36 protein-coding genes are annotated in these 50,526 nt (G+C 73.3%); 19 read left to right on the forward strand and 17 right to left on the reverse strand.

What is annotated here, in order from left to right; genetic code table 11:
* The coding region (locus BI06_RS55230) for an SDR family NAD(P)-dependent oxidoreductase (protein WP_206743648.1) at positions 1–759 on the forward strand (759 nt) is incomplete at its 5' end.
* Between the two features lie 250 nt (positions 760–1,009).
* Positions 1,010–2,524, forward strand: coding sequence for a cryptochrome/photolyase family protein (locus BI06_RS34585; RefSeq protein ID WP_043474999.1), 1,515 nt, complete (start codon positions 1,010–1,012; stop codon positions 2,522–2,524).
* A 157-nt stretch (positions 2,525–2,681) separates the two neighbouring features.
* Here BI06_RS34585 and BI06_RS34590 read toward each other — a convergent pair whose 3' ends face one another.
* Positions 2,682–3,677, reverse strand: a complete 996-nt coding sequence (locus BI06_RS34590; RefSeq protein ID WP_043475000.1) for a 2-hydroxyacid dehydrogenase — start codon at positions 3,675–3,677, stop codon at positions 2,682–2,684.
* A gap of 350 nt (positions 3,678–4,027) precedes the next feature.
* Here BI06_RS34590 and BI06_RS34595 point away from each other — a divergent pair, with 350 nt between their 5' ends.
* A complete protein-coding gene (locus BI06_RS34595) occupies positions 4,028–4,438 on the forward strand; it encodes a tyrosinase cofactor (RefSeq protein WP_030396269.1) in 411 nt (136 codons plus the stop codon).
* 91 nt (positions 4,439–4,529) lie between these two features.
* Positions 4,530–5,357, forward strand: coding sequence for a tyrosinase family protein (locus BI06_RS34600; RefSeq protein ID WP_030396268.1), 828 nt, complete (start codon positions 4,530–4,532; stop codon positions 5,355–5,357).
* Between the two features lie 157 nt (positions 5,358–5,514).
* Here BI06_RS34600 and BI06_RS34605 read toward each other — a convergent pair whose 3' ends face one another.
* The 7 genes from BI06_RS34605 to asnB all read right to left on the reverse strand — a co-directional run bounded on the left by BI06_RS34605 (position 5,515) and on the right by asnB (position 15,716).
* A complete protein-coding gene (locus BI06_RS34605; protein ID WP_030396267.1) occupies positions 5,515–6,540 on the reverse strand; it encodes a 6-phosphofructokinase in 1,026 nt (341 codons plus the stop codon).
* A 368-nt stretch (positions 6,541–6,908) separates the two neighbouring features.
* Positions 6,909–7,637, reverse strand: coding sequence for a type 1 glutamine amidotransferase (locus tag BI06_RS34610; RefSeq protein ID WP_030396266.1), 729 nt, complete (start codon positions 7,635–7,637; stop codon positions 6,909–6,911).
* Between the two features lie 64 nt (positions 7,638–7,701).
* Positions 7,702–8,964: a MurT ligase domain-containing protein gene (locus tag BI06_RS34615; RefSeq protein ID WP_030396265.1), complete on the reverse strand. Its 1,263-nt coding sequence runs from the start codon at positions 8,962–8,964 to the stop codon at positions 7,702–7,704.
* A 425-nt stretch (positions 8,965–9,389) separates the two neighbouring features.
* A complete protein-coding gene (locus tag BI06_RS34620) occupies positions 9,390–10,811 on the reverse strand; it encodes a GNAT family N-acetyltransferase (protein WP_051742589.1) in 1,422 nt (473 codons plus the stop codon).
* Positions 10,812–10,900: 89 nt separating this feature from the next.
* Positions 10,901–12,337, reverse strand: coding sequence for a pyridoxal-dependent decarboxylase (locus BI06_RS34625; RefSeq protein WP_043475003.1), 1,437 nt, complete (start codon positions 12,335–12,337; stop codon positions 10,901–10,903).
* 176 nt (positions 12,338–12,513) lie between these two features.
* Complete coding sequence (locus BI06_RS34630) at positions 12,514–13,656, reverse strand: hypothetical protein (protein WP_149030576.1); 1,143 nt, start codon at positions 13,654–13,656, stop codon at positions 12,514–12,516.
* A 209-nt stretch (positions 13,657–13,865) separates the two neighbouring features.
* Entirely contained in the window at positions 13,866–15,716 is a 1,851-nt protein-coding gene (asnB, locus tag BI06_RS34635; protein ID WP_030396261.1) for an asparagine synthase (glutamine-hydrolyzing), read from the reverse strand.
* Positions 15,717–15,927: 211 nt separating this feature from the next.
* On the opposite strand from asnB, the gene BI06_RS34640 reads away from it, so the two are divergent.
* Positions 15,928–16,212, forward strand: coding sequence for a hypothetical protein (locus BI06_RS34640; RefSeq protein WP_030396260.1), 285 nt, complete (start codon positions 15,928–15,930; stop codon positions 16,210–16,212).
* Between the two features lie 42 nt (positions 16,213–16,254).
* Positions 16,255–18,081 carry a glutamine--fructose-6-phosphate transaminase (isomerizing) gene (glmS, locus tag BI06_RS34645; RefSeq protein WP_030396259.1) on the forward strand — a complete coding sequence of 609 codons (1,827 nt, stop codon included), beginning with the start codon at positions 16,255–16,257 and terminating at the stop codon, positions 18,079–18,081.
* Positions 18,082–18,200: 119 nt separating this feature from the next.
* On the opposite strand, the gene BI06_RS34650 is transcribed toward glmS, so the two are convergent.
* Positions 18,201–19,355: an EstA family serine hydrolase gene (locus BI06_RS34650; protein ID WP_030396258.1), complete on the reverse strand. Its 1,155-nt coding sequence runs from the start codon at positions 19,353–19,355 to the stop codon at positions 18,201–18,203.
* Between the two features lie 109 nt (positions 19,356–19,464).
* Positions 19,465–21,261, reverse strand: a complete 1,797-nt coding sequence (locus BI06_RS34655) for a beta-galactosidase (RefSeq protein ID WP_030396257.1) — start codon at positions 21,259–21,261, stop codon at positions 19,465–19,467.
* 207 nt (positions 21,262–21,468) lie between these two features.
* Here BI06_RS34655 and BI06_RS55235 point away from each other — a divergent pair, with 207 nt between their 5' ends.
* Positions 21,469–27,456 (forward strand): RICIN domain-containing protein, encoded by a 5,988-nt coding sequence (locus BI06_RS55235; protein WP_063795083.1) that lies wholly within the window; start codon positions 21,469–21,471, stop codon positions 27,454–27,456.
* Between the two features lie 185 nt (positions 27,457–27,641).
* Positions 27,642–29,048 (forward strand): amidase, encoded by a 1,407-nt coding sequence (locus BI06_RS34665; protein ID WP_051742590.1) that lies wholly within the window; start codon positions 27,642–27,644, stop codon positions 29,046–29,048.
* 69 nt (positions 29,049–29,117) lie between these two features.
* Here BI06_RS34665 and BI06_RS34670 read toward each other — a convergent pair whose 3' ends face one another.
* The 3 genes from BI06_RS34670 to BI06_RS34680 are packed head-to-tail and all read right to left on the reverse strand — an operon-like array spanning position 29,118 to position 33,213.
* Entirely contained in the window at positions 29,118–31,109 is a 1,992-nt protein-coding gene (locus BI06_RS34670) for an FUSC family protein (RefSeq protein WP_043475009.1), read from the reverse strand.
* On the reverse strand, positions 31,061–32,521 hold the full coding sequence (locus BI06_RS34675) for an MFS transporter (RefSeq protein WP_082558900.1): 1,461 nt from the start codon (positions 32,519–32,521) through the stop codon (positions 31,061–31,063). Before BI06_RS34675 ends, BI06_RS34670 begins: the two co-directional genes overlap by 49 nt.
* Positions 32,518–33,213: a transcriptional regulator gene (locus BI06_RS34680; protein WP_082558901.1), complete on the reverse strand. Its 696-nt coding sequence runs from the start codon at positions 33,211–33,213 to the stop codon at positions 32,518–32,520. Before BI06_RS34680 ends, BI06_RS34675 begins: the two co-directional genes overlap by 4 nt.
* Positions 33,214–33,400: 187 nt before the next feature.
* Here BI06_RS34680 and BI06_RS34685 point away from each other — a divergent pair, with 187 nt between their 5' ends.
* Entirely contained in the window at positions 33,401–34,141 is a 741-nt protein-coding gene (locus tag BI06_RS34685) for a PIG-L deacetylase family protein (RefSeq protein ID WP_030396251.1), read from the forward strand.
* A 5-nt stretch (positions 34,142–34,146) separates the two neighbouring features.
* On the opposite strand, the gene BI06_RS34690 is transcribed toward BI06_RS34685, so the two are convergent.
* From BI06_RS34690 to BI06_RS34700, 3 genes are all read right to left on the reverse strand, one after another.
* Positions 34,147–34,878, reverse strand: coding sequence for a DedA family protein (locus BI06_RS34690; RefSeq protein WP_051742591.1), 732 nt, complete (start codon positions 34,876–34,878; stop codon positions 34,147–34,149).
* A gap of 47 nt (positions 34,879–34,925) precedes the next feature.
* Positions 34,926–35,120, reverse strand: coding sequence for a DUF1918 domain-containing protein (locus BI06_RS34695; protein ID WP_043475011.1), 195 nt, complete (start codon positions 35,118–35,120; stop codon positions 34,926–34,928).
* A gap of 134 nt (positions 35,121–35,254) precedes the next feature.
* Positions 35,255–35,932, reverse strand: coding sequence for a TetR/AcrR family transcriptional regulator (locus BI06_RS34700; protein ID WP_030396248.1), 678 nt, complete (start codon positions 35,930–35,932; stop codon positions 35,255–35,257).
* Between the two features lie 143 nt (positions 35,933–36,075).
* On the opposite strand from BI06_RS34700, the gene BI06_RS34705 reads away from it, so the two are divergent.
* Positions 36,076–36,636 carry a hypothetical protein gene (locus tag BI06_RS34705; protein WP_030396247.1) on the forward strand — a complete coding sequence of 187 codons (561 nt, stop codon included), beginning with the start codon at positions 36,076–36,078 and terminating at the stop codon, positions 36,634–36,636.
* A gap of 125 nt (positions 36,637–36,761) precedes the next feature.
* On the opposite strand, the gene BI06_RS34710 is transcribed toward BI06_RS34705, so the two are convergent.
* On the reverse strand, positions 36,762–37,577 hold the full coding sequence (locus BI06_RS34710) for an SDR family oxidoreductase (RefSeq protein ID WP_043475014.1): 816 nt from the start codon (positions 37,575–37,577) through the stop codon (positions 36,762–36,764).
* A gap of 248 nt (positions 37,578–37,825) precedes the next feature.
* Between BI06_RS34710 and BI06_RS34715 the strand changes: the two genes are divergently transcribed.
* The 9 genes from BI06_RS34715 to BI06_RS34755 form a co-directional block, all read left to right on the forward strand.
* Positions 37,826–38,359, forward strand: coding sequence for a TetR/AcrR family transcriptional regulator (locus BI06_RS34715; RefSeq protein ID WP_233290410.1), 534 nt, complete (start codon positions 37,826–37,828; stop codon positions 38,357–38,359).
* Between the two features lie 351 nt (positions 38,360–38,710).
* The gene (locus tag BI06_RS34720) at positions 38,711–41,917 is read left to right on the forward strand and encodes a non-ribosomal peptide synthetase (protein ID WP_082558902.1); all 3,207 of its coding nucleotides are present in this window, start codon (positions 38,711–38,713) and stop codon (positions 41,915–41,917) included.
* Positions 41,918–42,131: 214 nt separating this feature from the next.
* Entirely contained in the window at positions 42,132–44,756 is a 2,625-nt protein-coding gene (locus tag BI06_RS34725; protein ID WP_051742592.1) for a thioesterase domain-containing protein, read from the forward strand.
* Positions 44,757–44,817: 61 nt separating this feature from the next.
* Positions 44,818–46,062 (forward strand): cytochrome P450, encoded by a 1,245-nt coding sequence (locus tag BI06_RS34730; protein ID WP_082558904.1) that lies wholly within the window; start codon positions 44,818–44,820, stop codon positions 46,060–46,062.
* A gap of 42 nt (positions 46,063–46,104) precedes the next feature.
* A complete protein-coding gene (locus BI06_RS34735) occupies positions 46,105–46,683 on the forward strand; it encodes a GNAT family N-acetyltransferase (RefSeq protein WP_051742593.1) in 579 nt (192 codons plus the stop codon).
* Entirely contained in the window at positions 46,680–47,339 is a 660-nt protein-coding gene (locus BI06_RS34740; RefSeq protein WP_051742594.1) for a hypothetical protein, read from the forward strand. Before BI06_RS34735 ends, BI06_RS34740 begins: the two co-directional genes overlap by 4 nt.
* On the forward strand, positions 47,326–48,414 hold the full coding sequence (locus tag BI06_RS34745) for a BtrH N-terminal domain-containing protein (RefSeq protein ID WP_082558905.1): 1,089 nt from the start codon (positions 47,326–47,328) through the stop codon (positions 48,412–48,414). The genes BI06_RS34740 and BI06_RS34745 overlap by 14 nt, the downstream gene beginning before the upstream one ends.
* A complete protein-coding gene (locus BI06_RS34750) occupies positions 48,414–49,676 on the forward strand; it encodes a DegT/DnrJ/EryC1/StrS aminotransferase family protein (RefSeq protein ID WP_082558906.1) in 1,263 nt (420 codons plus the stop codon). Before BI06_RS34745 ends, BI06_RS34750 begins: the two co-directional genes overlap by 1 nt.
* Positions 49,677–49,750: 74 nt before the next feature.
* A partial coding sequence (locus tag BI06_RS34755; protein WP_082558912.1) for a transketolase occupies positions 49,751–50,526 on the forward strand: 776 nt, incomplete at its 3' end.

Here is a 50,526-nt window from a genome sequence, read left to right on the forward strand (position 1 = left end):
CCGCCGAACCCGAAACGCCGGAGGTCCTTCGTGGAGATCGTGGATCTGAAGCTCCTGGTGGTCGGCGCCTCCGGTGCCATCGGCGGCGAGCTGGCGGCGGCAGCCGCGGCACGGGGCGCCCGGGTGGCGGTGGCCGGCCGGGATCCGCGGCGCCTGGCCCACGCCGCCCGGCGCGCCCGCGCCGGTCCCGGTCTCGTCTTCGACGCGTACGACCTCGAGGGGGGCCGCGCCCTCGGACCGAGGGCGGCCGAGCAGCTCGGCGGCCTTGACGCCGTCCTGGTCGCGATCGGCGCGGTCGCGTTCGGGCACTGCTCGCAGCTGGGCCCGGAGATGGAGGAGCACCTGATGACCGTCAACGCCCTCGCCCCCATGGCGGTGCTCGAAGGCGCACTCCCCCTGATCGGCCCGGGCGGGTCCGTCGGGGCGATCACCGGCGTGATCGTCGACCGCCCGCTCGGCGGCGCCGCCGCGTACCGGGCCTCCAAGGCCGCGCTGTCGGCCTGGCTGGGCACCGCACGTGTCGAGTACGCCCACCACGGGGTCTCGGTCCTGGACGCACGTCTGCCCCACCTCGACACCGGCTTCGCCGACCGGGCCCTGGCCGGCTCCGCCCCTCCGCTCCCGCCCGGAGCGGACCTGGACAGCTGGGTCGGCGCCGTCCTGGACGCCCTGGTCCAGGGCGCGGCCGTGCTGGCTCCGTCCGGGCGGCGGGGCGAACCCGCGGCCTCGCCGTCCACGACGGCCGGGCGCGTCCGGTGAACACCGGGCGCACACCGTGGCGGCAGGCGGCCCCGGGGCGGGCACCCGGCCGGGACTCACCGGGAGTACCCGCCGGCCGCTCGGCGCAACGCTGCGCGAACGGTGCGGTTCGGCCGGACCGTTCGGGCCGCCGATGCTGGACGGTGGGGGCGTCCGCCTCCCCGTCGGAGAAGGGGGTCGTCATGGACCTCGGTGACGGGCCTCCCGCGGACCACCGCTCCGTTCGGGCGGGTCGCGCGGGAGCGGCCCGGTGAGCGGGCCCCGGCCGCACTGGCTGTTCGGGGACCAGCTCGGCCCGCACTTCCTCGCCCCGCACGGGCCCGGACCGGATCCCGACGCGCCCGTGGTCGTCGTCGAGGCCCGGTCGGTGTTCCGCCGCCGGCGCTTCCACCGGGCGAAGGCCCACCTGGTGCTGTCCGCGATGCGGCACCGGGCCGCCGAACTCGGCGAGCGGGCCCGCTACGTCCGGGCGGAGACCTACCGGGAGGGGCTGCGGCAGGCCGTGGGGGAGAACTCCGTCACGGTCTGCCACCCGACGTCCAGGGCGGCACTCGGTCTGGTCACGGCGCTGCCGCGGGTGGAGGTGCTCCCGCCACGCGGCTTCCTGGTGCCGTTCGGCGACTTCCGCCGCTGGGCGGACGGCCTCGGCGGGCGGCTGCTGCTGATGGAGGACTTCTACCGGCGGGTCCGCAGGGCCGAGCACCTGCTCCTGGACCCCGGCGGGGAGCCCGTCGGCGGCCGGTGGAACCTGGACGCCGACAACCGGGAGCCGCCGCCGCGCGGGAGGTCCGTCCTGCCCGTGCCGCCGCCCCTGTGGCCGGAGGAGGACGAGATCGACGAGGAGGTGCGGGCCGACCTCGACCGCTGGGAGCAGTCCGGCGAGGTGCGCTTCGTCGGACGGGACGGCCCCCGCCGCTTCGCCGCCACCCGCGCCGAGGCCGTGCAAGCGCTGGAGCACTTCGCGACCGCCCGCCTGCCCCACTTCGGTCGCTGGGAGGACGCCGTCCTGGCGGCCGACCCGTGGATGGCGCACAGCCTGCTCTCCGTCCCGCTGAATCTCGGCCTGCTCGACCCGGGCGAGTGCGTGCGCCGCGCCGAGGACGCCTACCGCTCCGGGGACGCGCCGCTCAACAGCGTGGAGGGGTTCGTCCGGCAGGTGGCCGGGTGGCGCGAGTACGTCTGGCAGTTGTACTGGTACCTCGGTGAGGACCACCGGAACCGCAACGCACTCGGCCACCGCACCCCGCTGCCCGACTGGTTCGCCGAGCTGGACGCGGACGCGGTGCGGGCCCGCTGCCTCTCCCGCGTGCTCGCCCAGGTCCGCGACACCGGATGGACCCACCACGTCCCGCGGCTGATGGTGCTCGGGAACTGGGCCCTGCAGCACGGCTACGACCCGGCCGCGGTCACCGACTGGTTCCACCGCAGCTTCGTGGACGGCTACGACTGGGTGATGGTCCCCAACGTGATCGGCATGTCGCAGTACGCCGACGGCGGCACCACGACCACCAAGCCCTACACCTGCGGCGGCGCCTATCTGAACCGGATGAGCGACCTCTGCCGCCCGTGCGCCTACCGGCCCGGTGACCGGACCGGGGAGCGTGCCTGCCCGTTCACGGCCGGCTACTGGTCCTTCGTCCACCGCCACCGCGCACTGCTGGCCGCCAACCACCGCACCGCCCGCGCCGTCGGGGGGCTCGACCGGCTCGGCGACCTCCCCGAGCTGCTGGCGGCCGAGACCGCCCGCGGGAGCGCCGCCCCCTGACGGCCCGGGGCCCCGCCGTGCGGCCCTGCCGTACGGCGGACGGTCCCCCGGGTCGACGTCCGGCTCCACTCCGCTGGCGACAGCCGCCGGATCACCCGTCGGGTGCGAGGCTCGTGCAAAAGTCCCTGACGGTCGTCGGTTCCGGTGCGTCGGTGGGTCAGCTTTTCGGGACGAGGGTGTTTTCGTTGGTGCGGCCGTTGGCGTAGTCGTCGACGTTGCGGACGGTGGCGTCGATGATCTGGCCGACGGCGGTGCGGGTGAAGTAGGCCTGGTGGCTGGTGACCAGGACCTGGGGGAAGGTGACGAGGCGGGCGAGGGTGTCGTCGGTGATGCCTTCGATGGAGCGGTCGGTGAAGAAGACGCCGGTCTCCTCCTCGTAGACGTCGAGGCCGACGCCGGAGAGGTGTCCGGCGCGGAGGACCTCGACGAGGGCGGCGCTGTCGACGAGGCCGCCGCGGCTGGAGTTGACCAGGATGGCGTCCTCCTTCATGCGGGCGAGGGCGGCGGCGTCGATGAGGTGGTGGGTGGAGGGCAGCAGGGGGACGTGGAGGCTGACGAGGTCGGCGCGGGAGAGGAGTTCGGGGAGTTCGGTGTAGGTCATGCCGAGGTCGAGGCAGGCGGGGTTGGGGGCGATGTCCCAGCCGAGGAGGTGGGTGCCGAATCCGGCCGCGATGCGGGCGAAGCACTCGCCGATCTTGCCGGTGCCGATGACGCCGACGGTCATGCCGTGGATGTCGCGGCCGAGCAGGCCGTCGAGGCGGAAGTCGAACTCGCGGGAGCGGTTGGCGGCGCGGGTGAGGCGGCGGTTGACGGCCAGGGCCAGCGTCCACGCGTGTTCGGCGACGGCGTAGGGGCTGTAGTGGGAGACGCGGGCGACAGTCAGGCCGAGGCTTGCCGCGGCGTCGAGGTCGATGTTGTTGAAGCCGGTGGAGCGCTGGACGACCAGCTCGGTGCCGCCGGCGGCGAGGACGGCGAGGGTGCCGGCGTCGAGTTCGGCGTTGACGCTGCTGCTGACCACCGGGTACCCGGCGGCGAGCGGGGCGGTGTCGCGGTTGAGGAAGACGGAGAGGCAGCGCAGGGCGTGCCGGCCCGCGAAGGCCTTCTCCAGCAGCGGTCGCTCGTCGGCCTGTACGCCGTACGCGAGGATCTCCATCGCCTGGTCCCTCCTGGGTCCGTCCGGTCCGTTGCGCTCCTCCGGTCACGCTAGGGCGCCTTCGCCCGGTCCCGCCAGGCGGACGCCGCCGGGGTGGCCGTCGGGTGACTGCTGGGCGGCCGCCGGGGTACCCGCCGGTGTGATCGGTGCGTGTTCGGCACGTGACAGAAAATGACCGAATTTATACGCAACCCTACGTACCCCCGCCGATCGGCTGTTCCGTAGGTCAACAAGGCTTGCGACCATCGAAACGAGTGATTCGATCAAGGAATCACCTTCGTTTAACGATTAACCAATCGTTCGTGAACAGTGCCCGAACCACAGCCCCGGGCACTCGAGGGGGTACCACCATGTCCGAAGACACCCATGCCACGGAGCTGACGCGCCGACGGATGCTCCAGGGGGCCGCGGCCGCCCTGACCGTCGCCACCGGCACCGTCGTGATCGGTCTCGCGGGGCCCGGCGGCGGGGCCGCCACCGCCGCGGACCCGGGCGCGTCCGACAGCTTCGACGAGGTCTTCCAGGGCCGACGGATCCAGGGCCGCCCGGCCGACGGGGGGAGCCACCACCACGGGGGCGGCGCCGGCACCGGCTACGAGGTGCGGATCGACGGCGACGAGCTGCACATGATGCGCAACGCCGACGGCACCTGGATCAGCGTCGTCAACCACTACCAGACCTTCGCGACGCCGCGCGCGCTCGCCCGGGCCGCCGTCAACGACCTCCAGGGCGCGACGCTCGTCCCGATCGTCACCGCCTGATTCCGGCCACCGGCCCACCCGGCCCACCGGCCGCATCCGGCCCACCCGGCCACCCGAGACCGACAGACCACCACCACCAGAGGGGGGACTCATGGGAGTCCGCAAGAACCAGGCGAACCTGACGGCCCAGGAGAAGCGCGCCTTCGTCAACGCCGTGCTGGCACTCAAGGCGAACGGCGGCTACGACCCGTTCGTCACCACGCACAACCAGTTCATCGTCAGCGACGTCGACAACGGCGAGCGCACCGGGCACCGCTCGCCCTCCTTCCTGCCCTGGCACCGCCAGTACCTGCTGGAGTTCGAGCGGGCGCTGCAGGCCGTCGACCCCAGCGTCAACCTCCCGTACTGGGACTGGACCGCCGACCGCACCGCCACCGCCGGCATCTGGGGCGCCGACTTCATGGGCGGCAACGGCCGCAGCAGCGACGGCCAGGTGACCACCGGTCCGTTCGCCTTCTCCGGCGGCAACTGGCGGCTCAACGTCAACACCGACAGCCGCACCTATCTGCGCCGCCAGCTCGGCACCGGGGTGGCGCAGCTGCCCAGCCGGGCCGACACCGAGTCGGTGCTCGCCATCACCACCTACGACGCCGCGCCGTGGAACAGCTCCTCGGCCGGCTTCCGCAACAACCTGGAGGGGTGGCGCGGGGTCAACCTGCACAACCGGGTGCACGTCTGGGTGGGCGGCCAGATGGCCACCGGGATGTCGCCCAACGACCCGGTGTTCTGGCTGCACCACTGTTTCGTCGACAAGCTGTGGTCCGAGTGGCAGAAGCGCAACCCCGGCAAGACCTATCTGCCGACGGCCGGCACGCCCGACGTGGTCGACCTCAACGAGCGGATGAAGCCGTGGAACACGGTCACCCCGGCCGACCTGCTCGACCACAGCGGCACCTACACCTACGACACCGGGTTCTGACCGGTTGACCGGCTGATCGGTTGACCGGCTGACCGGTTGATCGCTGATCGCCGCCGGTCCGGTTCCGCTCCCGGCGGGGCAGTCGCCGCGAACGGCCCCGGCCCCCGAGACTCGCGCTCTCGGGGGCCGGGGCACCGGACGTACAGGGGGCGGGCGGTCAGATGACCGTCTCGGCCTCCAGGTAGCGGTCGGCCGGGACGGTCTTCAGTTCGGCCACCGCCTCGGCCAGCGGTACCAGGTTGATGTTGGTGCCCTGGAGGGCGGTGATGTGCCCGAAGGCGCCCTTGTGGACGGCCTCCACGGCGTGCCAGCCGAAGCGGGTGGCGAGGACCCGGTCGTAGGCGGTCGGGGTGCCGCCGCGCTGGGTGTGGCCCAGGATGACCGGACGGGCCTCCTTGCCGAGCCGGTGCTCCAGCTCGCCGGAGAGCTGCGTGGCGATGCCGGTGAAGCGCTCGTGGCCGTAGATGTCCTTGCTGCCCTCCTCCCAGTGCATGGTGCCGGGCTCGGGCTTGGCGCCCTCGGCGCAGACCACGATGGCGAACTTCTTCTGGCGGTCGAAGCGCTCCCGGACGACCGCGGTGAGCTTCTCGATGTGGAACGGGCGCTCCGGCACGATGATCGCGTGCGCGCCGGCCGCCATGCCCGCGTTGAGGGCGATCCAGCCGGTGTGGCGGCCCATGACCTCGACCACCATGACGCGCTGGTGCGACTCCGCCGTGGTCTTCAGCCGGTCCAGCGCCTCGGTGGCGACCGAGACGGCGGTGTCGAAGCCGAAGGTGACGTCGGTGCAGGCGATGTCGTTGTCGATGGTCTTCGGGACGCCGACGATCGGCAGGCCCGCGTCGCTCATCAGCTTGGCGGCCTTGAGGGTGCCCTCGCCGCCGATCGGGATCACCGCGTCCAGGCCGAGGTCCGCGCAGTACTTCTTGGCGCGCTCGACGCCGTCGCGCAGATGGCTGGGCTGGACCCGGGACGACCCGAGGATGGTGCCACCCTGGGCCAGGATGCCGCTCACCGAGTCGAGGGTCAGGGGCCGGTGGTGCCCTTCGAGGAAACCGCGCCAGCCGTCCTCGAACCCGATGATCTCGTCGCCGTGGTCGACCACCCCCCGGTGGACCACGGACCGGATCACCGCGTTCAGGCCGGGGCAGTCACCGCCGCTGGTCAGCACTCCAATACGCATTGCTTTGCAACTCCCGAGCAGAACCGAGGAACGGCCGGACTACAGGCTGGGACGACGGACCGCCACCACGACAGGCCGTACCCGCGCCGGGTGGGCGCGGAGGTGACCGTCGGGTGAAGGACCGGCCGATTCGGACAGAACACCCGAAACCGGCCGTGGAGTCGAGCATACGGCGCCTGCGTCCGGCCGGGCAGGAGCCGACGCGGGAGCGGCGTCGTCGACGCCCCCGCGTGGAAATGCAGCCTGCTGCCGAGGAGGGTGTGCAGCCGGCAGCCCCGGGACGGGGCAGCCCCATTGTCGTACGTCCCGGCCCGCCCGGGGAGCCCATGACCGCATCGCGGGCACCGGGCGGACGGACCGGGGGAGTACTACGCGGGGCGCGTCGTGGCCGCGATGCGCTCGGCGCGCAACGCGTCGTACCAGGTGGTGTCGGCCGGCGGCAGGGCGTTCACGTCCAGCGCCAGCTTGAGCAGCATGTCCGCGACGGCGGGGTTGCGCGCCAGTACGGGGCCGTGCAGGTAGGTGCCGAAGACGGTGTCCCGCCAGGCGCCCTCGGTGCCGTCGCCGGTGCCGTTGCCCCGGCCAGCGGTGACCCGGGCCAGCGGCTTGACGCCCTGGCCGAGGTGGGTCACGCCCTGGTGGTTCTCGAACCCGGTCAGCTGCGGCAGGCCGAGCTGCGGGTCCACGTCGGCCAGCACGTCGCCGACGCAGCGCTCGCCCTCGCCGCGGGTGGTCCACACGTCCAGCAGGCCGAGGCCCGGCTCGCGCTGGCCGAGGTCGTTGACGAACTCGTGGCCGAGGATCTGGAAGCCGGCGCAGACCCCGAGGATGATCGCGCCGTTCTCGGCCGCCCGCACCAGCCCGGTGTCGTTGCGCAGCCGCTCGGCGGCCAGCCGCTGCGGGCGGTCCTCGCCGCCGCCGATCAGGTAGATGTCCCCGCTGGTGGGCACCGACTGGTCGGAGCGGACGTCGATCCGGGTCACGTTGAGATGGCGCTGGCGGGCCCGGCGCTCCACGACCAGGGCATTGCCCCGGTCGCCGTAGGTGCTGAGCAGGTCGGGGTAGACCCAGACCACGCGCAGGCTGCTCTCACTCATCCTCGAAGGCCTTCCATGACGTACGTGCGGTGGGCTGCTGGGGGCTGCGGGTGCCGTTCCGGCATCAGCCGGCCACGACCTTCCGCAGCTGCTGGAAGGCGGTGTAGTTGGCGATCGCCTCGATCCGGCCGGGCGGGGCCATCCGGACGGCCTGCTCCAGCGAGTCCACGACGTGGAACTGCAGCCCGGCGACCTCCAGGCGCACCGCGAGGTCCAGCTTGCGCTGGCCCAGCACGAAGACCGGGTGCCCGGCCAGCCGCTCGTAGTCGACGTCCCACAGCCAGGAGGTGTCGGTGCCGTCCGCGTCGAGCGCGTTGACCGAGAGCACCACCGGGGTGGGCGGGCCGTCGATCAGCGAGAAGGTCTCCAGCCAGCCGGCCGGGTTCTTGGCCAGCAGCAGCCTTATGTCACGGCCCTGGTACTGCACCACGTCGTAGCGGCCGGCGACCGCGCTGACGCCGCGCATCCGCTCCAGGGCGACCTGCGGGGAGACGCCGAACACGGCGGCGACGGCGGCCGAGCTGGTGGCGTTGGCGAGGTTGGCCCGGCCGGGCAGCTGGAGCTGGATCGGCCAGGCGCCGCGCTGCGGGTCGATCACATGGGTGCCCTGGAGCGCCCAGTGCGGGTTGGGGCGCCGGAAGCCGCACTCCTGGCAGAACCAGTCGTCGCCGGGGCGCTGCATCACACCGCCGCAGGCGGGGCAGGACCAGGCGTCCTCCTTCCACGCCTGTCCGGCGGCCACCCAGACCACCTTCTTGCAGGAGGAGGCGGCCCAGGTCACCAGCGGGTCGTCGGCGTTGGCGATCACCACGGCCTCGGTGTCCTGGAGGCCCTCGCGCCACTTCTCGGCCATCATCCGGGTCTCCGCCGCGCGGTCGAGCTGGTCGCGGGAGAGGTTGAGCAGGGCGATCGCCTTGGGCCGGGTGTCGCGGGCGACGCCGGCCAGGTACTTCTCGTCGACCTCGATCACGCCGAAGCGGGCCTCCGAGCCGCCGGCCAGGGCGGAGGTGATGCCGGCCGGCATGTTGGCGCCCAGGGCGTTGGAGACCACCGGGCCGGCGGCGCGCAGCGCCTCGGCGATCAGGCGGGTGGTGGTGGTCTTGCCGTTGGTGGCGCTGACCAGCACCACGTCCAGGTGGTCGGCGAGGGTGGCGAGCAGATCCGGGTCGAGCCTGAGCGCGACCTTGCCGCCGATCACCGAGCCGCTGCCTCGGCCGGCCTTGCGGGACACGGCGGCGGCCACCTTGCCGGCGGTCACCGCGATCTTCGCGCGTGCCGGCAGCGAGGCGTCGCGTGCGCCTGTGGGCTCCGATTCGGTGCCTGCCATGCTCAGTGGTTCCTCCTTGCTGCGGCACCGCCCGGGGGCCGGACTACGGGCCGTCGGGCGGCGGGGACGGGATCAGCCTACCGACTCCGCCGCCCGGCTCGACGCCCCGGACCCCGTGCCGCCTGCTGCGACGCCCCGGGAGCGGCGGTCCGGGAGGTCCTGACGCGAGGTCAGGATCGGCGGTGTACGGACGGGCCGTTCGCCGTCGGGGACGCGTGAGCGGGGTGCGGCGGTTCCGCGCGCGCCCCGGGCCGGGCGGCGCGGGGGCCGCCCGGCCCGGGGCCGGTGAGGTTCTTGGTGAGGATGTGGTGAAGAAATGACCGGACGATTACCGGACCTGTCCGATCTGCTCACCGGTACGGCTCGATCGCAGGGTCGCGCGGCCCCGCGGACAGCCTGTGAGCGGTTCTGGGGACGCTCCGTTCTCAGCGGCCCGGACGGGTCTGCCAGGGCACCGGGAGCTCCTCGGCGGCCTCCGCCAGATGGGCGGTGATCACCAGGGTGCCCTCGTCCACCTCGTAGTCGAGCGGCGCCGCCAGCCGGCGCATGGTCGCGATCAGCCCGGTGTTGGACGACTGGGTGACCGCGTACACCGTCTCCACCCCGGCCTCCAGGGCCAGCGCGGACATCCGCCGCATGAGGTCCAGACCCAGCCCGCGCCGCTGCCAGGCGTCCTCGACCAGCACCGCCACCTCGGCGCTGTCGTCGTCCCACATCAGGTGCCCCAGGGCGACGATCCGCCCGTCCGCCGTCTCCACCGCCAGGGCCTGCCCGTGCCGGGCGTCCAGCAGGTGGTCCAGGTAGCGGTCGGCGTCCCGGACCGGCCCGTGGTAGCGCTTGCGCAGGGTCTCGGGGGAGCAGCGGTGGTGCATCGCCAGCGCGGCCGCCTTGTCGGCCGCGTCCGCGCGCCGCACGGTCAGCTCGGCGCCGGCCGGCACGCTCAGCCGGGCTCGGACGTCCGGGACCCGGGGGCCGAGCAGGGTGTCCAGCTCGACCAGGGCCTGCGCCCGGGCGAACTCGGTCGGGGTGAACGGCAGCTGCGGGCGGGTGAGCTCGATCAGTTCGCCCGAGGGGACGGGCAGCCGCATCACATGGCCGTCCACCCCGGCGGTGCCGCGCGCGGCCGCCCCCGGGTACTGCCGGATGCTGCACTGCCCGAAGAGCTGGCGCAGCGCGATCGGCAGCTCCGCGGCGTCCAGCGCCGTCCGGGTGGCGAGGGCCAGCACATGGGTGGGCACGTCCACCAGGTCGTGCGCGTCGGCCGGGCCGGTCCAGATGTCGTGCCCGCCGGCCCCGGCCACCAGCGCGGTCAGGTCGGCCCGGTTGAGCGAGCGCGGCGCGCGGACGAAGAACTCGTCCACGGCGCCGGTCGGCAGCGGGTGGGACTGCATCGAGACGATGTTCACCTGCCGCCCGGCGAGGGCCGCGCAGACCCGGGCCAGACTGCCGGGGGAGTCCTGCACGGTGGTGCGGACCCGCCACAGCGTGCTGCCCTCGAAGTCGTGCAGCGGTCCCCGCAGCGGCTCGGCCTCCGGCGCCCCCGGCGCCCCCGGCGGCGCGGGCGCGTCCGGCGCCGGGGGGCCGTGCAGCTGGTGGCGGTGCGCCCACCAGGTGTGGAACAGCGCGGTGGCGAGCAGGGCGACGGCGGAGGCGCCGAGCACCGCCGGGCCGTCCGGCCCGTGCACCACGAGCTTGGCCACCAGGTCGGCGGCGGTCACCGAGAGGAAGACGGCGGAGAGCTCCACCGCGTCGCGCCGCCAGCGGTGGTTGCGCAGGCCGCGGCGCTGGGCACGGGAGGGGGTCGTGGTCGGATCGGTCGTGGGCGTCAGCTGCTCCGTGTGCTCCATGCCATCAATCTGCCGCTTCCGTGTTTCACGATCACGAATCCTCCGTGACCCCGCGGTTAATGGTGCCGTGACTCGATCACCGTCGGCGGTCACCCGGAGTGCTCGCGCCCGGCGGCCTTCACTTCGGCGAGCAGGACGGCGAGGTCCTCCTCGGTGGTGGCGGGGTTGAGCAGGCAGGCGCGGAGGATCTCGCGGCCGTCGAGGCGGGCGCCGGTGAGGAAGGCGCGGCCGCGGCGCTGCACGGCGGCGGGGAGCTCGCGGTTGAGGGCGTCGAGGGCGGCCTCGTCGGCCGGGCCGGTCGGGTCGGCGGGGCGCAGCCGGAACGCGACGATGGAGGTCTGGACCTCGGCGAGGAGTTCCAAGTCGGGGTCGGCGGTGACGAGTTCGCCGAGCCGGCGGGCCAGGGCGGTGGTCCGGGCGATGTCGGCGGCCAGGCCGTCGCGGCCCCGGTGGGCGATGGTCGCCCACACCTTGAGGGCGCGGAACGGGCGGGTCTGCTCGGTGCCGTACTCGGAGAACCAGCCGAGCTCGCCGGCCGCCTCGTCGCGCAGGTAGGAGGGGACGAGGCTGAAGGCGGCGCGCAGCTCGGCCGGGTCGCGGACCAGCGCGCAGCCGCAGTCGACCGGGACGCCGAGCCACTTGTGCGGGTCGAGGGCGAGCGAGTCGGCGCGGGCCAGCCCGGCGTAGCGGTGGGCGATCTCCGGGTCCAGCACGCCGAACGCCCCGTAGGCGCCGTCGACGTGCAGCCAGAGCCGCTCCTCGGCGCACAGGTCGGCGATCGGGTCGAAGGCGTCGACCGCGCCGGTGCCGACCGTGCCGGCCGAGGCCACCACCAGGAACGGCAGCAGTCCGGCGGCCCGGTCGCCGGCGATCGCGGCGCGCAGTCCGGCGGGGTCGAGGCGGCCGTCGGGGCCGGTGGCCACGACGCGCAGGTGCTTGCTGCCGAGGCCCAGCAGCTCGGCGGCCTTGCGGACGCAGGAGTGGGTCTCGCCGGTGACGTAGCCGACGAGTGGCGGCATCCCGGCCAGGCCGTCCTCGCGGACGTCCCACCCGGCGTCGCGGGCGGCGCGGTTGCGGGCGGCGGCGAGGCAGACGATGGTCGCCATCGAGGTGCCGGAGGTGAGCAGCCCGCCGCCGGGCGGGTGCGGGAAGCCGACGAGTTCGGCGATCCAGCGGACCACGGCCCGCTCCAGGTGGACGTCCGCGTGGTCGCCGCCGGCCGAGCTGGGGTTCATCGCGGCGGCGGCCAGGGTGGCGAGCACACCGGCCGGGGCGGGCGCGGAGTTCACCCAGCCGAAGAAGCGCGGGTGGCCGTTGCCCATCGGGTACGGCAGGACGTCGCGGCCGACCGCGGCCAGCAGCTCGTCCAGCGGACGGCCGGCGGCGGGCAGCGGGGCGTCCAGCAGGGTGCGGCGGGCGGCGTCGTCCATCGGCTGCCAGACCGGGCCGGCGGCGAGCCCGGCGAGGTGGTCGGCGGCCAGGTCGGCGGCGGTGTGCGCGGCGGCGCGGAAGTCGTCGGAGGTCATGCGGTGGCTCCTGGTGGTGCGGGGCCCGGTGGCGCGGCGTCCTCGGCGCACCCGAACGCCGCGATCCTACGGAAACGGGCCCGCGCCGTGCGGCGCGGGCCCGGTATCCGGGATTCCCCCCGGTCCCGGTGGAGGGGATCAGCGGAGGGGGTCAGTGGGGGAGCGGTGCGAGGGCGTCAGTCGAGGGAGGCGGAGAGCCCGCCGGCGGAGCGGCAGTAGCCCTGCATCTCCTTGTCGGAGAACTTGGCGCAGAGCCGGCCGGCCGCACCGCCGTCCGTGTAGTTGACCGTGTAGTAGCTGACGAGGCCCTCGGCGCAGGCCTTGCGCTGCCAGCCGTCCGCGGCGGTGGCGCACTGCTGGGCGGCCCAGTCCTCGCGGTCCAGGTTGTACTTCATGGTGCGCGAGCCGACGCCCCGGCTGCAGTCGACCGCCCCGCCGGAGGCCTTGCCGTTGAGGCACCACTTCAGTGCCTCGGCGTACACCTCGGGGTGGTTCGGGTAGTCGTGCGAGGAGAGGTAGAAGGTCGGCGCGTAGAAGAAGCAGGCGGACTGGAACAGCGCCGGCTGGTCCTTGCACGGGTACAGCGGGTCCTGGGCGAGCTTGTCGGCGGGGAGGTTGGCCTTGGCCTTCTCGTCCTCCTCGTCCGGGCCGAAGAGCTGCATGAACAGGCCCTCGGAGCAGCGGATCCGGTTCTGGTCGGTGGTGAACTTGTTGCACAGCTCGCGCGCCTTGGCGACGTCCTGCTTGGCGACGAACATGGTGCCGTGGCCGACGCCGTGGATGCACGGGCCGCTGTTCTTGGGCGCGCAGAGCTTGACCAGGTCCGTTTCCGGCTGGGCGGAGGCGTTGAGCATCTCCTCCACTGCGCCGTGCAGGTAGCCGGCCGCGCAGGTCTCGTGCGGGAAGGAGATGACCTTCTGGAAGTCGGCGTTGAACCGCTTGACCGCCGCGTGCCCGAGCTCGTGGGCGATCGGGTGGCAGAACCGGACGGTGTACGGCAGCTGCTTGGTGATCCGGTCGAGGTCGGCCAGGGCGACGCCGGGGTCGCTGGCGTCCATCTCGGCCATCAGCTTGTTGCGCAGCGTCGAGCGGGTCCACACCGCCGGGTCCCCGGTCGCGGTGGCCGACGCGGCCGGCTGCCCGGTGCCGGCGGGCGCGGCGCCCGCCGTACCGGTGCTGCCCTCGGTCCCCGGGACGGCCGGGGCGACGGCCGCGCGGTCGGCGGCCTGCTCGGGCGTCCAGTCGGTGACGGCCACCGACCCCAGGCCCAGCACCCCGAGCAGCAGGGCGGTGAGAATCGCGAAGGCTCGCGGTTGCATGACGGAGATCCCCCGGCGGATCGAGACGGACGGGACGTTCCCCATCCTGACGGCACGGGTCTCGGATTCCGTGTTTTCGGCCGCCATTCGGGAGGTGTCGGCGACGCTATCGCACGTCCCGCCCGGTCAACGAGGCGGGTTCGCGGCGGGTCACCCTCCCCCGGGTGGCGCAACGGCGCACCACCCGGGGCACTCGGCGCAACCGGGGATCAGAGCTCCAGCGACACCTGGTACTCCGTCAGCCAGGCGTTCAGGTCCAGGGCCAGATCCGCCGCCAGCCGGACCGTCTGCGGGTCGGTGTCCGGGGCGAGCGCGTCGGCGAGTTCGCGGCGGTCGAGCAGGGCGAGGGCGGGGGAGCCGGGGTCGGCGGCCAGTGCGGCGAGTTCCCGGCGGAGCAGCTCCGGGTAGCGCGGGTCCTGGACGATCGGGTACGGGCTCTTCATCCGGTCGGCGATCTCGGCCGGCAGCACGTCCCGGACGGCGGCGCGCAGCAGGCTCTTCTCCCGGCCGTCGAAGGACTTCATCGTCCACGGCGTGTTGAAGACGTACTGCACCAGCCGGTGGTCGCAGAACGGCACCCGCACCTCCAGCCCGTTGGCCATGCTCATCCGGTCCTTGCGGTCCAGCAGGATCCGGACGAAGCGGGTCAGGTTGAGGTACGACACCTCCCGCATCCGCCGTTCGAACGGGTCGGTGTCCGGCAGGTGCGGCACCTCGGCGAGCGCCTCCCGGTACCGGGCGCGGCGGTAGCCGGGCAGGTCGAGCTTGGCGAGCAGTTCCCGGTCCAGCAGTTGCTCGCGCGGGCCGGTGCCCGCGCCGCCGAAGCCGCTGACCGCGGTCGCCCACGGGAAGTCGTCCGCGTCGAGGGCCTTCGGGTCGTGGAACCAGCGGTAGCCGCCGAACAGCTCGTCCGCGGACTCGCCGGACAGCGCGACCGTCGAGTGCTCGCGCACCCCGCGGAAGAGCAGCAGCAGCGAGGTGTCCATGTCGCCGACGCCGCCCGGCAGGTCCCGGGCCCGCAGGGTGGCGAGCCGCTGCGCCGGGTCGGTGAGGGCGGCGCTGTCCAGCTCGATCACCGAGTGGTCGGCGCCCACGTGCCGGGCGAGCAGTTCCGCGTACGGCCGGTCCGGGGTGGTGCGCACCGCGTCCGGGTGGAAGTGCTCGCTCTGCCCGGTGAAGTCGACCGCGAAGGAGCGGACCGGTCCGGCGCCCGCCGCGTCCAGGCTGCGGGCGGCCAGGGCGGTGACCGCGCTGGAGTCCAGGCCGCCGGAGAGCAGCGAGCAGAGCGGCACGTCGGCCTCCAGCTGGCGGTGGACGATGTCCTCCAGCAGGGCCCGGACGGTGCCGATCGTGGTGGCGAGGTCCTGGGTGTGCCGGCGTGCCTCCAGCGCCCAGTAGCGGTGGACCGAGACGCCGCCGCGCCGCACCCGCACCAGGTGGCCGGGTCGGACCTCGGCGATGCCCCGGTACGGGGTGAGGCCGGGGGTGCGGGTCATGGCGATCAGCTCGCGCAGCCCGTCCAGGTCGACCACCGGGCGGACCGCGGGGTGGGCGAGCAGCGACTTGGGCTCCGAGCCGAAGACCACGCCGTCCGGGGTGGGGTGGTAGTGCAGCGGCTTGACGCCCATCCGGTCGCGGACCAGCAGCAGCTCCTCGGTGCGGGCGTCCCAGACGGCGAAGGCGAACATGCCGTTGAGCCGCTCGGCGACGCGCTCGCCCCACTCCAGGTAGCCGCGCAGGACCACCTCGGTGTCGCCGCGGGTGCGGAAGCGGTGGCCGGCCGCCACCAGCTCGGCGCGCAGCTCGTGGTGGTTGTACACCTCGCCGTTGTAGCTGAGGGCGGCCAGCAGCCGGCCGTCGTGCTCGGCCGTCATCGGCTGGGCGCCGCCCTCGGGGTCGAGCACGGCCAGGCGCCGGTGGCCGAGGGCGGCGTGCCGCTCCAGATGGGCGCCGCCGTCGTCCGGGCCGCGGCAGAGCTGGGTGGCGGTCATGGCGTCGAGCACCTCGCGTTCGAGGGTCAGGTCGCGGTCGTAGGCGACCCATCCGGTGATCCCGCACATCAGCAAGCCTCCGGTTCTTTTGACACTCTTCCGATGCTCCCGCCCCCCTGGTCACCGCGTGACTCCCCCCGGTGTGTGAGCAGGTCATCACGCTACGTGGTCGCCCCGGTGCGGACAAGACCCCGATGCTGCGCCGATTGCCGCAGAATCCTGCCCGATTTCGGGCAGGATCTTTGATCTTTCCCGGGAGGGCGGCCTAGAGTCACCGACTGTGTCCAGCTCGACCGGTTCCTCGCACCCTCACGAAGACCTCCTCGCCCACCTCACCCGGACCAGCCCGCTCGGGCCCCGGGAGGCGGCGCGGGTGGTGGCGGAGGTGCTGGCGTACTTCTCCGAGACCACCGAGGAGTACGTCCGCCGCCGTCACGGCGAGCTGCAGGCGCGCGGCCTGACCAACGAGAAGATCTTCGCCCGGCTCGCCGAGGAGCTGCCCGCCCGCCGGGTCGCGGCCCCGGAGCTCTCGGCCCGCCAGCTGCGCCGGATCGTCTACGGCTGACGGTCGGCCGACCGGAACCACGGAACCAAGGAGTCCACCACCATGTGCGGAATCGTGGCCTACATCGGCCCCAAGGACGCGACGCCCTTCCTGCTGGAAGGCCTCGCCCGACTGGAGTACCGGGGCTACGACTCGGCCGGCGTCGCCGTCGCCGGACGCACCGGCGGCATCAAGGTCCGCAAGGTCAAGGGCCGGGTCGCCGACCTCGCCGCCGCCGTCCCCGCCCGGTTCAAGGGCTCCACCGGCATCGGCCACACCCGCTGGGCCACCCACGGCGTCCCCAGCGACGCCAACGCCCACCCGCACCTCGACAACGCCGAGCGGATCGCCGTCGTCCACAACGGCATCATCGAGAACGCCGACGAGCTGCGGGCCAAGCTCGCCGCCGACGGCGCCGTCTTCCGCTCCGAGACCGACACCGAGGTGCTCGGCCACCTGATCGCCGCCCACGCCGCCGAGGGCGTCGAGCTGGAGGAGGCCGTGCGGGCCGCCCTCGGCAAGGTCGTCGGCACCTACGGCATCGCCGTGCTCGACGCCGAGCAGCCCGACCGGATCGTGGTCGCCCGCAACGGCAGCCCGATCGTGCTCGGCATCGGGGAGAAGGAGATGTTCGTCGCCTCCGACGTCTCCGCCCTGGTCCGCTACACCCGCCAGGTGGTCCACCTGGAGGACGGTGAGCTGGCCACCGTCCGCGCCGACGGCTTCCGCACCTTCACCGAGGACGCCCGCACCACCCACCGCCAGCCGTCCACCGTGGACTGGGAGATCGACTCCTACGACACCGGCGGCTACGAGCACTTCCTGCTCAAGGAGATCCACGAGCAGCCCGGCTCGGTCGAGCGCACCCTCGGCGGCCGCCTCGACGAGCGGTTCGCCACCGCCCACCTCGGCGGCCTCAACCTGGACGCCCGCGAACTGCGCGAGATCCGCCGGGTCAAGATCCTCGGCTGCGGCTCCGCCTACTACGCCGGCGAGATGGGCGCCCAGCTGATCGAGGAGCTGGCCCGGATCCCCGCGCACAGCGAGCCCGCCTCGGAGTTCCGCTACCGCAACCCGGTGATCGAGGCCGACACCCTCTACATCGCGGTCAGCCAGTCCGGCGAGACCTACGACACGCTCGCCGCCGTCCAGGAGGTCAAGCGCAAGGGCGGCCGGGTGCTCGGCGTCGTCAACACCGTCGGCAGCGCCATCGCCCGCGAGTGCGACGGCGGCATCTACCTGCACGCCGGCCCGGAGATCTCGGTCGCCTCCACCAAGGCGTTCACCTCCACCGTGGTCGCCTTCGCGCTGATCGCCCTGCACTTCGGCCGGATCCACGACCTCTCGCCCGCCGACGGCCGCCGGATCGTCTCCGCCCTCAAGGCGCTGCCCGACCAGATCCGCGAGGTCCTCGCCCAGAGCGACGCCATCGCCGAACTCGCCGCCGAGTACGCCGGGTCCGAGGGCATGATGTTCATCGGCCGGGTGCGCGGCTACCCCGTCGCCCGCGAGGGCGCGCAGAAGCTCAAGGAGATCTCCTACGTCCACGCCGAGGCCTACCCGGCGAGCGAGCTGAAGCACGGCCCGCTGGCGCTGATCAGCCCCGAGCTGCCCACCGTCGCCCTCGTCCCGGACGACGAGCTGCTCGACAAGAACCTCACCACCCTCGGCGAGATCAAGGCCCGCTCCGGCCGCGTGCTCGCGGTCGCTCACCGCCGGCCCGAGGCGAAGCTCGCGGACCACTGCATCCTGGTGCCCAAGAGCGAGCCCGAGCTGGACCCGCTGCTGCTCAACATCCCGCTCCAGCTGCTCGCGTACCACGCGGCGGTGGCGCTGGGGCGCGACGTCGACAAGCCGCGCAACCTCGCCAAGAGCGTCACCGTCGAGTAGTCGCGGACGCGCCCCCGGGGCCGGCCGTGCTCCACGGCCGCCCCCGGGGGCGCGTTCCGAGCGCTGTCGCTGTCGCTGTCGCTGTCGCTGTCGCTGTCGCGGGCCCGGAGGTCGGACGGTCAGCCGGCCGCCCCGCGCACCGCCCCGGCGGCGCGGACGACGGCCTCGGCCAGCCGGTGGTTCTCCGGGCCGAGCGGGAGGGAGCTGAACCGGCGCCGCGTGTACCCGTAGGCGACGCCGCTGCGCGGATCGGCGAAGGACTGCGCGCCCACCGCGCCGCTGTGACCGAAGGCCTCCGCCCCGAGGAACGGGAAGCGGGTGCTCTGCGCCTCGAAGCCGAGGCCGAAGTGGTCCACCTCGCCGGTCACCAGGTCGGTGCCGTGCGTGCGGACCGGACCGAACTCGGCGATCGTGGCCGGTGCCAGGAACGGCGTCCGCCCGTCCAGCCCCTGTGCCGCCGCCGCGTACATCGCCGCCAGACCGCGGGCGCTGCCGAAGCTGCCGGTCGAGGCCGGGCCCTGGGCCTGCACCGGGCGGAGGTTGCCGAAGCCCGCCAGGTCGGTGGGCGGGGAGGCGTTCAGGTTGAAGGCGATCCCCATCAGGCTGTCGGGTGCCGGCTGCTCGCCCTGCTGACCGGGGAGGGGGACCGCCGGAAGCACCGACAGGTACCGCGACTCCAGCTCCGCGGGCAGGCCGAGGAAGAAGTCCAGCCCGTACGGGGCCCGGATCCGCTCCTCGAACAGCTCCTGCACCGTGCGGCCGGTCCGGCGGCGGACCACCTCGCCGGTCAGCGCGCCGATGACGTAGGCGTGGTAGCCGTAGGCCGTCCCGGGCTCCCAGTAGGGCTTCTGGCCGGCCAGCCGATCCGCGATCCGGCGGTCGTCCGCCAGCTCCTCCGTCGTGAAGCCGCCGTCGACCCCGATCAGCCCCGCCCGGTGCTCCAGCAACTGCCGGAACGTGAGTGCGCCCTTGCCCTCGGCCGCGAACTCCGGCCAGTAGTGGGCCACTTCCTTGTCCAGGTCGAGCACGCCCTCCTGCACCAGCAGGGCCGTCACCAGGTGCGCCGCCCCCTTGGCGGAGGAGTAGAGCGCGAACAGCGACTCGCCGGAGACCCCCTCGCCGGCCCACAGGTCCACCACCCGCCGCCCGTCCAGGTGCACGGCGAGCTGCGCGCCACCGCCCGCCGGCTCCTCCGCCACCACGGCGGCGAACTCCTCCCGCACCGCCTCGAACCCCGGCGCCACGCTTCCGCCGACGACGTCACTGCTGGACATGCTTCCCCCTGAATGCGCTCCTGCGGCCTTGATCACCGGCCTGCCGGGGCGTCAACCCGCCCCGGCGCCGAAGTATTCCGGCGCCGGGCGGGGAGCGGGCGGGTCGGTGTCAGTAGTCCGCGCTGGGTGCGCGGGTGGTGGGGCCGAGGTCCGGCTCGTCGCGGATCTCCAGGGCCTCGGCGTGGCGGTCCAGTTCGAGCACCACGAGGGTGTTGCGGCCCGGCAGCCAGAGCGGACCCGGCGCGTACAGGGTGCGCTGCGGGCCCTCGTGGGTGTAGCGGCCGAGCAGGAAGCCGTTGAGCCAGAGCAGGCCCCGGCCCCAGTCCGGGAGCGCGAGGAAGGCGTCCGCCGGTGCCTCGACCTCGGCCTCGAACCGGTGGAAGACCGGGTCGCCCCCGGCGGCGCCGACGTCCTCGCGGAAGGCCAGCGCGGAGAGGTCGGCGAGCGGCAGCGGTCGGATCTCCCAGTTGTGCAGCCGCTGGCGCTCGTGCTGGACGCCGCGCCGGATGCCCTTGCGATCGTCCAGCTGCGGGCCGTAGTTGGCGCGACCCAGCGCCTCGACCAGGATGTCCAGGGTGACCCCGGCCGGGCCCACCGCCAGCGGCAGGGTGCCGCCCGGGGAGTTGCGGTCCAGCACGCCGAGCGGGCGGCCGTCCGCGAACACCTGCGCGCGGTCCCCGACGCCGTCGATCCGCAGCGGCATCTCCGGGCGCGGCCCGGGGACGTGCGTGCGGTAGTGGATCAGGCCGAGCGACTGGCCGACCCGCTCCATCGGCTCGGTGGTCGGCCGGTGCAGGGGCATCGACAGCGCGTCCAGGGAGTCCAGCAGCCGCGCCCGGCCGCTCGCCCGCTCCAGCCGGCGGGGCTCCAGTCGCGGCGGCCGGGCCGGGAGTTCCCCCTCGGGGAGCGGCACGTACTTGCCGATGACGGACCGCAGGGCGTGGAACTTCTCGGTCAGCTCGCCCGCCTCGCCGATCGGCGCGTCGTAGTCGTAACTGGTCACGGTCGGCTCGTAACCGGCGGTCTCGGGCCCGGTGCCCGAGTGGTTGGCGCCCGCCCAGAACCCGAAGTTGGTGCCGCCGTGCGCCATGTAGAGGTTGACCGAGGCGCCGGTCGCGAGCAGCTCGTCGAGCGAGGCAGCCGTCTCCGCGACGTCCCGGACATGGTGCGGCTGACCGATCCGGTCGAACCAGCCGATCCAGAACTCCATCGCCGCCAGCGGTCCCTTGGGCTGCTGCCGCCGCAGCACCTCGAAGCGCTCCGGCGCGCGCGAACCGAACGTCCCCGTGGCCAGCACACCCGGGATCGCCCCGCCCTGCTGCATGAAGTCCTCGGAACCGTCGGCGGTGAACAGCAGGCAGTCCACCCCGCGCGTCACCAGCCCGTCCCGCAGATGCGTCATATAGGCGGCGTCGTTGCCGTAACTCCCGTACTCGTTCTCCACCTGCACGGCCACCACGGGCCCGCCCCGGCTGCCCAGCAGCGGCAGCAGCTCCGGCACCACGGCGTCGAACCAGCCGTCCACCTCGGCGAGGAACGCCGGGTCCGAGCTGCGCAGCCCCATCCCCTCGGCGGTGAGCAGCCGGGCCGGCAGGCCGCCCGACTCCCACTCGGCGCAGATGTAGGGCCCCGGGCGCAGGATCACGTCCAGGCCGTGCCGTTCGGCGGTCCGGACGAACCGGGAGATGTCCCGCCAGCCGGTGAAGTCGATCCCGCCGGAGGGCAGTTCGTGGAAGTTCCAGGGGATGTAGGTGTCAACGGTGTTGGCGCCCAGCGCGCGCAGGCGGGCCAACCGGTCGTCCCACAGCTCCGGGTGCACCCGGAAGTAGTGCAGCGCTCCGGAGACGATCCGGTGCGGCGCGCCGTTGCGGCGGAAGCCGTCGTCGTCGAAGTCGAGCTCGATCATGCGGACCAGCTTTCGGTTGACGCGGTCGTCGGTCGGGTACTGCTGCGTCGGAGCCGGCCCGGGGGTGTCGGCCCACCGGGCCTGCCCTCGTCCAGCCAGCGTATACGACGTGTGTACGCGTCCCACCTACGTTTCGGCGGGCACGCAACACTCCGTAGGAAGGCGAGGTCGCCGACGCCCATGCGCCGGGATTCCCTCAGTAGCAGAATGCGGTCGCTGGTGGCCGCGATGATCGCGGGGGTGATGGCGGTCCCCCTGGTGGGCGCCGTGTCACCCGCCGCCCACGCGGTGGAAGCGCCGAAGCAGCCCGGTATCCATCCGTGCTTCAACACCGACAAGCAGTTGCCCTCCAGTGTCTACCGAGGAGTGGGGCTCCATCTCGGGTTCGACCGTAAGAACAGGATCCCGACCGAGTACCTGCCGGCCAGCGGCGTGGACCCGAAGACGGTGTTCGTGAGCGGCTTCAAGGCCAAGGGCGTTGCTGACCTGAGGTCGGTGGACTTCACCCTGACCACTCATGTGAACGGTGATCCTAAAACCGGCCACAGTGCGCCGAAGTCCGGCTACGTCAGCACCTCCTCCAGCGAGGACGTAGCTGCCACGTTCGCCGCCGTGAACAGCGGTTTCTCCAGGGCCGAGAAGAGTGCTGACGGGAGCGACGTCTACGTCAAGGAGGGCTGGGTCTACGAGATCGTTCCCGATGCGCGTTTTGTCAACGTCGTCGGTCAGTATGTGGGTGGGAAGGTTCCTCCCAACAACGCCCTGGGCGAAGAGGAATGGGCGGCCGTGGGGGCTGTCCCGCCCAGTTCCATAAAGTCGGCGTACATGGTGAAGGCCACCTTCGAGCCAACCGCAGGGTCGGACACGCTGACGTGGAAGAGCACCAAGAAGATCGACGAGAGCCTGGTCACCAATCCGCTGTTCGAGGAGCCTAACCGGGCCGTGGTTCCGGGAGACCTTGCTGACTACGGCTTCCCGCCGGACAAACCGGTCAGGGTGGGGATCAACGGAGCGGCGCCCGGCGGCCCGAAGTGGAGCGAGTGCGCGAAGCTCAACGCGGTCGAGGATGAGTGGGAAGACGACGAGTGCGAGAGTGACGGAGGCACCGCTGCTGTCGGCGTCGCCACCGTGACGAAGACCGCTTTGCGGGGCGTCGCGCTCGCCACGGCGTCCGGCACAGCGCCGGTCGCCGCCGGTACGGCCACGAACACACCCCCCGCGTCGCGACTGCTGGACGGGGCGATGTACCGACTCACGGCGCCGGCGTCCGCGTACGGTCCGATCTTCGACCTGGACGTGCGCGGCGGAGTGACTGCCAACGGGACCACCGTGCAGGCGTATCCCCGAAACTGCACCGCCTCGCAGAACTGGCGGCTGCGCGCGGCCCCGGACGGCCGGTTCGTCCTGGAGAGCGCGCTCGCCCCGGGCATGGTCCTGCAACAGGACCTCTACAGCCACAACACCCTGCTCTGGCCGCTGCAGCGTGACGACCAGGGCCGCTCGCAGGGCACGCCCAACCAGCAGTGGACCGTCAAGGACGCCGGTGACGGGGCCTACAGCCTGGTCAGCGCCGCCGACCAGAAGTGCCTCACGATGGCCGGGCAGGAGTCCGTCGGCCTGAGCGTCAAGCCGTGCGACGGCGGCCCGGCGCAGAAGTGGACCCTGGCCGTGCCGTGCGTGCCGACCGACCCGGCCTCGCTGCCGGCCACCGGCCGCACCGTGCCCGGGTACCCCGCGCTGAAGTGGCCGACCGTCAAGGGCCACCCGGAGCTGACCTGGCCGTCGGTGCCCGGCGCTCCCGGGGTTCCGTGGCCCGCGGTGCCGGGCAGCCCCGACGTCCCGATGCCGGGCCGACCGGATCTGCCGGTGGTCGACTGGCCGGGCGCGCCCGCGCTGCCGAAGGTGTCCTGGCCGACGCAGGCGGGGCAGCTGCCGTGGCCGAAGGTTCCCGGCTTCCCCGAGGTGAACTGGCCGATCATGCCGGGGACCAAGAACGTCCCCTGGCCGATCCTGCCGCTGCCGGTCGTGCCCGGGACGGGTCCCGACGCCGGCGCCGGGATCGTCGTCCCGGGTCGGCCCGTGCCCGACCGGCCGACCGTCGCCGGTCATCCCGAGCTGACGTGGCCCACCGTTCCCGGCTTCCCGGACGTACGGTGGCCGTCGGTGCCGGGATCCCCGGACGTTCCGTGGCCGGGCCACCCGGACATGCCCGCCGTTTCCTGGCCGGGCGCTCCGACCCTGCCCGCGACCGCCAAGCCTTCGTTGCCGGGCTTCCCGAACTGGACCTGGCCGGACATCCCCGGTTTCCCGGGGGTGCCGTGGCCGTCGCTGCCCGATGTGCAGCGGGCGCCGTGGCCCTCGGCCTCCGACTTCCCCGAGGTGCCGAAGACCCCGTCCGTGCCGATCGTCTGCAAGCTGCCCACCGACCCGGGGACCAACCCCACCGACCCGGGCACCAACCCCACCGACCCGGGCACCAACCCCACCGACCCCGGTGGGCCCGTGCCCTCCCCGCCCGGGATCGGGCTGCCGAGCTTCCCCTTCCTCCCCATGCTGCCGCCGTGGGGCACGCCCCCCACCGGCCCCGGTGGCGGCCCCGGCAGCGGGCAGAAGCCCGATCCGGTGCAGGGCATCGGACTGGTGTCGGCCGCGGATCCGCAGTTGGTGCCGGACGTCACCGGCGGCGTTCCCGCCTCCGGGACACCCGTGCAGGCGTGGACGCCGAACGCGACGGACTCGCAGCGGTGGGCGTTCTGGGACCGCGGCAACGGCAACTGGCTGATCGAGACGCGGCTGACCTACGGCGGCAGCGACCCCGGCGGCCGCCTCGTCCTCGCCCAGGACCCCGCCACGCACCGCACCGCGCTCCAGCCCGTGGCCGCGAACCGCACCGAGCAGCAGTGGCGCTTCGCCGACGCCGGTGACGGCCGGACGACGATCGCCAACGGCAACGGCGGCTGTCTGACGCTCGCCGCCAAGGGCCAGCCGCTGACCGTCGCCCCCTGCGACGGTTCCGACCGGCAGAAGTGGCGGCTCAACGGCGTGGTGGCCGGCGGCGACGGCAACGCCGACGGTGCCCCCGTCCACTCGGCCTTCCCCGGCAAGTGCGCGGATGTCACCGGCGGCAACACCGCCGACCGCACCCCGATCGACCTCTACGACTGCAACGGGACGCCCGCCCAGCGCTGGACGGCGTCCGCGAGCACCGGTGTGTTCGCCCTGAAGGCGTTCGGCAAGTGCCTGGACGTCTCCGGGGGCCTCACGGCGCACGGCACCCGGGTCGGCCTCTACACCTGCAACGACTCGCCGGCGCAGCGCTGGCAGAAGGGCCCGGACTCCTCGCTGGTCAACCCGAACTCCGGCATGTGCCTGGACGTGACCGGTGGCGTCAACACCAACGGGACCGTCCTGCAGATCTGGGACTGCAACGCCACCGACTCCCAGCGCTGGGGCCTGGGTACCGTCCCGCCGCGTGCGCCGGTGACTCCGAACCCGACCCCGCCGCCGGGCACCGGAGCGGTGGTCAATCCGGGGATCGGCACCTCCCAGGTGTCCACCCTCGTCTCCGCCAACAACGGGATGGTGGCCGACCTGGACCGGTCGAACACCGGCTCCGGCACGTCGATCAAGGCGCTCGCTCCGAACGGCAACGACGCGCAGCGCTGGGCGTTCTGGACCACGGCGAACGGCCGGTGGATCATCGAGACGCTGCTCACGGACGGGAAGGCGGCGGCCGGTCAGGGCATGGTGATGGACCACGATCCGGGCCCGCACCGCACCCATCTGATCCGCACCATGGACGGGAACGCCAATCAGCACTGGGCGTTCCGGGACGCGGGCGGCGGCTGGTTCTGGGTGACCAGTGACACCGACAACGGCTGTCTGACGGCCAACAACGCCGGTGAGGCGCTGGCCGTCTCCGCCTGCGACGGCTCCGACCGGCAGAAGTGGCGGCTCGGGGACGTGACCGACGGCCCGGCGCAGCCCGGCCAGCCCGGTCAGCCTCAGCCGAACCGGCCGGACCCGGCCACCGGCCCGGCGGTCACCCCCGGTGGCGTCCGCAACAACCAGGTGGCGGTGCTGCGTTCCGCGAACAACGGGATGGTGGCGGACCTTGACCGGTCGAGCACCGCTTCCGGCACGTCGATCAAGGCGCTGGCGCCGAACGGCGGCGACGCGCAGAAGTGGGCGTTCTGGGACGCCGGCAACGGCCGGTGGATCCTGGAGACGCTGCTGACCGACGGGAGGACGGCGGCCGGTCAGGGCATGGTGATGGACCACGACCCGGGCCCGCACCGCACCCATCTGATCCGCACCATGGACGGGAACGCCAATCAGCACTGGGCGTTCCGGGACGCGGGCGGTGGTTGGTTCTGGGTGACCAGTGACACCGACAACGGCTGTCTGACGGCCAACAACGCCGGTGAGGCGCTGGCCGTCTCCGCCTGCGACGGCAGCGACCGGCAGAAGTGGCGGCTCGACGGCCTCACCCAGGGCCCGAACCCGCCGAACCCGGCCACGGGCGCGGTGGTCAACCCCGGGGTGGCGAACAACCGTGTCGCCACGCTGCGTTCCGCGAACAACGGGATGGTCGCCGACCTCGACGGTGGGACGACCAACTCCGGCACGTCGATCAAGGCGCTCGGCGCCAACGGCAACGACGCGCAGAAGTGGGCGTTCTGGAGCACCGCGAACAACCGGTGGATCCTGGAGACGCTGCTCACGGACGGGAAGGCCGTGGCCGGTCAGGGCATGGTGATGGACCACGATCCGGGGACGCACCGGACGCATCTGATCCGGACGATGGACGGGAACGCCAATCAGCACTGGGCCTTCCGGGACGCGGGCGGTGGCTGGTTCTGGATCACCAGTGACACCGACGGCGGCTGTCTGACGGCCAACAACCCGGGTGAGGCGCTGGCCGTCTCCGCCTGCGACGGCGGCGACCGGCAGAAGTGGCGGCTGGACAACGTCACGGACGGACCGGCGGCCCCGCAGCAGCCCCAGCCGGGCAACGGCGGCTCGGGTGGCGGTGGCCCGGTCGTCCGGCCGGCCGTGGGCAACAGCCAGGTCGCGACCCTGCGGTCGAACAACAACGGCCTGGTCGCCGACCTCGACGCCGGCAGCACCGCCTCCGGCACCTCGATCAAGGCGCTCGGCGGCAACGGCAACCCCGCCCAGCGCTGGGCGTTCTGGGACGCCGGCAACGGCAGCTGGATCGTCGAGACCCTGCTCACGGACGGCAAGTCCGCCCCGGGCCAGGGCATGGTGATGGACCACAACCCGGGTCCGCACCGGACCCACCTGACCCAGAACCAGGCGGGCAACGCCAACCAGCGGTGGTCGTTCCGCGATGCCGGGAACGGCTGGTACTGGCTGGTCAGTGCCGCCGACGGCGGCTGCCTGACCGCCAACAACGCCGGTGAGCAGCTGGGCGTCTGGCGCTGCGACGGCTCGGACAAGCAGCGCTGGCGGCTGGACAACGTCCAGACCGGTCCGACCCCGGGCGCCGGTTCCGGCGGTGGCAACACCGGCGGTGGCGGTAACACGGGTGGCGGCGGCGGTGGCGGTAACACCGGCGGCGGTGGCGGCTGGGACGGCGGCATCGGCGGCGGTGGCAGCGGTGGCGGCAACGGCTCCGAGCCGGGCGGCTGCGGCTTCCAGGAGCCGACGGCCGAACACCGGGGCGGCTGGATGTGGAAGAACTGGAGCATCTGCCGCGGCACCGAGATCTCCACGGGCGACAGCGAGCAGTCGACCGCGCTGCGGATGCGGGAGGACGGCACGGTCGAACTCGTCTACTCCTGGTACAGCGAGACCACCAGCCGGATGGTCTCGGCCGTCAGCTGGACCGCCCCGAACACCACCGGGTGCGGGCGGACGGCCACCATGCAGACGGACGGCAACTTCGTCGTCTACGGCGACGGCAACCGAAGCTGCTGGTCCTCCGGGACGAGCGGCTACCAGAACGCCTGGCTGGAGGTGAACCGGAGCGGCACGCTGACGATCTGGTGGGTCGACGACAACGAGTTCCAGCAGGCGCGCAGCCAGGCGGGCCGCCCCGGGCCGGGCCTCGGCGGCAGCTTTCTGGACCTGGTGATCACGCTCGCCCGCATGATCCCGCGCCGGGAGTGGGGGGTGGGAACGCAGCACCGGATCTCGACGCCGAACTGCGGGAAGATCCACTGCACCTGACGCGGTGGCGCTCCTCCTGACGAAGGACCGTCCGGGCACCCCGCCCGGGCGGTCCTTCCGCGTCCGCGACGCAGGCTGTTCCGGACGCCGCTCCGGCCCTAGACTGCTCAGCTCGCGCGGCATTACCGACGGGTAGGTACGTATCCGCGGGCGCCGCCACCGACTGGCAGGGATGGGGAGTCCGGATGGCCGACGAGCGGGTGCACGCGTACGCGGACGACGCGCTGGGGGAGCACGACGCGGTGGCGCTGGCCGCCCTGGTGCGGGCCGGTGAGGTCGCCCCCGCCGAGCTGGCGGCGGCCGCCGCGGCCCGCGCCGACCGGGTCGACGCGGCGCTCGCCCCGGTCGCCTTCGCCGCGTACGGGCGGCCGCACGGGGCGGACGACAGTGCGCGGGACGCCCCGCTGTACGGCGTGCCGAGCTATCTGAAGGACAACACCGACCTGCGCGGGATGCCGACCGGCCAGGGCAGTTCGGCCTACCGGGCCAGGCCCGCCCGCCGCAGCGCGGGCTTCGCCGAGCAGTTCCTCGGCACCGGCCTGGGCGTGCTCGGCAAGACCCGGCTGCCGGAGTTCGGGCTCAACGCCTCCACCGAGTTCGCCTCCGCCCGACCCGTCCGCAACCCCTGGCTGACCTCGCACTCCCCGGGCGCCTCCTCGGGCGGCGCGGCCGCCCTGGTCGCCTCCGGTGTCGTCCCGATCGCGCACGCCAACGACGGCGGCGGCTCGATCCGGATCCCGGCCGCCTGCTGCGGGCTGGTCGGACTCAAGCCCACCCGGGGCCGGGTGGTGCCCAACGCCCAGGGCCGCCGGCTGCCGGTGGACCTGGTGACGGACGGCGTGCTGACCCGCTCCGTCCGCGACACCGCCGCGTTCTTCGCCGCCGCCGAACGCCACTACCGCAACCCCGCGCTGCCCCCGCTCGGCCTGGTCGAGGGCCCGGGCGAGCGCCGGCTGCGGATCGGCCTGGTGGTGGACTCGCCGGTCGCGACCAGCGACGCGGCGACCCGGGCGGCGGTCGAGGGGACGGCGGCCCGGCTGGAGGCCCTGGGGCACGAGGTGACTCCGGCCGTGATGCCGTTCGGCGAGGAGTTCTCCCGCGACTTCGTCCTCTACTGGGGCTACATCGCCTTCCTGATCGCCACCACCGGCCGGCTCACGGTCGACCCCGGCTTCCGGGCGAGCCGTCTCGACGGGCTGACCACCGGGCTGCGGCGGCTCTTCCACCGGGAGTTCCGGCGTGTGCCGGGGGTGGTCCGGCGGCTGCGGAGCGCCGAGGAGACGTACGCGGGGATGTTCCGGACCCACGACGTGGTCCTCTCGCCGGTGCTGGCGCACGTCGCGCCGCCGATCGGCTACCTGAGCCCGAACGTCGCCTTCGAGGAGCTGATCGACCGGCTGACCCGGTACGTGGCGATCACCCCGGTCAACAACGTCACCGGCGGCCCGGCGATCGCGCTGCCGACCGGTGCGAGCGCCGACGGCCTGCCGATCGGCGTCCACCTGTCGGCGGCCCACGGGGAGGAGCGGGTGCTGCTGGAGCTGGCGTTCGCCCTGGAGGCGGACCGGCCCTGGCGGCGGATACAGGACTGAGGGCGGACACAGGACCGAGGGCGGACACAGACCGAGGGCGGGCAGCGGGCCGGGCGCCGCGGTGGCCGGTCAGCCGAGCACCGGGGAGGCGATCGCGCAGGCGGCCCGGACCTCGCTGCGCAGCGGGCCGAGCACGTCGGGGCCGGTCGCCCCGGCCGCCCCGGCGGCCGCGTCCCCGTCCGGCTTCGGCAGTGGAGTGCCGGTGCGCAGCGCCCCGGCCAGGGCGGTCAGGTCCGCCGCGATGGCGGCGACCTCGTCCGGCGGCGGCGCCGGCTCCCCGTGCTCGACCCGGACCCGGGTGGCGGTGGTGGCCTCCACCACCCGTTCCACTGCGATCACCAGCGGCCACCACGCGGCCGCCCGGGGCCCGGTCGGCGGCGGTTCGGTGAGCGCGCGCTGGAATTCGGAGCGGACCGCCGAGAGGTCCCGGTAGAGCCGCCGGCGCCGGACCGGCCGGGCGGGCCGGTCGTGGCCGGGGGCGCCGGCGAAGGCCAGCGCCACGTACGCGGAGGCGTCCGCCACGGTGTCGGCCAGCCGGTCGCCGATCCGGGTGTGCCAGGACTCCGGCCAGCACAGGTACCCGGCGACCAGGGCGATCCCGCAGCCGATCAGCGAATCGTAGAGCCGGGGCAGGACGAGCCCGAACCCTTGGTGGTTGAGCAGGTCGGACAGCAGCAGGATGACCGGGGTGATGGCCGCCGTCTGGAACGCGTACCCCTTGGCGGAGAAGGCCGGGATCAGCGCGGCCAGCACCGCGACGGTCGGCACGTCCCACCAGCCGCGCGGCACCTCGGCGAGCACCGGCACGGCGAGCAGCAGCCCGCCGGCGGTGCCGAGGGCGCGCAGCACGGCCCGGGAGAACACCGAGCCGAAGTCCGGCTTGAGGACGAAGGTGACGGTCAGCGCGACCCAGTAGGAGCGCGGCACCGGCAGCACCGACACCACCACCTGGGCCAGGCCGATGCAGAGCGCGAGCCGCAGGCCGTAGCGCCAGGACGCGCCGGAGAGCAGCGCCGCCCGGGCCGCGCGCCGGGTCCGCACCCAGGGCGCGGCGGGGCGGCCGAGCCGGTCGGGTTCGGCGGTGTGCGCGTGGTCGGGCTCGGCGGCGACGGCGGCCGCGTAGCGCAGCGCCCGCTCCAGCGCGCGTTCCGAGGGGCCGGTCGGCGCGGGCAGGTCGAGCGGGAGGGGCTGGTCGGTCCGGGCCCCGTCCTCGATGCCGTCCTCGATGCCGTCGGCGAGTGCCGCGACGGCCGCCGGCCAGGCCTCCGGCAGCGGGCCGAGCCGGGCCGGGCGGAGTTTGGCGGCGGAGGCCGCCTCGACGATCGGGATCAGCGCGTTGAGCCGGGCGATCAGCCGGGTCAGCCCGGGGGAGCGGCCGTGCCGGCGGGTGCGGTGGGCGAGCAGCAGGTCGTAGGAGGCGTTGAGCGACTGGGTGACGTCCTGTCGCCGTTCGTCGTGCTCGGGGGTGCCGGCGGCCCGGACGAACGCGGCGACCGAGCGGTAGGAGGCGGCGACCGCCGCCCGTTCGGGGACGCCGCCGCGCAGCGGCCAGCCGAACAGGGTGAGCAGCAGCACCACCGCCCCGCCCGCGGTGAGCAGCAGCGGCGCCGTCCACCACGGGCGGGGCATCGGCAGCCCGGCCCCGACGACGGCGTTGAGGAGCAGCAGGAGTCCGGAGACGGAGGCTACCGAGCCGATCGAGGAGATCATCCCGGAGACCAGCGCCACCAGGGTGAGGACGGCGACGGCGGTCCAGTCGCGGCCGTACACCAGGGTGCCGAGGGTGACGCCGACGGCGCCGAAGAGCTGGGGGACGGCGATGTTGAAGAACCGCATCCGGTAGGCGTCGGCGGTGTCGCCGATCACGCCGGACAGGGCGCCCATCGAGACCAGCGCGCCGTACGCGGGCCGGCCGGCGGCGAGGCCGACGGCCAGCGGCGCGGAGAGCGCGACCGAGGCGCGGGCCACCGCCGCCCACGGCACCGGCGCGGGTCCGGGCCGCAGCCCGGCCGTCAACCAGGTCGGCGGCGAGAGCCGGACGCCGTGCGCGTGCTGTGCCATGGGCCCAACCTACGGCGCCCGCCGCTACGGCCCCGGGCGCGGCGCGCTCGGGCGGGCGGGGTCCACGGCGCGGGGTCGACCGCGCAGGTGAGGGCGGGTGAGGCGGTGGCGGCGGTGGTGCCGCGTCCGGGCGCCGGTGCGGGTGCCGGGTCGGCCGGACGGCGGGTGGTGGGGAGGTCGCGGACCCGGCCGACGGGGGAGAGCAGCAGGACCAGCGCCGCCAGCGGCACCCCGGCCGTGGTGATCCACATCGCCGGGCGCAGGCCGACCGCGGTGCCGAGCACACCGGCGAGCAGGGCGCCGACCGGGATGGTGCCGTAGTTGAGGACGGCGGCGCTCGCGGTGATCCGGCCGAGCAGCTCGGGCGGGCAGTAGTGCTGCTGGAAACCGGACTTGATGACGTTCCCGGCCACCACCCCGGCCGAGACCCCGAACCCGCCGACGGCGTAGCAGAGCACGCCCGCGCCGGTCCCGGTGAGCGGGATCAGCAGCGCCAGCGCGGGCAGGCCCAGCTCGAACAGGATCATCGCGCGCGCCGTGCCGACCCGGGCGGCAACCCGGCGGGCGGCGAACGCGCCGAGGACACCGCCGCTGCCGGCCGCCGCGACCAGGGCGCCGACGGTGCCGGGGGCGAGTCCGACCTCGCGGACCAGGAAGGCGACCAGGATCGACTGGTAGCCCATCAGCGCCAGGTTGGAGGTGGCGCCGTAGAGGGTGAGGGTGCGCAGCCAGCGGTCCCGGGCGACCAGTCGCAGGCCCTCACCGATCTCGCGCCGCAGCGCCCGTTCGGCGCCGCGCTTGTTGTCGGCGCGGGTCTCGCGGTGCCGGATCCGGCCCAGGCAGAGCAGCGAGACCAGGAAGGTCGCGGCGTTGGCGAGCATGCCGTTGGCGGCGCCGGCCAGCTGGGCGAGCAGGCCGCCGGAGCCGAGGCCGACGATCTGGGCGGCGGAGGCGCTGCCGTGCAGCTTGGCGTTGCCCTCGGGCTGGTCGGCGGGGGAGAGCAGGTCGGGCAGGTAGGCGGTGTACGCGGTCTGGAAGAACACGGCCGCGGTGCCGGTGAGCAGGGCGACCGCCAGCAGCAGACCGGTGCTCAGCCGCCCGGCCCAGGCGGCGGCGGGGACGGCGGCGAACAGGACGAGCGAGACGGCGGCGGCTGCCAGCATCACGGTCCGGCGGGGTGAACGGTCCACCCAGACGCCGGCCGGCAGGCCCACGACCAGCCAGGGCGCCCAGGAGGCGGCGCTGAGCAGGCCGATCTGGAAGGTGGAGGCGTGCAGTTCGGAGACGGCGACGAGCGGCATCGCGACGCCGGTCACGGAGGCGCCGAACTTGCCGGCCGTCTCGCCGCACCAGAGCAGCCGGAAGTCCCGGTGGCGGCGGAGCAGGCTGCGGCGCTGCCCGTCGCGCGTCACTCGGCGCTCCCGGGTCCGTCGGCGCTCCCGGGCCCGTCGGTGCTCCCGGGCCCGTCGGTGCGGGAGCGGCGCGGGAAGGACTGGAGCTGGACGACGATCGGCAGTGCCGCCGGGTCCGGCGCGGCGTCCGGGGCCGGGGTGTGGCGCTCGACGACGGCGAAGATCTCGTCGTTGAGCGCCTGGAGCTGGGCCGGGTTCAGCCGCAGCCGGCGCCAGTCCGAGATGGTGCCGACGTTGCGCCACTCGTCCGGCCAGTCCTCGTTGATGTAGTCGTTGACCCGGTTGAAGTACTGCTGGACCAGCTGGTGCAGGTAGAGCGAGACCGCGCCGCGGGTGTCGGGGTCGTTGCGGAAGTCGGCGGTGTCGAGCCGGTTGGACACCTCCACCCGCCGCCACCAGCGCTCGCGCTTGGTGCCGCGCCCGGTCTCCTCCTCGATGAAGCCGTGTTCGGCGAGGTGGCGCAGGTGCCAGCTGACGGTGCCGGTGTTCTCGCCGAGCCGCTCGGCGAGCCGGGTCGCGGTCGCGGGCCCGTCGAGGTTGAGGAGTTCGAAGATCTGCATCCGCAGCGGGTGCGCGAGCCCGCGCAGGCTGCGGGCGTCGAGCCGGCGCTGCGGCGGTCCGGGGGGATCGGGCGGTCCTGCGGTGGCGGGTGTGTCAGGGGTGGCGGAGGCGTCGGGGTACTCGGTGGTCATGTCGGCAGCCTAGATTGCAGAGGATCCTCTGCATAGGGGTGTCTGCAGAGAAACCTCTGCAAGTCTCCCGTTGTCCCGAATCGCCTCCCGAGCGGTCCGATGATCTTCTAGAGTCGCGAGCGGTAGGACCGTACGACCGCACGGTGCGCTCCACCCTCGCGCACCGGTTCCAGGGAGAGGCAGCACCATGACCGAGCCGCAGCCGAAGCCGTTCGAGCACGTCGACGAGGACTGGCAGAGCGCCCTCGTGGTCGTCGCCCACCCCGACGACATGGAGTACGGCGGGGCCGCCGCCGTCGCCCGCTGGACGGACCAGGGCAAGAAGGTCGTCTATGTGATGGCCACCAGCGGCGAGGCCGGGATCGACAGCATGGACCCGGAGCAGTGCGGCCCGCTGCGCGAGGCCGAGCAGATCGCCTCCGCCGCCGTGGTCGGCGTCGACACCGTCGAGTTCCTCGGCCACCCGGACGGCACCGTCGAGAACGGCCTGCCGCTGCGCCGCGACATCGCCCGCGCCGTCCGCCGGCACCGCCCGGACATCGTCATCACCATCAACTTCCACGACACCTGGGGCGGGCCGTACCTCAACCAGGCCGACCACATCGCGGTCGGCCGGGCCCTCCTCGACGGGGTGCGGGACGCGGGCAACCGCTGGGTCTTCCGCGAGCTGACCGCGGAGGGCCACGAGCCGTGGAACGGCGTGCGGGCGATCTGGGTCTCCGGCTCGCCGGAGTCCGGGCACGCGGTCGACATCACCGAGCACTTCGACCGGGGCGTCGCCTCGCTGGAGCAGCACAAGGCGTACCTGGCCGGCCTCGGCGGCGCGATGGCGGACGCGCGCGGCTTCCTGGAGGGCTTCGGCCGCGAGGCGGGCACCCGGCTCGGCACCCGCTTCGCCGTCCCGTTCGAGGTCTTCCCGCTCGGCTGAGGTCCTCAGGACCCGTTCGGCCGCTCTCCCTCGCGCTCCTGCTCCTGCTCGCCCTCCCGCTCCGGCTCCCGTTCCGGTGCCGGCCGCCGTCGACGGCGCAGCAGCTGCCGGACGGCGAGGGCGGCGACCAGGACGCCGAGCGCGATCAGCAGCCAGAGCTGGTAGCGCAGCGCCGTCCGCCAGACCGTGCCGATGTTGGCGCCCGCGACATAACCGAAGCCCGCCCACACCCCGACCCAGAGCGCCGCGCCGAGCACGTTGAACACCTGGAAGCGGGGCCAGGGCATGCCGGTCGTCCCGGCGATGATGCCGCTGGTCTGCCGCAGGCCGTCGACGAACCGGGCCACCGTGACCACCTTGCCGCCGTGCCGGGCGAAGAACACCTCCGCGCGGGCGGCGCGTTCCGGGGTGAGCAGCACGTACCGGCCCCAGCGGTGGACGAAGGCCCGGCCGCCGGTGGCGCCGATCAGATGGCCGAGGGTGTTGCCGAGCACCGCCGCGGTGAAGGCGATCGCCACCACGGCGGCGAAGTCGAGGTGCCCGGTGCCCGCGTAGACGGCGGCCAGCACCAGCACGGTCTGGCCGGGCGCGGGGACGGCGCAGTTGTCGAGCAGCACGAACAGCGCCACCAGCGCGTAGCCGTACTGCTGCAGCAGCGGCGCGAGCGCGGCGAGCGGCCCCGGCAGCTCGGGCGCGGCCTCGGCGAGGAGCCGCGCCGTCCAGGGTGGGAGGGGCACGGCTCACCGCCCCGGGCCGGACGGGCGCGGGGCGGTGGGCGGTGGCGTCAGCGGGTCGCCCCGCGGGGTTCGATGTTGCAGTCCGGGCCGGGGTAGACCAGGCCCTCGTGGCCGTCCTCGAAGCGGACCATGTACGGCGGCGAGCCGTCCGGGCCGCGCACCTCGACGATCTCGCCCTTCTGGTCGATCATGCCCACCGCCCGACTGTGGATGTGGAGCTGGTCACCTACCGCTGCCTGCATGGTCGTGCTCCTCGGGTGTGTGCTGACTTCGGCGGCCCACCGGCCGCCCGGGTCCCCGTCCACTGTCTCCACTCTGCTGCGGGCGCGCACGGCCCGCAACGGCGCGTCCGGGCGCCGAGGGCGGGGGGACCGGCTCAGCGTGGCCCGAGCTGGTCGGCCAGGTAGCACCGGACCAGCCGCTTGCACTCGGTGATCATCGCCGGGTCGCCGTTCCGGTCGCCGCGGAAGGCGAGCTTGAGCACCGCGTCCGCCGCTTCCAGCACCACCCGCAGGGCGAGGGTCAGCGCGGCCGGGTCGGTGGTGCCGAACAGGCTGCCGCCGAGGGCCTGGAGCCGCAGCGCGACGGCCGTGTTGTTGTCCACCTCGGCGTCCAGCAGGTGCCGGTCCTCGTGGCCGCCGCCCGGCGCGGCCGGTCCGGAGAGCCCGAAGTCCACCTGGCCGAAGCCGGGGACGGTGCGCTTCATCGCGACGAACTCGTCCACCGCGAGGTCGGTGAACCCGGCCGGCCCGATGGGGGCCTCGGTGCGCAGCCGGTCGTCCAGCCGGTGCAGATAGTGGTCGAGGTTGCGGCCGGCCAGTGCGGCGAGCAGGTCCTCCTTGCCCGCGAAGAACTGGTAGAGGGTGCCGATCGGCACCTGGGCGCGCTGGGCCACTTCCTTGGTGGTGAGCGCGGCGGCCCCGGCCTCGTCGAGCAGCGCGGCGGACGCGTCCAGGATCCTTTCGTAGCGCTCCTGGCTGCGCTGCTGCACCGGCCGTCGCCGCCCGGGGCCCGTCCACCCCGCCGTCCGGTGACTCCTCGTGTCCGCGCTCATGTGGCCACTGTGCCGCATCTGCCGTTCGGCGGGCCAATCCCCGGGCCGATCCCGACCTGATCCCCGACCTGATCCCCGGGCCGATCCCCGCAGGACAGGCCGTAGGCTCTCTGCGCTGATCATGAGGGGCAGGAGAGGAAGCCATGGGGCAGAAGATCATCCGGTTCTCGGACCTGACCGGCCGGCACGCCGAGGACGAGGACCAGCTGGTGCGGGTCGTGGTCCGCGCCCACCCGGAGCTCGCGGACGGACCGGTCGCGATCGAGGCGCTCGCCGGGGAGCTGGCCGAGGTGCGGGGGCTGGCGCTGGACCTGGTGACGATCGAGCTGCACCGCCCGGACGCGGAGGAGCCGGAGACGGTCGTCATGACCGCCGAGGCCTTCGACCGGCTGGCCACGGTGACGCCGATGGCCGAGGTGCTGCGCGGCGCCGAGCGGGTCGCCGCCCGGACGGTGCCGGTGCAGGCCGCGGCCGCCGGGGCGGGCCGGGAGCGGGTCAACTACGCGAGCCCGGAGCACGCCGGCCGTCCGCACAAGGGCCGTACCACCGACGCCGAGAAGCAGGTCGTCCGGGAGCACCTGGACGAGATCAACGAGCGGCTGGCCGCCGAGGGCGTCCGCACCGTCGACCTGGCCAACCCGGAGCACGTGGCCCGGTACGGCCTGGAGGAGCTGGCCGCCGAGCGCGGCGTCACCCTCGGCTGATCAGGCGGGGCCCGGCCCCCGGGAGCGCGGCGGACGCGCTCCCGGGGGCATCGGTAGTGCTGGAGCGGGCCGACAGGAGATCAAGGTTTCTTGACGGTCAGTCAGTCCTCTCCGTCCGGCGGTTCTCAGCGGAACGCCGGTGCGGTGCGGGCGGCCCAGTCGGCGAACGTGCGCGGTGCGCGGCCGAGGACCCGCTCGACGTCCGGGCCCGGCGTCCGCTCGGCGGGCAGCGGGCGGCCCAGGATGGCGAGGGTGCCCTCCACCACCGGCTCCGGCATGAACGCCAGCAGTTGGGCGCGGGCCTCGTCGCGGGTCTGCTCGACGAACCGCACCGGGGTGCCCAGTGCCGCGCCGATCGCCTCGGCCCGTTCGCGCGGGGTGACCGGGGCCGGGCCGGTGAGCTCGTACGTCCGGCCGGTGTGGCCGTCCTCGCGCAGGGTGGCGGCGGCGACCGCGGCGACGTCCGCCGGGTCGACGGTGGGCAGTCCGACCTCGGCGAACGGCGCGGCGGCGGTGCGGTCGGCGCGGATCGAGTCGGCCCAGGCGAAGGCGTTGGAGTTCAGGCCGCCGGAGCGCAGCACCGTCCAGTCGAGGCCGGAGTCGCGCACGGCCTCCTCGAACCCGGCGGCGTGGCGGTAGACCTCGGGCCGCGTCCCGACGCCCTGGGAGGAGAGCAGGACGACCCGGCGCACCCCGGCCGACCGGGCCAGCCGGAGGATCTCCTGCGGCTCCTCCCCGGCCACCAGCAGGAACAGGGCGGTGGCGCCGTCCAGGGCGGGGCGCAGGCTCTCCGGGTCGGCGAGGTCCGCCGGTACGTGCCGGACGTCGGCCGGGAGCGGCCCGGGCCGACGGGAGACGGCGGTCACCCGCTCGTCGGCGGCGACCAGGGTCCGGACCAGCTCGCGGCCGACGTTACCGGTCGCACCCGTGACAACAATCATGGCAAACCCCCTGTGAGGGACGGTGGTCGGCCGTCCCGATCGAGTTAGTCAGTTGGCTGACTGAGAAGGACGGTAGCCGATGCCCGGGGCGGACGTCTACTCTTAGTCAGGTGACTGACTCAAAGACCTCGAAGACGGCGAAGACAGCAAAGGCCGCGGCGACGGCTGCGGCGACGGCGAAGACAGCAAAGGCCGCGAGCACGAAGGCCGCGAAGAGCGCCGGCCGCGCCCCGGGCAAGCGCGAGCGGCTGGCCGCCGCGGCGGCCCAGGTGCTGCACGAGAAGGGCGTGGAGCAGACCACGCTCGCCGACATCGCCCGGGTGGCTGACGTCCCGGTCGGGAACGTCTACTACTACTTCAAGACCAAGAACGAGCTGGTCGAGGCCGCGATCCAGGCCCATGGCGGCGGGCTGGAGGAGCTGATCGAGCAGCTCGACGCGCTCCCCGCCCCCCAGGACCGGCTGAAGGCGCTGCTGGCCGGCTGGGTCGGGCAGCGCGAACTCACCGCCCGGTACGGCTGCCCCACCGGCAGCCTCGCCTCGGAGCTCGACAAGCGCGCCGACGGCCTCGACGTCGCCGTCGCGGAGGTCATGCGCAGGCTGCTCGACTGGGTCGAGGCGCAGTTCGCGGAGATGGGGCGGGAGGACTCCCGCGAGCTGGCCGTGGCAATGGTCGCCGCCTATCAGGGGATCTCGCTGCTCACCAACACCCTCCGCGACCCCGGGCTGATGCTGGCCGAGGGGGGTCGGCTGGAGCGCTGGATCGACTCGCTGGGCGGCTGATCGCCGGTGTCCGGAACCTGCCAAGGGCGGTAGCGAGGACGGGAGCGGACCGCCGGACTCCGCCGCCGACGTGCGCGAATTTCTCGTTCCACCAGGAGAAACGCCGCCGCGGCCCGACGCGAAACGCGGCCGCGGCGGGATCCCCCTTGCGTTGGTGACCTTGACCGCCTTGATTCATTGCGGCAGGATGCCCGATGGTCGGAACGCGCATCTGAGTCGCACGACCCCGTTCCTGCACTGCTGAAATACCCGCAGAACTGCTGCTTTTGATCGCACTTGACGACAAGGGAGCTTTGTGTGAGTTCAGCACATGACGGTGCCGCATTGGACAGGAAGCAGTCGCTCGCGGGTATGTTGGCGCGTGCCCGGGCCAAGATCACCGAAGGCCCCCGCCCGCGCCAGGACCGGAACAATGTACCGCTCTCGCATTCACAGAACACTTTGTGGTTCGTGGACCGGCTGCAGACCGGTACGACGACCTACAACGTCGCTTTCCTGTTCCGGCTCGAGGGCGATCTCGACGTCGCCGCGCTCACGGATTCCTTCGCGAGCATCGTCGCGCGGCACGAGGCACTGCGCACCCATGTGCTGGTGGAGAACGACGAGTACTTCCAGGGTGTTGTCGAGAACCCCGAGATCGTCGTCGAACGGACCGTCGCGGAATCCGCGGCCGAGGCCGAACGGCTGATGGCCGAGCTCGCCGGGACGGTGCTGGACCTGACCGCGTTCCCGCTCTGGCGCGCCTCCCTGGTCAGGGTGGGTGACGACCTCCACTACTTCGGCTTCCTGGTCCACCACATCGTCTTCGACGGCGTGTCGACCTCGATCTTCTTCGAGGAGCTGGAGCAGGAGTACAACGCGCGCCGGGTCGGCGCCGAGCCCAAGGTCGAGCCCCCGACCGTGCAGTTCGCCGACTTCAGCGCCTGGCAGCGCAAGCGCATGAGCACCGGGGCGTGGCAGGAGAGCGTGGACCACTGGGCCGGGGCGCTCCGCGGTGTCGACGTCATGGACATCCCCGGCGACCGTCCGCTGCCGCCCGAGACGACCTACGCCGGCGCCGCCGAGGTGACCACCTGGAAGGGCCTGGCGGCCCGGGTGAACGAGCTCGCCTCCTCGCTGTCGACCACACCGATCACCGTTTACGCCACGGCGATGGCCGTGCTCTACAACAAATACTCGGGGTCCGAGGACATCATCTTCGGAGTGCCGACGGCCAACCGCACCGAAGTCGAATGCGAAAGGACGATCGGCTTCTTCATCAACATGCTGCCGCTGCGCTGCCGGGTCGATCCCGGGGCGACGTTCCGGGAATGTCTGGTGGATGTCCAGCGGCGGTTCCGGGACGGGCAGGCGCACGGCCACCTGCCGCTGGAGGAGATTATCGCCGGGGCCGGTGTGCGGCGTGAATCGGCGCGCTCCACCCTGTTCCAGTACACGTTGACGATGAACGAATGGGCGGAGCCGCTGCGGCTCGACGGAATCACCGCGGTGGAGACCGAGCCGGAGACCACGCACGCGAAGTTCTTCCAGTCCTGGACGGTCACCCGGAACGGTGCGGACCTCGATGTCCACACTGCTTACAACACCGATGTCTTCGACGCCGCGACGATTTCCACGATGCAGCGCGCATTCGTCGGAATCCTGGACCGGGCCATCGCTTTTCCAAACCTTTGCATCGGTGAGGCGTGGGCCCACGACGAGGATTCCCGGGCGGTGCAGTCCGTTCTCGGAAAGGGCCGCGAGACCTCGGTCCCGACCGGCAACGTCTTCGCGCATTTCCGTGCCGTCGCGTCCGAGCACCCGCAGCGGTCGGCGGTGGTCACCCCCGGCGCGACCCTGACCTACGGCGAGCTGCTGGACCGCGCGGAGGCGCTCCGGGCGCACTTCGCGGCGCAGGGCATCGGTCCGGGCGACCGGGTGGGTGTGGCGCTCGAACCGTCCACCGACTACCCCGCGACCGTCCTGGCGCTGATGGCGCTGGATGCCGTGTACGTCCCCGTCGACGCCATGAACCCGCCGGGCCGCATCGCGTCGATCCTCGACGGTGCCGCGCCGAGGCTCGTGGTCTGCGACGCGACGACGGCCGGGGTCGCACCGGCCCTGGAGTCCCCGCTGCCGGCGGAGCTCCCGGCGGCGGGCCCGGCCCCGGCGGAGGCCCCCGGCGGCGGCGCCGTCGCGTACCTGATGCACACCTCGGGCAGCACGGGGACGCCGAAGGGTGTGCTCGTCACCCACGACAACATCCTGGCGTTCATCCGCAACGTCCGGACGCTGTTCGAACTCACCCCGGAGGACCGGTTCCTGGGCTATGCGTCCTGCGGCTTCGACGTGTCGGTCTTCGAGATGTTCGGCGCGCTGCTGACCGGAGCCTCGCTGCACCTGGTGCCGGCCGCGACGCGGCTCGACATGACGGGCGTCCAGCGGTTCCTGGAGGAGCACCGGATCACGGTGACCGACCTTCCGCCGTCGGTGATGAAGCTGCTCGACCCGGAGCCGCTGGACGGGCTGCGGATCGTCTTCGTCGGCGGTGAGGCGTTCTCGCACGAGCTGGTCCGGGCCTGGGGCAGGGGCCGGCGGATCTTCAACGGCTACGGCGTCACCGAGTGCACCGTCACCAGCATCGTGGAGGAGCTGGCGGAGCCGCTGGCGCCGTCCGCGCTGCCGATGGGCGGGCCGATGGACAACCACCTCGCGTACGTGCTGGACGCGCGCAACGTCCCGGTGCCGCAGGGTGTCATCGGTCAACTGGCCATTGGTGGCGCCGGGTTGGCGGCCGGGTACTGGAACAGGGACGAGGACAACCGGCAGCGGTTCATCCCCGACCCGGTCGGTGACGACCCCTCGGTCCGGCTCTACCTGACCGGCGACCTGGCGCGCTTCAACGGCGACGGCCGGCTGGTGTACATCGGCCGGGCCGACAAGCAGGTCAAGATCAACGGGGTGCGGATCGAGATCGGCGAGATCGAGAGCGCCGTCCGCTCCGCCCGCGGGGTGCGCAATGTGTTCGTCCAGGTCCAGCAGGACCAGGAGCAGAAGCGGGTGGTCGCCTACTGCGCGACCGGCGGGACCGGCGAGGCCTCCGAGACGGCCCTGCGCGACCACTGCCGCAAGCTCCTGGTGTCCACCATGGTGCCCAGCCGGTTCGTGCTGCTGGACGAGCTCCCGATCAACGCCAGCGGCAAGATCGACGAGCGCGCCCTGCCGGGCGTCGACGACGCCGGCGCCGTCGAGCCGGAGCCGGCGGACCGGCTCACCGAGGTCGAACAGCGAATGCTGACCCAGGCGTTCGGCCCGATCCTCGGCCGCACCGACTTCGCGAAGAACATCAGCTTCTTCGACCTGGGCGGGACCAGCCTCCAGGCCGCCCAGCTGGTGTCCAAGATCAAGAAGCTCTTCGGCACCGACATCCCGCTGGCCGCCTTCTTCGCGGACTCCAGCGTGCAGGCCCTGGCGCTGGAGGTCGAACGCGCCCAGCTGGCCCGGCTCTCCCCGGAGGAGCTCCAGGCGGCCATCGAGGGGATGACCGAAGAGGACGTCGCCCGACTCCTGGCCGAGTGAGGGCCGGGGGATGGGCCGGGACGGAGTTCGGGACGGAGTTCGGGACGGCGGTCGGGACACGGACCGCGACAGTAACCGCGACAGGGACCGCGACGCTGGGGGACATGTGACGCACGACGGCGGGGAACGCCTGAACGCCTATCTCCGGACGAGATCGGCGCCGGCGGACACATCGAGTCTCGTCGAACTGAGCCGTACGACAACGGCGGGCCGGGTGGTGCTGTTCGCCCACCCGGTGGGCGGCAGCCTGCTGGCCTACCAGCCGCTGGTGCGGCGACTGGCCGACCACCGGTGCCTCGGGCTGGACGCGACCGCCCGCGCGGTCGCCGACGCCGGGCCGGCCGGCTCGATCCAGGAGCTCGCCCGTCGGCACGTCGAGAGCTTCGGCGAGCACGGCCCCCGGATCGACGTGGTCTGCGGCTGGTCGTTCGGCGGCGCCCTCGCCTGGGAGATCGCCTGCCTGCTCGCGGAGCGCGGGGAGCGCCCCGAGGTGGTGCTGCTGGACTCGACCTGGGCGGGCCGGGCGGTCCCGGTGTGGACGCCCGCCGAGGCGTTGCACGGCTTCGTCCAGGACGCGCTGCAACTCGGCGGGCAGGACGCCGGGTTCACGGCCGGGACGGCGGAGGAGGCCGCCGCGCGGTTGGACATGGACCCGGAGGTGTTCGCCGAGCGGCTGGCCCTCTTCACCCGCAACCGGCGGCTGGTCTGCGAGTGGCACCCCACCCCGGGCGACCTCGACCTGGTCTCGGTGCGCGCGGCGGAGTCGCTCACCTCCGACTGGCGCACCGCGACCACGGGCGCCGTGCACCTCCACGACCTGCCCGGCGACCACTACGGACTGCTCGGCGACAGCGGCAACGTCGCCGCGATCGAGCGGATCCTCCGGGAGCACCGGACCACCGCCACCGCCGCGGGACCGGCCCCGGGCGCGGTCGGGCCCGACGAAGCCGTGGTGGCCGACGGGGCCGAGGGGACCGACGAGGCCGCCCTGCACACGGCACTGGCCAAGCTGGTCGACACCCCGCACTGGCGCGACCTGGTGATCCGCTCCCGCCGGATGGACCCGGACGCGATCGCCGAGGCCTACCGGGAGCTCGGCCGGCGCGGACTGCTCGCCCCGGACTGGCCGCGCGAGTTCGGCGGCGGCGGCCTGCCCACCCGGCTCGCCATCGAGCTGTTCGAGGGCTTCTGCTCGACCGGGCTGCCGGACCTCGTCCACGCGCTGACCGTGCAGATCGTCGGCAACTTCGTGCTCAAGTCCGGTTCGGAGCGCCTGAAGCGCGAACTGCTCCCGCGCCTCGCCGGCGGCGAGGAGTTCGCCACCGTCCTCTACAGCGAGCCGCGCGCCGGCAGCGACCTCGCCGCGCTCCGCACCAGGGCCGAGCGGCGGGACGGCCGCTACGTCCTCAACGGCGTCAAGGTGTTCAGCATCTACAGCGACATCTCGGGTTCGGCGCTGGTGGCCGCCCGCACCGGCCGGGACGGCCACAAGTACGACGGCATCACGCTCTTCGTCGTCGACCTGGCCGCCGCCGGGGTCACCGTCGAGCTGGTGGAGACGGTGCAGCGCGAGCGGATGTGCCGGGTGCGGCTGCAGGACGTCGAGGTCGAGGACTGGCGCCGGGTCGGCGAGGAGGGTCGAGGCTGGGCCCTGCTGGACGGCGCGCTGGCCATCGAGCGCACCGGCATCGACCACGTCGTCAGGGCGGCCCGCTGGCTGCGGGCGCTGCGCGCGACGGTCGGCCGGTCGCCGGGGCTGGAACGCCTCGAGGGCCAGGTCGAGTGCGCCACCACGCTGGCCCGCGCGGCCACCGAGGTGTTCCTGCGGGCCGACGTCCGGGCGATCGACACCGCCGTCGCCAAGCTGTACACCAGCGAGACCTGCCAGCAGGTCGGGCACGAGGTGCTGCGGCGCTGGAGCACGCTGGGCCGGAGCACCCCGGACCGGACCGCGCCGGGCCGGACCACCGGCGTCGACGACCTGGTGCACGAGGAGCTGTTCTCGGGCCTGACCGAGTCACCGGGGCTCACCCTGTCCGCCGGCACCTCGGAGATGATGCTCTCCACCATCGCGGCGGACCTCAAGGAGGAGTACGAGCGGCGCTGCCTGGCGATCCTGCACCGCTTCGGCGAGGAGCTGGTCGACACCGTGCTGGAGGTCCTCGGGCCGGTCGGCGCCGCCGTCCGGGTGGAGCCGCTGTTCGCCCACTCGCCGGCCCGGCGCACCGCGCTCGCGGAGACCCTCGCCGACCTCGGCCTGGACGGGGTGGAGCGGCCGGAGGAGGAGGGCGGCCTCGGGCTCGGACTCACCGTCGGCTGCGCGATCGCCCTGGGCCTGGGCTACCTCGGGTACGAGAACGCCTACCGGTCCTGCCGCCTCGGCCACGGGGCGGCCGGGGGCGTCGGCCCGGCCGACGAGGACTCCCACGGCGGTTGCGCCGCTCCCGAGTGCCGGCTGCGCCACGCGGCCCACGCGCTGGGCCTGGGCCTCGGACTGTTCCGGACCGCCTGGGAGCACGCCTCCGCCCGGGAGCAGTTCGACCGCAAGCTGGTCGACCTCGACGCCCTGATGTTCCCGCTGATCCGCGGCTACGCCGAGCTGAACGCCGTCGGCACCCGGCTGCACGAGCTGGCGGAGCACGTCGCCGAGGTGGACGGGGAGGTGCTCGGCCGCTTCGAGCTGGTGGCCCAGGACGCCCTGGTGCGCGTCGTTCGGGCGGCGATGCAGGTGCTGGGCGCCCAGGGAATCACCGAGTGGTCGGTCGGCTCGCGCTTCTACATGAAATGCGCGGAGAGCATCGGATTCCTCGACCGGGAGGGCGCGGCGGCCGGCGGATAGACCCGGACCGTGCGCGTGTGTTGTTCGAGTGTCGGTTATCCCAGGTGAAGGCGGTATTTCGATGCGAATTTCTCCCGCGGGCCCCGAATCCTCCGACCTGCTGTCGTCGGACCTGTTGTCCCCGGACCTCTACGAGGAATCGCAGTACGCGGTCCGGAACATGCATTCCCTCTGGCAGGACCTGCGCAAGCAGGACGGGCTGCCGCTGCAGCGGACGCCGGACGGCCAGGAATTCTTCGCGGCCCTGCGGCACGCGGACGTGTTCGAGGTGCTGAACGACCCCGCGACGTTCTCCTCCGCGTACAGCACCATGCTCACGGTGCGCGGTGACGGCGACGTCGCGGCCGGAGCGGCGATCCACCTCACCGACCCGCCGCTGCACCCCGCGATCAAGCGGGTCTTCACCCCGCTGATGACGGCGCAGGCGGCGCAGCGCCTGGAGCGCGGCATCACGGACCGGATGTCGGAGCTGTTCGACACCCTCCGGGGTCGGGAGTCCTTCGACTTCTGCGAGGCCATGGTCACCCTGCCGATGACGATCACCGGCCTGCTGATGGGCATCCCGCAGGAGGAGTGGGCGGTCACCGGCCGGGCGACGGTGCGCGCGATGGGCGGGGTGGACGCGGCCGAGTCCGAGCGCCAGCGCCGGATCGAGCTGTTCCAGGCGCACACCACCATCATGTCCGTGCTGGGCAACGTCCTCGAGGACGCCCCGCCCGCCGACTCGGTGAGCGGCCGCTGCCCGGCCACGGCCGAGGTGGTGGGGGACACCACCGGTCGGGACGTGCCGCTGCTGAACGCCTACGCGTTCCTGATGGGCGCCAATCCGACCGTGCCGCAGACGATCAACCAGATGCTGATCATGCTGGCCGAGGACGCGGACCTGTGGTCCTGGTTCACCCGCCAGGAGGAGACCGACCAGCGGTTCGTCGACGAGGCGCTGCGCTGGGCGAGCCCGGTCAACCACGTGCTGCGGCGCACCACCAGGGACAGCCTGGTCGCCGGGACCGAGGTGCCGGCCGGGTCGCTGGTCTCCGCCTGGATCGCCTCGGCCAACCGCGACGAGGAGGTGTTCGCCGATCCCTTCCGCTTCGTCCCGGACCGCTCGCCCAACCGCCACCTGGCCTTCGGCCTCGGTGTGCACCGGTGCATCGGCCAGCATGTCGCCGCAATCGGTATGAAGATATTCTTCGACCTTTGGCGAAAGAATGTGCGGTCGGTGGCCCTCGACGGCGAACCCGGGCACCTGATCTCGAACTTCCTGAACGGCGTAGTATGTCTGCCGCTCGCCGTGGCCTGGAAGTAATCGGCGACCGGGACGGCGACCGCACCGCGGAAGGCAGAAGCGATGAGCGATTTCGTCACCACGATTGTCGGGCCGGGCGACTGGCCGACGGTCGGCGAATTCTTCGAGCCGAAAGGCCTCGTGGAGAACTGCTGGTGCACGTATTTCCGCATGACCGCCAAGGAACGCTCCTCCTGCGGCACCGCGGCGCGCAAGGACCGGCTCCGCGAACTGGTCGAGGGCGGCGAACGGGTGGGTGTCCTCGGCACGGTCGACGGCGTCCCCGCCGGCTGGATCGGGGTCGGCCCCCGGCTCGGCTTCCCCCGGCTGGCCAGGTCCCGGGCGGCCAAGCTGCTGAAGGGCGACGACCCGGAGCGCATCTGGTCCGTCGTCTGTCTCTACCTCACCCGCGACCACCGGCACCAGGGACTCACCAAGGTGCTCATCGACCGGGCCGCGCAGTGGGCGCGGGACGAGAAGGCCGAGTTCATCGAGGCCTACCCCGAGGACGACCGGGACCCCGCGGCCGCCTTCGAACGCGGCAGCTTCCGCGGCCGGGTCACCACCTTCGAGTCCTGCGGCTTCACCGTCGTCGAACCCCGTCTGCAGAGCAGGGCATTGGTACGGAAGGACCTCCGTTGACCGCTCAGACCGCTCAGACCGCTCAGACCGTTCAGACCGCTCCGACCGATCAGACCGCTCACAAGGTGCTCGCGCTCGAACCCTTCATGAACAACCAGGCCGCGACCACCCCGGCGAACCTCGCCGACGGCCGCCTCAACGTCTGGCGCAACTCGCTGCCGGCCCAGGACGCGCCGCTGGAACTCCTCGTGGACGGCGTTCCGCTGCGCACCGCCCGCCTCGACGGCACCGGCCCGGACAACGTCCGCTGCGCCGGGCAGCGGATCGAGGTCCCGGAGCGCCGGTGGGACTGGCTCTACCTCATCGGCTGCGGGGAACGCCGGGTCAGGGACGTGCTCACCTGGCACTTCTCCGACGGCACCGTGGACCGGGACCACCTCGCGCTCTCCGACCTGTGGGAGGGCCGGTCCGACTTCGGCGAGGAGCTGGCTCTGCGCACCGACGTCATCCACTACCCGCACCATGTGCAGGAGCGGATCGGGATCACCCTCTGGTGCCAGCGCGTCCCGGTGACCTCGCGCAAGCCGCTCACGGCCATGTCGCTGCCCAGGAACCCGGCCGTCCATCTCTTCGCCCTGACGCTCGTCGGCCGCCACCTGGGCGCCGGCGCCGACGGCGAACCGCTGATACAGGGAGCCAGCCGTGCACTCAGCTAGGACGACCGGGGTCGGGACGACCGGTACCGCGCCGCGCGCCGCCCGGTGGAACGGCGCCGCCGGGAGCTACCCCCAGTGGTACGAGGACCCGTTGAGCTGCCTGCAGACCACCCTGGGCGGCGTACTGCTGGAACACGGGTTACGGCCCGTCGAAGTCCTGGGCCTCTCCTGCGAGTTCGTCTTCGCGCCGGAGGACGTCCCGCGCGAGGAGTTCTACCGCCCGGCCCAGGGGGACCGGGGCGTGGCGGGCGACCTGTGCCCCTACCACGAGGTGGAGTCCGCCTGGACGACGGGCGCGGACGCTGACGACCTGATCGGGCTGATCGAGCAGCACTCCGGCGTCGTGGTGGCGGTGGACAACTACCACCTCCCGTTCCGCCCGGCCTTCCACGACGTGCACGCGGCCCACCTGGTGGTGGTGCCCGGCTGGCGGCGGACCGCCGCCGGCGCCGTGGAGTTCTACGTCTCGGACGCCCAACCACCGCGCTTCCAGGGCTGGTTGGCCGCCGAGCACCTGCTCGCGAGCTGGCTGTCCGGCAATCCCTCCGACGCCCAGGACGTCTTCTTCTCCAGCCGGGAGATCGGCGGCCGGGTGCTCACCACCTCGGTGCGCGAGCAGCCCGGCGAACTCACCGCCGACCGGGTCGCCCTGGCACTGCGCGGCAACCTGGACCGCTGGACCGGCGGCACCGCCGGGACCGGGGACCGGCTCTGGACCGGCCGGGCCGGACTCGGACGCTTCGTCGAACGGCTGACGGAGCACCGCGGCGACCCCGCGGAACTCCGCAGCGCCTACACCCTGGGCTGGTCGATGCAGTCGCAGGCGTTCCTGCACGGCCGCCTCGCCCAGGAGTTCGCGCACCGGAGCAAGCAGCCCCTACTGCTGGAGGTGGCCGCCTCGGCGGACCGGGTGGTCGCGGCCTGGTCGAACGTCCGGCTGCTCGGCGCCCACGCGGCGGAGACGGCCGGGACCACGGAACTCGTGCCGCGCCGCGGCGCCGAGCTGGTGCACGCGTACGAGCAGCTGGCTGCCGACTGGCAGCTCGCCCTGGCGACGGAATGGACGGACGTCTGATGGATGGCGGGTCTGTGGGCGGGCTGGCGCTCGCCGGGGGCGAACCCGTACTGGGGTCGCTGGCACCGGTGGACTGGCCGAGGACGACGGACGCGGACCGGGCGGCGGTGCTGTCCGTCCTGGAGTCGAACGTCTTCGTCTCCGACCGGACGGAGGAGACCGCCGTCGAACGGCTGGAGCGGTCCTGGGCGGACTACCTGGGCGTGCGGCGCTGCGTCGGGGTGAGCAACGGCACCACCGCCATCGAACTCGCCCTGCTGGCCCACGGCGTGGGCCCCGGCGACGAGGTCGTGGTGCCCGCCCTGACCTTCGTCGGCACGGCGATGGCCGTGGTGCACGTCGGGGCGACCCCGGTGTACGCGGACGTCGACCCGGTCACCTTCACGATGTCCCCGGACAGCCTGGCCGCCGAGATCACCGGGCGCACCAGGGCCGTCCTGCCGGTCCACCTGCACGGCCTCAGCGCCGACCTGGACGCGATCGGCGAGGTCGCCCGCCGGCGCGGTCTGGTGGTGGTCGAGGACGCCGCGCAGGCCCACGGCGCCCGCCACCGCGGGGTGCTGTCCGGCGCGTCCGGCAACACCGCCACCTTCAGCCTCCAGATGACCAAGAACCTCCCCACCTGCGGGGAGGGCGGCCTGGTGGTGACCGACGACGACCGCGTCGCCGACCGGATCGTCCAACTGCGCCAGTTCGGCGAGACGATCCGCCCGGACCGCCCCCGCCGCTACGTCAGCCACCGGCTGGGCTTCAACGCCAAGCTGAGCAACGTCCAGGCCGCCTACACCTCCAGCCAGTTGGAGCGGCTCGACGAGTACCACGCGGCCCGCCGGGCCAATGTCGAGGCCTTCCTGGCCCGGCTGCGCCCGCTGGAGGGCCTGACCTGCCCGTCCGAGCCGGACGGCTACGAGCACGCGTGGCACATCCTGCGCTTCGTGGTCGACTTCGAGCGGGTCCTGCCCGGTCTGGAGCCGGGGGAGGCCAGGAACCTGCTGATGCGGGCCCTGCGCGCCGAGGGCATGCCGGTCACCAGGTACCAGATGATGCCGCTCGCCGACCAGCCGGCGCTGCGCCCGCTGAACCGGCAGACCCCCGCCTCCTGGCCGGTCACCCAGCAGGTCATCGACCGCAGCTTCACCCTCCAGCAGCGCCAACTGCCGCCGGACGCGGGACCGTTGCTCCAGAGCTTCGCCGACGCGGTGGAGAAGGTCTGGTCGCACCTGAAGGTCCTGCCGGAACTCGCGGAAGGTGCGGGCCGCTGACCGGATCCGAGCACCAGCCGACGACCGCGCAGCTGGCGGCCCGCGCCCGCGCCGTCCGCGAGCACATCGTGGACATGTGCGCGGGGCCCGAGGGCGGCCACCTGGGGGGCTCGATGTCCGCCGTCGAGATCCTGGTCGCGCTCTTCTTCCGGACCATGGACATCGACCCCGCCGACCCCGAGTGGAAGCAGCGCGACATCTTCGTGCTGAGCAAGGGCCACGCGGCGATGGCCCTCTACGCCACCCTGGCCGAACGGGGGTTCGTCCCCCGCGAGGAGGTCGCCACCTTCTGCCGTCCCGGCAGCCGGCTGGCCACCCACGGCAATGTCGCCGTCCCCGGGGTGGAGTTCGCCACCGGCTCGCTCGGCCACGGGCTGGCGCTGGCCAACGGCACCGCGTGGGCGCAGCGCCAGGCCGGCGGCACCCCCGCCCGTACGTTCGTGCTGATCGGCGACGGCGAGCTCCAGGAGGGCACGGTGTGGGAGGCGGCGCAGGTGGCCCGCGCCCTGAACGCCGACAACCTGGTGGCGGTCGTCGACGTCAACGGCTTCCAGCAGACCGGCGCGGTGCGCGAGGTCAGCGACGGCGCTCCGGTCGCCGACCGCTGGGCCGGCTTCGGCTGGCACACGGTCGAGGTGGACGGGCACGACCTGGCGGCGCTCGGCGAGGCCCTCGACGGCGCGGTCCGCGCCCCCGGGCCGGCGGCCGTGGTCTGCCGCACCGTCAAGGCGAAGGGCGTGGGCGTCCTGGAGGGCCGTTCCGCCTCGCACTTCGTCCGGCTCGACACCGAGCGCAAGCTCGCCCGGGTCCGCGGCAGCCTCGGAGCGGCGGCGGCGCCCGCCGCGACCGG

It is taken from the genome of Kitasatospora sp. MBT66, assembly GCF_000710405.2.
Lineage (GTDB): Bacteria > Actinomycetota > Actinomycetes > Streptomycetales > Streptomycetaceae > Kitasatospora > Kitasatospora purpeofusca.

Bases quoted from the DNA above. Each gene is read 5' to 3' on its own strand.
- BI06_RS34655 (WP_030396257.1), bottom strand. From the start codon at position 21,261: ATGATCGAGCTCGACTTCGACGACGACGGCTTCCGCCGCAACGGCGCG.
- BI06_RS34610 (WP_030396266.1), bottom strand. From the start codon at position 7,637: ATGAGTGAGAGCAGCCTGCGCGTGGTCTGGGTCTACCCCGACCTGCTC.
- BI06_RS34670 (WP_043475009.1), bottom strand. From the start codon at position 31,109: ATGGCACAGCACGCGCACGGCGTCCGGCTCTCGCCGCCGACCTGGTTG.
- BI06_RS34720 (WP_082558902.1), top strand. From the start codon at position 38,711: ATGTTGGCGCGTGCCCGGGCCAAGATCACCGAAGGCCCCCGCCCGCGC.
- BI06_RS34705 (WP_030396247.1), top strand. From the start codon at position 36,076: ATGGGGCAGAAGATCATCCGGTTCTCGGACCTGACCGGCCGGCACGCC.
- BI06_RS34700 (WP_030396248.1), bottom strand. From the start codon at position 35,932: ATGAGCGCGGACACGAGGAGTCACCGGACGGCGGGGTGGACGGGCCCC.
- BI06_RS34630 (WP_149030576.1), bottom strand. From the start codon at position 13,656: ATGCAACCGCGAGCCTTCGCGATTCTCACCGCCCTGCTGCTCGGGGTG.
- BI06_RS34650 (WP_030396258.1), bottom strand. From the start codon at position 19,355: ATGTCCAGCAGTGACGTCGTCGGCGGAAGCGTGGCGCCGGGGTTCGAG.
- BI06_RS34600 (WP_030396268.1), top strand. From the start codon at position 4,530: ATGGGAGTCCGCAAGAACCAGGCGAACCTGACGGCCCAGGAGAAGCGC.
- BI06_RS34730 (WP_082558904.1), top strand. From the start codon at position 44,818: ATGCGAATTTCTCCCGCGGGCCCCGAATCCTCCGACCTGCTGTCGTCG.
- BI06_RS34590 (WP_043475000.1), bottom strand. From the start codon at position 3,677: ATGGAGATCCTCGCGTACGGCGTACAGGCCGACGAGCGACCGCTGCTG.
- BI06_RS34595 (WP_030396269.1), top strand. From the start codon at position 4,028: ATGTCCGAAGACACCCATGCCACGGAGCTGACGCGCCGACGGATGCTC.
- BI06_RS34615 (WP_030396265.1), bottom strand. From the start codon at position 8,964: ATGGCAGGCACCGAATCGGAGCCCACAGGCGCACGCGACGCCTCGCTG.
- BI06_RS34750 (WP_082558906.1), top strand. From the start codon at position 48,414: ATGGATGGCGGGTCTGTGGGCGGGCTGGCGCTCGCCGGGGGCGAACCC.
- BI06_RS34735 (WP_051742593.1), top strand. From the start codon at position 46,105: ATGAGCGATTTCGTCACCACGATTGTCGGGCCGGGCGACTGGCCGACG.
- BI06_RS34605 (WP_030396267.1), bottom strand. From the start codon at position 6,540: ATGCGTATTGGAGTGCTGACCAGCGGCGGTGACTGCCCCGGCCTGAAC.
- BI06_RS34710 (WP_043475014.1), bottom strand. From the start codon at position 37,577: ATGATTGTTGTCACGGGTGCGACCGGTAACGTCGGCCGCGAGCTGGTC.
- glmS (WP_030396259.1), top strand. From the start codon at position 16,255: ATGTGCGGAATCGTGGCCTACATCGGCCCCAAGGACGCGACGCCCTTC.
- BI06_RS34620 (WP_051742589.1), bottom strand. From the start codon at position 10,811: ATGGAGCACACGGAGCAGCTGACGCCCACGACCGATCCGACCACGACC.
- BI06_RS34695 (WP_043475011.1), bottom strand. From the start codon at position 35,120: ATGCAGGCAGCGGTAGGTGACCAGCTCCACATCCACAGTCGGGCGGTG.
- asnB (WP_030396261.1), bottom strand. From the start codon at position 15,716: ATGTGCGGGATCACCGGATGGGTCGCCTACGACCGCGACCTGACCCTC.
- BI06_RS55235 (WP_063795083.1), top strand. From the start codon at position 21,469: ATGCGGTCGCTGGTGGCCGCGATGATCGCGGGGGTGATGGCGGTCCCC.
- BI06_RS34685 (WP_030396251.1), top strand. From the start codon at position 33,401: ATGACCGAGCCGCAGCCGAAGCCGTTCGAGCACGTCGACGAGGACTGG.
- BI06_RS34680 (WP_082558901.1), bottom strand. From the start codon at position 33,213: ATGACCACCGAGTACCCCGACGCCTCCGCCACCCCTGACACACCCGCC.
- BI06_RS34625 (WP_043475003.1), bottom strand. From the start codon at position 12,337: ATGACCTCCGACGACTTCCGCGCCGCCGCGCACACCGCCGCCGACCTG.
- BI06_RS34665 (WP_051742590.1), top strand. From the start codon at position 27,642: ATGGCCGACGAGCGGGTGCACGCGTACGCGGACGACGCGCTGGGGGAG.